Origin of the sequence: Acinetobacter sp. CIP 64.2 (assembly GCF_000369645.1) — a bacterium.
Taxonomy (GTDB): domain Bacteria; phylum Pseudomonadota; class Gammaproteobacteria; order Pseudomonadales; family Moraxellaceae; genus Acinetobacter.
In genome coordinates, this window is record NZ_KB850122.1 from 678,734 (window position 1) to 736,404 (window position 57,671).

Genomic DNA, 57,671 nt, shown 5'->3' on the forward strand with positions numbered 1-57,671 from the left:
GCAGCTTTTGCAGCTGTATTGAATGTTTCAAAAGAAGCGCAAATCGCAGAGCGGGAATTAACAACTTTAAGTAAAAGACTGAAATTAGATGCACAACAACAGTTCCATTTAAATGGGATTAGCCAAGGCAATACGGCGTATGTCAGAGTTGAGCATCAACACCACACTCAACTATTTACTGCTTTAGGTGAAATGCGAAAAAGTGCAGAACAAATTGCCAATCATTTGGCTGAACAGGCGAAGCAATATATGGAATCTAATGCTGCAGTAGATGAATATTTAGCAGATCAATTGTTATTGCCTATGGCATTGGGTCAAGGTGGTGAATTTACCGCACAATGTATTAGTGAACATACTCGTACTCAAGCCATGATGATTGAAAAATTTATTGATTGTGAAATTGAATTTATCGAGCTGGGTAAAACACTGTTTCAGGTCAAAATAAATATTGATAGCAAAATCTAAACTTCCATTATTTTGTATTTTTCTACCACAATCAGTATTGACTATCGTGGCGGCGGTATGGAGCAGCCCTGTTAGACTGTGGCTGCAAGGACGTACCGTCAGTCTAACATAAGGGTTTTCTTACTTTTGCCCAGTCAAAAGTAAAGTAGCGCCTATCCCCCAAGACTATTGATTATTGAATCTTAAACAGAAATTACTCGATAGATTCTAGCGCTGTCACCAACAACGTCCAACATTTCTCGACAGTATCTACTTTAACTCTTTCACCCGGCGCATGCGCCCCTTGAATATCAGGGCCAAACGATACCATCTGTAAATCAGGATAATGTTCCGCAATAATACCGCACTCCAAGCCTGCATGAATTACTTTCAAGTTTGGCTCAATCTTAAATGCAGACTGATAAGCTTGTTGTAAACATTTCAATGCAGCCGAATCTGGATTTGGTGTCCAGCCCGATACTAACGGCGTTAATTCGGATTGAATCTGGAAATTGGCAAAGTGTTGTTGAATATTTTGTGCAAAGGTTACGGCTTCTTGGTTCACCATCGAACGAACCATAATTAAGGTTTTCGCTTCATCTTTTGCGAGTTTGACCACACCAATATTATTTGAGGTTTCAACCACATCAGCTAAAGCACGACTCCACTGTGCAACGCCATAAGGGCAAGTTGCCAAGGCCTGCAACCAAGCTTGTTGCTGCTGCATTGTAATAACTTCATTTATCTGATTGGCATTTTTTTGTATGGTAATGTGCAGTTGATCATCAATACCTTTTAGTTTTTGTTGCCATTCAGCCTGTGTAGCTGCAACTGCTTTTTCTAGAGCAGTCAATTGATCTATCTCAATTGCAATGGTTGCCACAGCTTCACGCGGGATGGCATTTCGTGCCGATCCACCGACAAACTCAACCAGTCGACCATTGAATTGTGCTAAATAGTCATTCAGGAAATTGGCTAAAATCACATTGGCATTACCACGACCTAGATGGATATCAACCCCAGAGTGACCGCCCTTTAAACCTGATACCAGTAAATCTACATAAATTAAATTTGCTGGTGCTGTTTCATATGCAAGTGGCTGCCCCACTTCCAAATCAATACTTCCTGCACAACCAAGATACAATTCGCCCCATTCTTCGGTATCAATATTAAAGAGCCATTGTCCAGTTAAAACACCCGACTCAAGCAAACGGGCACCACTCATTCCCGCTTCTTCATCAATGGTTAGCAGGACTTCAATCGGCCCATGTGCAATATCATTTGACTCTAATACAGCAAGCGCCAGTGCAACCCCAATGCCATTGTCTGCACCTAAGGTCGTATTTTCAGCAATCAGCCAGCCATCTTTTAATACAGGTTGGATTGGATCTTTAAAAAAGTCATGTTGGGTCCCGCGGTTTGCCTGAGTCACCATGTCCAAGTGTCCCTGCAAAATCACACCTGCAACCTGTTCTTTACCCGCTGTAGCGGCTTTTCGAATGATTAAATTCCCTATGTCATCAACATAGGTTTCCAAGTTGCGCTGTTCCGCCCAATCTTTTAAATGTTGCCTTAATTGTTGTTCATGCTTGGATGGTCGAGGAATCGTACATAAGGTCTCAAAGTGTTGCCAAACCGCTTGGGGTGATAATTTAGAAAAATCGACCTGTATCATGCACCTATATCCTCAAATAAAGCGTTTAAACCAATATACACCATACACTCGAAGGGCGATGATGTTAAATCACTTCATTTTAGATTTTATGCGCAAAATTGACTTAGCTTTTCCACACAAACTGAGAAAAACTATGCTCTGCTTTTAAGCTATTTTCAACAGCTTGAGCCAATTGGCGAATAATACTTTGGGTTTCAATACGCTCAAACCAAGCTTGTTCTTGCTGTGGATTGGCAGAGATTTCACAGAGAATATGCCCTTCCGTATCCTGTTGTGAACATAAGATGGAAAGCGGTAATTGGTGATTGTCGATATGCACTTCAATTTTTTCATGCTCATGACGGATATGCTTCGCATCAAAACCGTATTGTTCTAATTGTTTATATAGCAGCGCAGCCACGTACTCTTGCGTGATATAGCATTCATTCGGTTGATGATCAACCATCCCATGTTTTGGGCAATCTGCTATAAATTGCAACGTTTTCATGCTATTCCCTCTATTCTTATGTTTTTAGCTCTGGATCGCAGCGCTAAACCAACTGGTACGCTAAGAATTATTATATATACAATTGTCTTTAATAGATTAGCTGATTGTCTTAGTTCTATAGCTAAATTGATAAATTTAGACCCGATTAGATATGTACATCGACAAACTCAGTCTTTTTATTATTTAAGCGTTTTCGCCTTATGCTTAGCCAATTGTTTTTATCGATATGCTTATATAAAAAAGCAGCATTTAACTTATTTTCAAAGCTAAACACTGCTTTTTAAAATCAGCTTATGGATTCACAACCTGCACATCCAAACCTGCTGTATTTGCGAGTTCAGTAAATGTCGGGAAACTTGTCGCCACAGTTTCTGTACCATGAATGGTAATGTTACCCGAGGTACGCAAACCAGCCATACTAAAACTCATGGCAATACGATGGTCATGGTGTGATTCAATTTCACCACCAGTAAAGATCGCAGACCAATCACCAGACTTGCCTTTCCCTTCGATGATAATGCCATCTTCGGTTGGGGTGCAATCAATCCCCATGATTTTCAAGCCATCTGCCATCACTTGGATACGGTCAGATTCTTTAACACGAAGCTCAGCAGCACCTGTCAGAACCGTTTGGCCTTCTGCACATGCAGCAGCAATGAATAATGCAGGGAATTCATCGATGGCTAACGGCACTTGATCTTCTGGCATATGAATGCCTTTCAGCGTTCTAGAACCTTTGATATGAATATCTGCAATGGGTTCACCGCCTGCAATACGTTCATTTTCTACGCTTAGATCAGCACCCATCTGCTTAAGAATTTCAATCACACCTGTACGCGTTGGATTAATCCCCACCGCTTCAAGAATGACGTCTGCTCCTTCAGTAATTGCAGCACCCACCATAAAGAATGCAGCAGATGAAATATCAGAAGGTACCTGAATATCAGTCCCCACTAATTTACCACCACCCACGAGTGAAATTTTATTGCCTTCGGTTTTTACCTCATAACCAAAGGCACGTAACATACGCTCGGTATGGTCACGGGTTGGTTCAGGTTCAGTCACTGAAGTTTCACCCGCCGCCCATAAGCCTGCTAGTAAAATGCCTGATTTCACTTGAGCAGACGCCATTGGCAAGTCATATTGAATGCCCTTTAATGCTTGGCTACCTGTGATACTGACAGGTGGTGTACCTTTCTCACCTGTGGTTTGGATTTGTGCACCCATTTCACGTAATGGCTTGGCAATACGCTCCATTGGACGTTTAGACAATGAGGCATCACCCGTCATGACTGAATCAAACTTTTGTGCAGACAACATGCCTGACAGCAAACGCATACTGGTACCTGAGTTCCCCATATACAAAGCACTTGCTGGTGCTTTTAAACCTTGCATGCCCACGCCATGAATAGTGACTTCACCATTCTTAGGCCCCTCGATGCTAACCCCCATGTCACGGAATGCCTGCAAAGTTGCGAGTGCATCTTCACCTTCCAAGAAGCCAGTCACATGGGTTGTGCCTTCAGCAATCGCACCAAACATGATGGAGCGATGTGACACAGATTTGTCACCTGGTACGGTGAATTTACCTGTAAATGTTTTCTTTCCCGGTAAAATGGTAAATTGCTGTGTCACCTTGTTTTTCTCCATCAAAGGTTTTTTGGCCAACATATGGTTAAAGTGCTGACGTGCCGCTTGAGCATGCCCAAGTAGTCCCATCAACGCTTGCGAATCTTCCTGTTCAATCAATTTCTTTAAAACTGACAATTGCTGTTCAAAGCCATCAACAGCATTCAAAATTGCCGTCTTATTGGCAAAGAAAATGTCATGCCACATCTGTGGATCACTGGCTGCAATCCGAGAGAAGTCACGGAAACCGCCAGCAGCATAGCGGAAAATGTCTAAATTATCTTCACGATTTGCCAGTTGCTCAACCAAGTTGAATGCCATCAAATGCGGTAAATGACTGGTATGTGCCAATACCTCATCATGTTTTGCCACATCCATGCAAATAACTTCAGCTTTTGCCGCAGACCAGAGTTGAACCAGCTTTTCAACAGCCCAATCCGCACTACTTGGCAAGGGAGTCAAAATTACTTTATGGTTAACAAATAAATCAACTTTACCTGCATGTACCCCAGTATGCTCAGCCCCCGCAATCGGATGCCCCGGTACAAAACCGACTGGCAAGTTTTCGCCAAAGACTGCTTTCGCCGCTTCAACGACATTGCCTTTGGTACTTCCTACATCAGTAATGATGACATTGTCTGCCAAATAAGGTTTGATTTGCTCAAGCACTTTTTGCGTTGCACGAACAGGTAAGGCTAAAACAATTAAATCTGCATCCTGAACTGCTTCTTCAGGCGTAGCATAACCGTGTTGAATAAGACCGAGTGCTTTGGCATCTTCTAATGTTTTTTTTGAACGTGTTGAAGCCACAATTTGAGATGCAAGCTGTTCTGCCACAATCACACGAGCAAGGCTAGACCCAATCAGTCCAAGTCCGATAAATGCAACTTTTTTAAATAATGGTTGAGACATAAAACATATTTGCCTATGTAAAAATCTCCCCTAACCCCTCTTTTAAAAGAGGGGAAACTCCTCCCTTTATAAAGGGAGGTTGGGAGGGATTTTAAAATTTATTACAATAAATAGACTTACAAAACTGCGATTGGATACGATCCAAGTACACGTAGTTCTTTGACCATTGGACGAATTTCTTCCAATGCCGCCGCAACATTTTCCTGACCAATATGCCCTTCCAAATCGATAAAGAACACATACGCCCATTTTTCAGGTAATGCTGGACGCGTTTCAATGCTGGTCAAGCTGATTTGATGCTTGGCAAATGGTGCAAGAATTTCCAGTAAAGCACCAGCACGATCATGCGCAGAGATCAATAACGAAGTCTTGTCATTACCACTTTGAGGGATCTTCTCACGACCAATGACAAGGAAACGTGTGGTATTTTCAGGGTTATCTTCAATATTGCTATGTAAAATCTCGAGGTTATACATGTTTGCTGCAATATCAGATGCAATTGCTGCTGAATGCCATTCGTTACGAATACGGCGCGCCGCTTCCGCATTTGAGTTCAGCGCAACACGCTCTACACCCGGATAGTGGGCATCCAACCATTTGCGGCATTGTGCCAAGGTTTGCTGATGCGCATAAATCTGTTTAATGCTGTCTTTACGGGTATTCTCGGATACAAGGAATTGATGATGAATACGTAGTTCAACTTCCCCAATCACATTGACAGTCGATGATTTAAAGCAATCCAGCGTATGGTTAACAATACCTTCAGATGAGTTCTCCACTGGAACAACGCCATAATGTGCGCTACCCGCTTCGACTTCACGGAAGACTTCATCAATGGTTGGTAATGGACGCACAACCGCATCTTTACCAAAATGCTTTAACACAGCAGAATGCGTATATGTTCCTTCCGGCCCTAAGAACGCAATACTTTGTGGTGCTTCAAGTGCCAGACAAGCAGACATGATTTCACGGAATAAACGTGCCATGGTCGCATCAGACAAAGGCCCCTGATTACGCTCCATCACTTTACGCAGCACTTGAGCTTCACGTTCAGGGCGATAAAACAGTGGATTTTCTTCGGATGCAAATTTCGCTTTAGCTACCGCTTCTGCCAGTGTCGCACGGCGGTTGAGTAACTCTTGGATTTGTTGATCAACACTATCAATATCGTTACGAATTTGTTCTAAATTAAGTGAATTCGATGTGTTTTGTCCATCGTTTACCATTGAATGCAGCCTCAGCAAAATCATCTATAAGAATGGATTAAAATCTATGTATGAATCGATTATCCGAGCTAGAGTATAACAATACTTTTATGCATTAAACACGCTGAGTTTTAACTCTTTTTCCCATTAAACTTTATTGATAATGATTTTCATTATATATTTCCTGTCAAATTTTTGACGAGTGTAAATAAAGTAATGTTTAGACGTCTTGGTATTTTGACTTTTTCTTTCATGATCGCTAGCCAATCAGTGGTTGCGCAGCCTGCTACGGCAAGTTCCAGTTCATCTCAAGAAGTACAAACAAATACCCAGACCAAACAAAGTTTTATCCTGAAATCAAAATATACTTTTCAAGACTACCTGATCCAGATTGCCGTTCCCGATCGTGCAGCACCTGTAAATGGCTTTCCTGTCTTGTATGTGCTGGATGGCAATGCAGCCTTTGAAAGCGCGGCCAATATTGCGAGATCAGTTGGTGTAGGTGCAAATCGTTTGGGGCTTAGCCCTGTGGTAATTGTTGCAGTTGGCTATCCCGACCAGAGCACCTTTGATGTGCAAAAACGCGCTTTAGACTATACCCCTAAAACGTCTGCCGAGTTCCAAGCGCAGGCCAAATATCAGTATGGTGGTGCAGACCAGTTCATCCAGTTCTTAGATAAAGAGCTTAAACCTGCAATCAGTTCACGAATTAAGGTCAATGCCCAGCAACAAAGCTTATTCGGACACTCCTTTGGCGGATTGTTTGCATTACATACCTTCTTTTCGAAGCCACAGACATTTCAGCGATATATTGCCGCAAGCCCTTCACTTTGGTTTGACAACTACGCCTTAGCCAATAGACAGGCTGAATGGCTAAAAAATAAAACCAATACAACTCAAAATGTAATGCTTATGACCACCGTCGGTACACAAGAATTAGGGAAAGGACCCGCGGCAGATCCCAATGCTTTAAAAAAGCAAAATGATTTTTATCAAAATTTTAAAGACCAATACTCGAAACAATTTTCTTTTTGGCATTTTCAGCATCCCGCTGAACAGCACCTGACCAATCTGTACGCCAGTCTCCCCAAAGCCATTCTACTTGCAGGATGTCAAACCGAACATTGTGCTGCTTTATTTAATGAGCCAAAGCCTTAATCTCTTCCTGTATAAAACAAAATAGCCTGCTATAGAGCAGGCTATTTTTTTGAGGGGCTGAATTAAGCTTTACCGATAATGCCACGTGCCACGATTTCTTTCATGATTTCGTTAGTACCACCATAAATACGCTGGATACGTGCATCAACGAAGAAACGTGAAATTGGATATTCAGTCATATAGCCATAACCACCGAAGAGTTGAAGCAAGTTATCCGCGACTTTCATTTGCATATCAGTACTAAAGCTCTTCAATGCAGCGGCTGTTTCAACATCTAACTTGCCTTCATTGTATAAAGCTACATTTTGGTTATAGAAAGCAGCTGTTGCCAACTCATCAATCTTCGCTTGAGCCAAGACAAAACGTGTATTTTGGAATTGTGAAATTGCCTGACCAAAGGCTTGGCGTTCTTTTACATACGCTGTTGCTAAATCAATTGCGCCACGGATTGCACCCAATGCCGTTGAAGCAATCGCGGTACGTTCACGTGGAAGCTCCTGCATCAGGTAAGCAAAACCTTGCCCTGCTTGGCCCAACAATTGATCTTTCGGTACTTTGACATTATCAAAGAACAACTCTGACGTATCTTGTGAGTGCAAACCAATTTTGTCGAGGTTGGTTCCCTTTTTAAAGCCTTCTAAATGTGTATCCACCAACATGAGTGACACACCTTTGGCACGTGCTTGTGGATCAGTCTTCACAGCTAGAACCACAAGATCCGCATGTTGACCATTTGAAATAAAGGTCTTCGAACCATTTAACACATAATGATCATCTTGCAAGATAGCACTGGTACGCATCGCCTGTAAGTCAGAACCTGCACCTGGCTCAGTCATACCAATCGCACCCACGACTTCGCCCGACACCATTTTTGGCAACCAATACTGTTTTTGTTCTTCTGTCGCAATGTGCTGAATATACGGCGCAGCAATTTCAGAATGACATGAAATCGCAGTTGATAATGCGCAATAGCCTGCGCGTGCAGACTCTTCAACCAACATCAATGAATAATGCGTTGGTACACCATAACCGCCGTATTCTTCTGGAACATCGACACACAAGAATCCATTTTCACCCAATGCGCTCCATACCGAACGTGGCATAATGCCTTCACGCTCCCATTGGTCATAATGCGGTGCAATCTGCTCGCTCATAAAGCGTTTAAAGTTATCGCGGAAGAGTTCCAAATCTGAATCGTAAGCTAACATCATTATTTCCTTTCGCTTTCATTGTTCTTAAAAGTTTGTTCGCAGTCATGCTAATAACTTTTAGATGGGATGTCATGTCCCGTTTACATCAAATCACTAGACTGATTCGGTCAATAATTTTGTTTGCATCACCGATCTTCAGTTCACAGTTGTTTATTGATTAAACAGCTTGTTGGTTTTTTTATGCTATACAGCGCAGTTTTATGTCATATTGATTTTATTCTTTGTGACAACCTTCACTACGGCCATGAACACCAAACGTAATATTTATAAAACCGCAGAACATCCATTTGCTCAGTATGTGCGTATTTTAGGTAAGGGCAAAACAGGGTCTCGTTCGCTCAGTTACGAAGAAGCTTATCAAGCTTTTACGATGATTTTAAAAGATGAAGTACTGGATGTGCAGTTAGGTGCATTCTTGATGCTGTTGCGTGTTAAAGAAGAGTCCGTGGATGAGCTGGCAGGTTTTGTTCAAGCCACCCGTGACCAACTCAGTTTTCAGCCACTTGATGTTGACCTTGACTGGTCTTCTTATGCAGGCAAGCGTAAGCACTATCCATGGTTCTTATTGGCAGCACTGACTTTAGCACATCATGGTTACAAAATTGTGATGCATGGTGCATCTGGTCATACCATTAACCGTGTCTATACCGAACAAGTACTACAATACTTAGGCTATTCAATTTGCCAAAATGAACAAGAGGTTCGTGAGCAACTGCAACAACACCATTTTGCCTACTTGCCACTTGAGGTCATCTCACCAATTTTAAGTGAATTGATTTCACTACGAAATGTCATGGGATTACGCTCACCAATTCATACACTGGCACGCCTGATCAACCCCTTTAATGCCAAAGCAACCTTACAGGCAATTTTTCACCCTGCTTATCGTAGTTCACACCAGCAAACTGCGTTTCGTTTGGGTTATCAAAACAGTGCAGTGATTAAAGGTGAAGGTGGCGAGTTTGAGCGTAATCCTGATGCCAAAACCTTAATTTGTGGGATTAAAAATGGTGAGTTATACGAACTCGAACTGCCTAAATTGACCCCTGACCGTAGCCCAATTGAAGAAGAGCTTGATTTAGCTGTGTTTAAAGCCGTTTGGCTGGGTGAGCAAACACATGAATATGGAGAAATGGCAGTGATCGAAACCATGGGAATCGCGTTGTATACCATGGGTGTGGTCAATAGTTATGATGAGGCAATGGAGAAAGCTCAAGCCCTTTGGCAGAGCCGTTTCTAATATCAAATAGACCAAGGCTATCAAACGGCCTTGGTCTTATGGTTCAACATAATAAAAATCTGGCCAAAACGGATATTCCTGAGCGGAAGAATGAATATTTCTTAAGCTCAATTGATCACCGATTTTGGTTGTAATCTTATTCGAATCGTAAGGACCAGACAGATACGCATCTCGTTGTTGACCTATCAGCTTATTACAATAGGCATGATGCGCTTTGATCTTTTGGGAGTTCCGCATGGTTTGAGCGTCCATGACCTCAATCCCAATCAACAACATGGGATAACCATCATTTTTTATTGCTGTATATTCAGTTTGAGGTGAAGTGTATTTCTGGCTGGCAATCACCTTCACCTTGAGTAAACATTCAATCGGCTGTTTAGCCAAGGCAGTGCCACTCAGTAAACTAAGCAATAAGAACGTGCAGACAAGTTTTATAAGTTTCATCCCATTCATTATTATCTTTTGATAATGATAAAAAAAGCCCAGTGTTGACTGAGCTCTTTAAGTTTAAACAAAACGAATCGGCTTAAATTCAGGTTCGTTATGATGATGATCATCATCACATTCCTCACCGTCTTTTTTTGTACCGCGGTCGATATAACCACTGCGCTGTTCTTTAGGCAAATGTTCCATTTCCCATGCATACACAGCTTGCATACAAATTTCACGCTGCTCTTTAGTTAATGCAATACCATTAGGCCATTTACCAATTTCAACAGCAGTTTTCAGGCGCTCAACAATTTCAGGATTTAAAATAGCGAGCATTTGTTCAATATTCATGAGTCATCCTGTTGAAAAGATTCAAAATCTTGATTCCACCCCAATTTGGTACGACACGCCATATAAAAGTCATAACCCGGTGGATGTAATAAGCTTAGTTTAAACGGATGTTTGCGGATATGCACCGTATCACCGACATTTAATGCAACACTATGTTGACCATCAGCACTGACCATCGGCAAAACACGGTTTTCACGGATCGTGATCTTAATTTCACTTTGCCCACCAACCACAATCGGACGTGATGATAAGGTATGTGGATGCATCGGAACCAGTGCAATTGCATCCATACTCGGATGCAAAATCGGCCCGCCACCAGAAAGCGCATAAGCAGTTGAACCTGTTGGCGTTGAAACAATCAAACCATCGCTATGCTGACGATAGACATATTGTCCGTCAATATTCAGTTCAAAATCGATCATATGAACCGATCTGCCCGAATGTAGCACTACATCATTCAGTGCAATGGCATCATAAATTGTTTCACCATTGGTTCGAACTTCCATTTCTAATAAGAAACGGCGATCCAGCTGAAACTGACCTTGTAAAACCTGATCGAGTTTAAAAATCGCTTCAGCAGGTTTGATGTCTGTTAAAAAACCCAGTCGACCACGGTTAATCCCGATCACAGGGGTATTATGCCGAACCAACGCACGTGCAGCATGTAGCAACGAACCATCACCACCGACTACAATCACTAAATCTACAACTTCGCCCAGTAAATTTCGACTTACGGTCTGCCCATGGCTATAGGGAACCAGTTTCGCTGTTTCCTGATCAAAAACGGGGTTTAAACCTAAATTGATCAAATGATCATGAATTAAACATAACGTTTCTACTACAGAATATTTATCTGGTCGTCCAATTAGACCAATATTTCGAAAGGATTTATGTGAAATTTGCACGAATAATTCAGCTCCGTCGCGATTACTGACTATCATATCACTAACAACCAATGTTGCGTTGATGATTGATTAAAAAGTATAAAAATGTCTATCCGTTGTTTTTTTATACGATTAATGTCAACGCATCCTTAAAGTTTTTATTGCATGTAGCTATTTATTCACAGTTTTATGATTGCAAAATGACAATAAGCTATCGCATCATTACCAACATTGTTTTGGTTTTAACGCAAATCTATGAAGTTTGAACGTGGTATTGGTTTTCTAGCACTCATTTTTTCAATGTTAGTGATAGGCGTCTTTGTTGCTTTTAGTATCTATCTGATCAGCTTAGATAATATTATTCGTGACAAGTTTGAAGGTCAGCGTTGGGACATCCCTGCCAAGGTGTTTGCTCGCCCATTAGAAATCTATTCTAATGCCCAGATTACTCAAGAGAATTTTACTCAAGAGTTAAAATTATTGGGTTATAAAAACACAGCGAATTACGATAAGTCAGGCAGCTATGTAGTACAAGGCAATAAAATGTTTGTGCATACTCGTGGCTTTGACTATGGTGACAGTACTGAGCCTGAACAGGTACTTGAACTTGCCTTTACTGATGGTCAGGTGAGTGAGATTCGCTCAACCAAACCCTCAAATACAGGCATTGCACGTTTAGAACCTTTATTGATTGGCGGTATTTATCCTCAACATAATGAAGACCGTGTGCTCATTAAGCTGAATAAAGTACCCAAAACCTTAATTGAAGCGTTAATTTCAACCGAAGACCGTAACTTCTATCACCACCACGGTATTTCAATCCGCGGCACAGCCCGTGCCTTGGTGAGTAATGCGACAGGTGGCCGCCGCCAAGGTGGTTCAACCTTAACGCAACAGTTGGTCAAGAATTTCTATCTCTCTCCAGAGAAAACACTGAAACGTAAAGTCAATGAAGCACTAATGTCTCTATTGATTGAATTACATTACAGTAAAGATGAAATTCTGGAAGCTTACTTGAATGAAGTGAACCTTGGTCAAAATGGTAGTTACTCGATCAATGGTTATGGTTTAGCATCACAGTTTTACTTTGGCCTGCCTTTGCGCGAGCTAAACATCTCGCAACAAGCCTTTTTGGTTGGCCTCGTCCAAGGTCCATCCTTATATAACCCTTGGCGCAACCCTGAGTCTGCCAAGAAACGCCGAGATGTTGTGTTAAATAACATGATGGTGATGGGCTACTTAACCGAAGCTGAATATCAGGATGAAATTGCCCGCCCATTAAATGTGGTGAGTAAACCGACTCTGGGCCCTGCAAAGTTCCCTGATTTCCTTGATATCGTGCGTCGTCAACTCCGTACGGAATATCAAGAAAGCGACATTACCAATCAAGGCCTAAGAATTTTTACGACGCTGGATCCAATTGCGCAGACCCAAGTTCAAAATGCCTTTAAGAATACCGTTGATCGTTTAGCCAAAGCCAATCCCGGCCGTTTGAAAAACTTGCAAGGTGCTGTACTGGTTGCACATCCAGAAAACGGCGAATTAGTTGCAGCAGTGGGTTCAACCCAAGACTTTACAGGTTTTAACCGTGCACTCGATGCCAAGCGTCAAGTCGGCTCATTATTAAAACCGATTATTTATTTAAATGCGATTGAGTCTGGTCGTTATACCTGGGCAAGCCCAATCGAAGACAGTGCAGTGAATATTCCAATTGATGGGGATAAGAGCTGGACACCGAAAAACTATAGTGGCGGTGAGCATGGTGTAGTACCGATGCAACAAGCATTGGCCAACTCTTACAACCTCTCTACTGTGCGTTTGGCCAATGAGTTTGGCTTGTCTGCATTTACCAATAAATTAAGACAATTTGGCGTCAGTTCTGATATTCCGGCCTACCCTTCTATTTACCTCGGTGCAGTGAACATGTCACCAATGGAAGTATTAAGCATTTACGGAAATTTTGCGACAGGTGGCTTTAAATACCCTCCACGCTCGATTCGTACAGTCGTCGACGCAAAAGGACATCTACTCGATCGTTATGGCCTAAATGTGCAACAGACCATTGATCCTGCTGCAGCTTATATTATCAACTACGGTTTACAGCAAGTGATGCGCTCTGGTACAGGCCGCTCTGCTTATAATAGTCTGCCAGAATCGCTTAATCTGGCGGGTAAATCAGGAACGACCAATGATACACGTGACTCTTGGTTTGCGGGTTATTCAGGAAACCATGTAGCGGTTGTCTGGTTAGGTCTGGATGACAATAAAGTAACAGGCTTAACAGGTTCGTCAGGTGCATTACCAGTCTGGATCAATGTGATGCGTCAGTTGCGTCAGGAACCTGTCAATTTGCGTCAAACCGACAATGTGCAATGGCAATGGATTGATAGTGCAACAGGCGACTTATCTGCTCAAGGCTGTGATGGTGCCATGTATATTCCATTACTGCGTCAAACCGTACCGCGTCGTGCAACCCTGTGTGGCCAGTCTCATTATGAGGTAGAACCCACCTATATTCCTCAGAATAATGAAACCCCTGTGGAGGATCATCAGGACGGGATCAGTAATTACATTCGTGAAAGTGAAAACCAAATGGATACAGATTTATCCAATCGCCAGCCAAGCCGTGTGATCTCTAGCGGCAGCTATAGCGGTGACAACTAAGTCAAAAGGATGATGGCATATGATGAAGCATACAACGGTGATGATCGGTGTGTTACTACTTGCAGGCTGTACCGCTGCACCTGAAAAAACACCCACCAAAACAGCACCTACGCAGCCACCAAAGAAAGTAACCCAACCTTCTTCTGGTGTAAAAATTACGCCTTATGATCAAAAAGAGATTAAACGCCAAAGTGTTCCTGTCGTTGTACCGCAACAAAAAGTTCAGCAAACGTTTAATGATGGCAGTCAACTGCCTGCATTTAAAACTTTAATGCAAAAAACACAGGTGGCATATAAGCAGCAGCAACTTGCAGAAGCTGAACGTTATGCTTTACAAGCGCAGCGCATTGCACCACAAGCGACTGAGACTTATCTGTATTTGGCATTAATCGCAGATCAGCGCAAGGAATATGCCAATGCCGAGGCACTGGCACGTCGTGGCTTAAGCTATGCGCAAAGCAATGCCATGAAGAAACAGCTCTGGCTGATCATTCTAAAAGCCAGTGAAGCACGAGGTCATAAGATTCAAGCCCAAGAGGCCAACAAAGCCATTCAAGCACTTTAATTTAAAGTTTGAACTGACGAATCCCTGCAAGCCCATAAGCATGATGTTTTTGGGCTTGTTCTAAATCTGCAGGAGCAACCCCTCCTAAGGCAAATACAGGAATATCACAGCCTTGTGCCAATTCAGCAAAACCCTCCCAGCCTAAGCCCTGTGCTTCAGGATGTGTTGTTGTCGCATTTACAGGACTGAGAAACACCGCATCACAGCCAATCTGATGGGCATGCTGCAAGGCCACAGCATCATGACATGCCGCAATCAAACGTTTCCCTATAACCAGTTCAGCTTTGTTCAACTGCATCAGTTGAGACTGTTTGAGGTGAATAGTTTGAATTTTTGCTTGCAGATCACTGCTCAATTGCTGCCAAAGTGCGTAATTCACAATCAAGCGTGAATATTGTTCATCAGTTAAAATCTGCAATTGTGAATCAATCTGAGCTTGATCCTCTAAAGCAGTCCGCCAATAGAGCAAGGTGTTGTATTGTGACATCTGATTGAGCTGATCACTGATTTGAATCAGATGTGGCCAGCTTAAACGTTTTAAAATTGCGGCATTGGCTTTGGGAAAATTTAAATTTACCAACTCATCACGGCGATACCATGCCCAAGGCTGATGGATAAGATTAAGTAACCCATCAGGTACATAGGCATGGAATAAATGTAAATTGACAATGATGTCATCATATTCGTGACAAATCCGATCAAATACATGCCAGTCTTTTAGTCCAATCCCTACTTCTTCAAAAATTTCACGGCGGCAGGCCTGTTCAGGCGTCTCCCCCAATTCAACTTTTCCGCCTGGAAATTCATGTTTATTGCCTTGATGTTGATTGGCTTGTCTCCAGCCCACCAATACTTTGCTTTTATGTAATAGAATTGCGATCGCAACATCAACCGTAGCTTTGGCCATAACAGACTAAAATCTCTCATCTTTTCGGCTTTATTTTAAGGGCTTTAAGGCACTATTCCCATGTCAAAAAACAAAATTAATAGAGGATTTTGTAAATTGTTAAAATTTCCGTTGACAGGCCTATTCGATAATGATTATCATTTAAATCATTAAAAAACACACCACGGAGCATAACAAATGAACGCACCATTTAGCCTTTTCACTCGTAGTACTGATGCAGCTCAATCTTTACCAATGTTGCATTCAAATAACCTTTTTGCCCTAGGCCGAGAAATTCGCATTATGCATGCTGGTGAGGAGTACCGCTTACGTTTAACCCGCAACAATCGCCTGATTTTAACCAAGTAATATAATAATAATCGGACAAAAATAACAAACGTGGGAATAGCAGTATGTCAGCGCATACTGCTTTTTTAATCGCATAGCCCATTTAAATTTGCCTGATTACGTCAACATGATGGTGGCTTTAAAATCCACGTATTCAGCAAATGCATTCATGAGATCTGTCACTTTAATCTTAAAATAAAACACATGCAAAAAATCAGATGATAACCATGTTGAGTTCTGGAATAACCTAGTGGTTTAAACTTGATCGACAGCAACCTCAAGGTGCTTGACCAGTTTATAGTTAATATCCATTTCACTAGTCAACATCATGACCTTTTATTTTTAAAGACATATCCTCTTTCATGGTCAGCTTTTTTTGAGCCGTGATGATTTGAACAGACCTCATACTGCAGTCATCAATTCGCGATATCCATTAAAGCAAATGAAATGAGCTGAATCTGAAAATTAGAGCCAGTCTGCACAAATTATCAGCTCAACGGCACCACACGCAGAACTTCTTCAAGCGTGGTTACGCCCTCAAGTACTTTACGCGCACCAGCTATACGTAAAGGTTCGATGCCTTCTTTTTTGGCCTGTGCCTTTAAATCATTCAATGTACCATGCGCACTAATCAATGACTTGAGTTCTAAGCTGACTGGCATAAACTCATAAATCCCAACACGGCCTTTATAACCCGTATGGCGACATGCTTCACACCCTACTGCGTTATACATGGTCGTCGGCATATCCATCATATAGTCAAAGGTTAAATGTTCCCACTGTTGTTCATTCATCGGCCCTGCTTGCTTACAGCTTGGGCACAGTCTTCGGACTAAACGCTGTGCCAGAACCCCTAAAATAGTAGCTGCGGTGAGGAACGGCTGGATACCGAGATCATGTAAACGCGTCAAACTAGAAGGAGCATCATTGGTATGTAAAGTGGAAAGTACCAGATGGCCAGTTAATGCCGCTTGAATCGCCATATTTGCGGTATCATGGTCGCGAATCTCACCCACCATGATAATATCAGGGTCTTGACGCATTAATGCGCGCACACCATCAGCAAAACCTAATTCAATATTGGGATTAACCTGCATTTGGTTAAAGCTGGGCTCTAACATTTCAATCGGATCTTCGATGGTACAGACATTGACCTGCTCGGTTGCCAATTGTTTTAAAGACGAATATAGCGTGGTGGTTTTACCCGAGCCCGTTGGTCCGGTTACCAAGATAATGCCATGACTATGCTGAGTCAGTTGCTGCCAACTCTGCAATAAATGCCCTTCAAAACCCAACTGCTGGAAACTACGCACTAATACTTCTGGATCAAAGATACGCATCACCAGTTTTTCGCCAAAGGCCGTTGGCAACGTTGAAAGACGTAATTCAGTCTCTTGTCCTTTTGGTGTTCGCGTTTTTAGGCGTCCATCCTGTGGTTTCCGCTTTTCTGCAACATTCATTCGACCCAAGATTTTAATCCGGGAAATCACTGCAGTAAGCGTATTGGCAGGCATGTTATAGATGGTATGCAACACACCATCAATACGGAAACGCACCTTACCTTTATCTTTACGCGGCTCTAAGTGAATATCACTGGCGCCTTGCTCAAAGGCAAATTGCAGCACCCAATCTACCAGTTTGACAATATGTTGGTCATTAGCATCGGGGTTCTGGGTATCGCCTAACTGCAATAAGGCCTCCACACCTTTATTTTCCCGATCATAAATACTAGCATTTTGCGATGAACTCACCGCCCGACTGACTTGATAATATTCAATAAGATAACGTTGAAGCTGTTCTGGATTAAGCAGAACTTTCTCAATTTTCTTAGGTGCCAGGCTACGTTCTAGATTATTGAGCCACTCTGTCATAAAGGGCTGATCCGTTCCAATTAGAATACGGTCAGGCTGCACTTCTACTGCTAAAATATGGTTTCGTACCGCAAATTCTTGTGACATCACACTGGTTAAAGCTGCCACATCTGCTTTTAACGGATCAATTACAAATAAGGGAATATCAGCTTTTTCAGCCAACCACTGACATAAACGATTCAACCCTAAGCTAGAACCGGCATTGAGTTGATCCTTTAAATTGAAATTGGCGACCCACTGTAAGGGATGCCATTTCAACTGATCTTTTTGACGATGTGTGGTTTGGATGAGTAACTTATCCCGTTCAGTAATCCGACCGTCTTTCAGTAGTTGCTCCAAGCACCACGTCACATCAACCGTAAATGAAAAATTTGCAAATTTTGCCTGAGCTTGCATTACCGTCATTTCCCCAAATTTTTAACACATTTATATTTTTTAAAGTTTTTTAACTTTGCTCTACACTGACTACTGTGACATTACTATCATCAACTGTAAAACGAATATTCAGTTCTGAAAAACACATACCATAGACCCGTTCAACATCATCTTGATAAGCTGGCCGTGGATCTAAAGATAACACTTGTTCTAGTTCATCGAATATCTTTTTATCTAAAATCCTCTGCCCCAGTAACTGCTGTTGTTGCGACTGTGCAGTTTCTGTCCAGAGTACTTTTTTTCGAATGGGTTCTTGTTGCGCATAACCACTTATCGAGTTCTCAATGGCATCAGAATATTGGATATACGGTTTGATGTCGAAAATCGGTGTGCCATGTAGTAAATCACTCCCCATCACATAGACGCGCACAGCTTTCCCCTGCTTTTCAACCCGTAAAAAACGCACCACCGACAAACCGATTGGAGATGGACGATACATACTCCGTGTGGCAAAAACTCCAATTTTCTGATTGCCGCCTAGCCGTGGCGGGCGTACCTGCGGACGAAATTTAGACATTTGATTCAAAGCGTTATCTTGATTTTTATTTTCATGAAACTGCCACAGCAGCCACAAATGGCTAAAATCTTCGATTCCCTCAAAGGCTAAAATATCGTTATAGGGTTCCGCCATCTCTATATAGGACTCGACTTGCACGAGATTTGGTTGTCGTGGAATACCAAATTTCTCACGATAAGGAGAATGCATATGACCGATGATCGGCATGACTACAGAATTACTCATCACTTTTTCTTATAAACACAATTAAATATATTCAGTTTATCGAGAATGATTTTAGATTAGAATAGCCATCTGTTTCTTTTAACTGTGATCGAGACCTTTAATGGCTGCTTTTAACGTTGAACGCATTACTCATGTTCACCACTGGAATGACACACTTTTCAGTTTTAAAACTACACGCGATACCAGCTTACGTTTTAAAAATGGTCAGTTTGTAATGATCGGTCTTGAAGTAAATGGTAAGCCTTTGATGCGTGCTTATTCGATCGCGAGTGCGAATTATGAAGAGGAACTCGAATTCTTCTCAATTAAAGTACAAGACGGTCCATTAACTTCTATCTTACAAAAAGTACAAGTGGGCGACGAAATTCTTATTTCTAAAAAGCCGACAGGCACTTTAGTTCATGATGACCTATTACCAGGCAAAAACTTATACCTTTTATCTTCTGGTACTGGACTTGCTCCATTCCTTGCACTGCTTCGTGATCCAGAAACTTACGAAAAATTTGAAAAAGTAATTATGGTTCACGGTACACGTTATGTATCAGAACTTGCATATCAGGATTTAATCCTAAATGAACTCCCGAACCACGAGTTCTTCGAAGAATTAGGTATCAAAGACAAACTGATTTACTATCCAACAGTGACACGTGAACCATTCCATACTCAAGGTCGTGTAACCACTGCAATTGAGTCTGGTGAACTATTTGAAAAAATTGGTTTACCACGTTTCAACCGTGAAACTGACCGTGCCATGCTTTGTGGTAGCCCTGCCTTCCTTAAAGATGTTGCAGCGTTACTTGATCAACATGGTCTGGTTGAATCACCGCGCATGGGCGTGATGGGTGATTATGTAATCGAACGTGCATTTGTTGAAAAATAATTTTCAGCCATAAAAAAACCGAGGTTTCAGCCTCGGTTTTTTTATTATAACAAGCTTAAAATCAAACTATATCTTATTAATTTGGTTAAAATCGCTATTTAATAAAACTAAACTTAATAAATAATTAAGCAGCTTCCAAATGAATTAAACGCTCAATATAATACCAGCACTCTTCAATTTTAGCGCGATCCTTGTTCACTTTCGCATAAGCAGTCATACCATCAAGTATATTGATATACATCGCGGTTAATACATGTGGTTGAAACACCTTCGCCTTTTCAAATAAATCTTCGATCAGCGCCATTAACCACTCACGATATTCAACAATCGGCCCAATAATTGAAGGATACTGTTGTAGTATTTCTAAAGAGGCTTTCTGAAACATACAACCATGAAAATCATCTGTATTAAACCAAGCCAAATGCCAAAAATAAACGGCTTTGATTTTCCCCAAATAATCACCTTCTGCTATTAAACTGATTTCGTGTTCAATGGCGACTTGAATACTTTTATTCCTACGAGAAAGGCATTCTTCGATCAAATTTTCCTTAGAAGGAAAATATTTGTAGAAAGTCATTTTGGCAACGCCAGACTCACTGATAATTCGATCCACACCTACAGAGCTGTAGTTATGACGGTTAAAAAGATCTAGAGCCGTTACAATGATATCTTCTTTTTTTGACATTTTATTATCCTTTTAGAATTCTATCAAAAAACTTAATGCATTATTTAGACATAGTTTAAGTGCTGGAAATTCTGGCCACTCACTATGTGTGTTTATGTTATTGTAAGAGCATTATAGAAAAGTCATATTTTCTTTATTGTCCCTCTTATAGGGTATGTAAAAATCAGTCTATAAACAAGATCATTTGTAAAAAAACCTTTCTATTTTTAAAATATTTTTTTTAAACGTGAAGCAATTCACTCTTTATTTACAGTTAAGTTAATTAATAAACTTTCTTACTATTTTTTAGCCCACTTAATAAATTGATTTCACAAAAAAATCATTTTATATTTAAATCATCCAATAAAAAGATGTTTGGTTGAACCAATAGTTATATTCATAAGCAACCAAAAAAAATCTAACTAAATAATTGGAAAAGCAATAATATTATTAATTCATCGAGTACAAGACCATGCCAAAAAAATTTGAAAACTTTAACGACCCAAGACAGAAAGCTATTGAAGGTATGAAAAATAGTATTTCTGCAGATGTCTGGAATAAGAACCTGAATTTTCTGAATGAACTTCGCGCAGAAATTTCAAATCATCCTGTTTCACGACATCCTGCCATTCAACTTTTAAATGACGGTGTCATTGACAAAGAAACTTTGAAACACATTCATTTAGAATATCGTCATGCCATCGTACAAGTATTTACCGATGCATTATTGATGGCTCAATTCCAAAGCAAACAACTAGAACCACGTTTATTATCTGGTTCTAAAATGTTCCCTCGTTTTTTACTTAATCTAAATATTCTGGATGAATTCGGTTTCCGCCCTGGCTTAGACGAAGAAGGTTACTATTCAGGCAATCCTGAATATGCTCATTACCCTCTCTTTGAAGACGTGTTAAATGACTTTGAACTAGGTCAAGCAGAACGTAATGACTATCAACCTTCTCTCATTTCACAACGCGTTCGCAATTATCTGGAAAACTCATTCCATAGCTATCAGGCGGTGTCGGCACTATTGGCTGTCGCCGAAGAAGAGGTCATTTTATTTAGCCCCGCATTACGTCAGGCAAGTAAAGCTGTTGGTTTTGATGTTGATAGCGGTTATTACTATGTCCATGGTGTTTCACATGACGCTTCAGCTGAGGCAGCTGATGATGATCATGAAGATGATTTATGGTTTGTGCTGGCACAAGCTTGCGTTGAATCTGAATACGCATCGATTCGTCAACTCTGTCTTGAATACTGTGATTTATGGGAACAGTTCTGGGATGAACAAATTGCCTACTACGGAAGTTTCAAAAAATTGGCTTAATTTCTTTTATATCAAGGGCTATCGTCAACTTTTCAGTTGAATGATGGCTTTTTTACAACCTAAAAAATTCATTAATACAAGCATAGCAACATATCTTCAGATATCACCTGAAAATGAATTGGCTCAAAGCTAGTGCGTAATTTACGATATAATTCACCTTTCTTTCGCACATATATTCAGCACATGTTTTCTCAACTCGATGTCAACTTATTGGTTCTTCTGGTTTTATTAGGCTGTGGTATCTTTAGTCAAAATACAGCCATAACCATCGCGGCAGCATGTCTCATTTTGGTCAAACTCACCCCATTGAATCAGTTTTTTCCTTATATTCAAACCCATGGTCTGAATATTGGCATCATTATCTTGACGATAGGTGTCCTTGCTCCTATCGCAAGTGGTAAAATCAGTGGTGAAAGTATTCTGAAATCATTTATCAGCATTAAGTCTTTAGCTGCAATCGCTGTTGGACTCTTGGTCGCATGGCTTGGTGGACGCGGAGTTAAACTGATGAGCAATCAACCCGATGTTGTTGCAGGACTTTTGATTGGAACCGTGGCAGGCGTTGCTTTACTACGTGGCGTGCCCGTGGGTCCTCTGATTGCTGCTGGAATATTGTCCCTGCTGATTGGTAAATCTTAATACATCCTAAGAGCAATAAGAATATCTCACTGATCAAGATCAAGGTAGTGTATTCTCCACTACCTCCATGCTAAATGATGGTTAATCAGGACTCATAATAAACTGTACGTAATTTCGAAAACTTCTCCAACTGCTTAATAAAACCTTTAAAATAACTCTTCTCTTTATCCTCGACTCGATAGCCTGCATATAAGGTCCTTCTTAAGCCTTGCGGTGAAACACAATCCAGACGACGACTCACCACCCAGCCCTTTTGTTCATATTCATTTACCACCCAATCAGGCAAAGCGGCAATACCTCGTCCACTGGCAACCAGTTGGATCAGCATTTGAGTTAAATCCGTGGTTCGAATCTGCTTAGGGTGAATATTTGCGGGAAGAAACAAATGCGCCATGATATCCAGACGATGCTTATCAACCGGATAAGTAATCAAGGTTTGCTCAGCTAAATCTTCAACAGAAATCTTTTCGGCACGCACCAAAGGATGCGTATTTGAAAGTACTAGTCGTGATTCATATTCAAAAATCGGAAAATATTCAATTCCTTTTAATGCAATCGGATCAGCAGTAATCAATAGATCGAATTCCGCATTTTGCAGTAATTCATGTGGATTCGATTCAAAACCCGCTGCAAAGTCTAGATCGACATCGGGATATTGATGACGGTACTGATTCAATAAAGGCATAAGCCAGTCGAAGCAACTATGACATTCCGATGAGAAGATAATCCGTCCGGTTTGGCCATGCACAATACGGGTAATATCGGTTTGTGCAATTTGAACCTGTGGCAAGACATCATCTGCCAGTTTCAGTAAGCGCTCTCCAACATTGGAAAAACTCACTGGACGACTGCGACGATTCACAACTTCTACGCCATACCAGTGGTCTAATTCTTTTAACTGATGTGAAATAGCTGAGGGGGTCAGACATAGATCGGTTGCTGCTGCAACCAAAGAACCGTGCTCTCTTAAAGCAATTAAAGTTTTCAAATGACGAAGTTCTAACATGGCTATGGCCTAGTGATTTAATCCCCTTGCATCCCCCATTTTTAAGCGAAACCGATTACAAATCATCATCAAATTCTAAATATGGGTTTGCTTCCTCGTTAAAGGCAAGCTGCTAAAAAGATTTTTAGTTGAATTTATTTCATCTTAACACAAAACTCATTAATTTGTCTCAACATAAGCTTTTTCTTTAGCTCTTACTCGTGTGTTGTATCAACAATCAACTGCCCGTCATCTCATCGTCGTAATCTCCGACTTGGTATAGTTTTGAAACATGATAACGCTGGGGACTTAGAAATAGAGTCATTAAAAAATTTCAGCTTAAGCTGAGAACATTTCATTTTATTGAGCCGCCACAGGCTTCTAAAACTTTTACAATAGAAAATTACTTTTGCAGACCATGCCTACGATGACAAGACAAAGTCAAAAGACGCTTGAACGCCAAACGCTCAGCCTACCCGAAGGACACAACAAACTGCTGCTGCATTCTTGCTGTGCGCCTTGCTCTGGTGAAGTGATGGAAACCTTGATTGAGTCAGGCATCGACTTTTCGATCTTTTTTTATAATCCGAACATTCATCCCGTGAAAGAATATTTGATTCGTAAAGAAGAAAACATTCGATTTGCCGAAAAACATAATATCCCATTTATTGATTGCGATTACGATAATGACAACTGGTTTGCTCGTGCCAAAGGCATGGAAAACGAGCCCGAGAAAGGCATTCGCTGTACCATGTGTTTCGATATGCGCTTTGAGCGAACAGCCCTGTATGCCTATGAACATGGCTTTAGCCTGATCAGTAGTTCACTCGGTATTTCGCGCTGGAAGAATATGCAGCAAATTAATGATTGTGGTTTGCGTGCAGCAGCGCATTATCCCAATCTTCAATATTGGGACTATAACTGGCGTAAACACGGCGGCGCAGTTCGCATGCTTGAAATCAGCAAGCGTGAAGAGTTCTATCAACAAGAATACTGCGGCTGTGTTTATTCACTCAGAGATACCAACCGCTGGCGTATGAGTAATGGTCGTGATCGCATTCAATTGGGCGTTAAGTTTTATAGTAATGCGATGGAGGATGAGTCAAATCAATCAGACTAATTCTTCGATGTTAATATTGTAAATATATGATCATCTAAATGATTTATATACCATATAAAAGGCAGCTTATATATTTAAATACGCGGCAACGCCATTCGCAACTGTTTGAGACAGGATTACTTTTGCTTGATAATGTTTTTGCGATATAAAGTGTTAAATATTGGTAGCGAACGAGTTTTGCGAATGGCAATGATTTTGCCTACTTTTCCTAAAAGAAAAGTAGGTCGAAATGAAGTTGAATCCTTATACTAATCTTTTCAATTAAAGACTCTGAAATAGCATAATTTCTCTAGATTAAACTCCATTAAAAGGTCAGTTTACAGCAACACTAATTATGCTGTAGAACTGATTACTTGGCTTTTGCTTGGCATCGACCGCCTCACTGACTTCAATCAGATACTCGCCTGCTTTGGCAAATACCAGATCAGCACTGCCATCTGCCGCTGTTCTTAAGTTAATCCCTTGCTTATCGGTTGTACCTTTAGCGCGAATCACAACATTCGCATTGGCCAATGCTTGATTGGCTTTCGATGCTTAAATTTTCGCGGTTTGATTGGCTTTTAACTCACTTGGATGGGTTAAAAACTCAACTTGAATCGGTGCTGTGCTTGCATGCACAGGCGTATTCTTGTGTTTAGATACATAGGTCAATAATGTCCATTCACGAGTAATCTCAACAGGTGTAATTTTTTTAGCCTTCAAGTCCGCAGGAATGACAAAATCACGCTCAGCTTTTGCAGGTGCTTTGTCTGCTGGCATATCAAAGAACATTTTCCATTGTTTTTGATCTTGTACATATTTCAATGGATAACTGGTGCTAGTTTTAACACTATACGTCCCCACTTCAGGCAACTTTAGATCAAATACAGTTGCCGACCCCAATTTAGACGTGGCTGCAATTGTGGTTTTGCTGTTATTCGGACTGGTAACTTCAAACTTTGCATCTTTTAATGCATATTCACTTTGCAAAGCTTCTTCTGCATAACCCGAGATCATTGCGACTTGAGTTTGTTCCGTGGTATACGCAAGCGGTGCAACATAGGGTTCATGAGCAAAACTATAACCTGAAGCAAGCAGCAATGAACTGATCAATAATTTTTTCACTCTTTTTTCCACCTTTTATAAAAATTCTGCTAAAAACATCTGCTTTGTATTATATATAAATGCAAATAATTATCATTAAAATTATCATATCCTATTTACAACACTTCAGAATTCTACCTCATCAAATCAACAGAGCTTGGTTCTTTTTAGAAGCAATAAAATGCGATGTTTTGGGTTAACAATAGTTTACAAAGGAACGTCGCTATTGTTCAGCAGTATAGATGGGTTCAACATATTCTTTAAAATCAAACTATAAACATGGATCGATAACAATGAAGAAAGTTTTTATTTTAATAACCCTGCTGTTTTCTACCACACTTAGTGGCTGTAATGACGATTCAAAAATGGATAGTGAACCACAAACCACCAATCATCCCCAACAGCAGCAACTGGAGCAAAATAAAGCGCTTGTTAAAACCTTCTATGAAGGTGTATTTGTAGCTAAAAAGGTAAAAGAATTCTCGGATCGTTATATTTCCGAAAATTATATTCAGCACAATCCCTACTTGCCAGACGGACGACAAGCATTTGTCGACTTTTTTGAGAAAGAACTTGCTGATCATCCTGATGCGGCATACAGCATTGAACGCATAATTGCAGAAGATGATCTTGTACTCTTACATGTAAGAAGCAAACTCAATACAGAGGTCGCCACCAATGCAGGAGTTGATCTTTTTCGCATCGCGAATGGCGTTATTGTTGAACATTGGGATACGAATCAGGATGTACCTGAAAATGAACGCACAGCAGCCAATCCAGAGATCATGTTCAATGGGAATAAGAACCATGCGACTTCTCCGGCACACACTAGTGAGAATAAGGCATTAGTCACTACATTTGTTAAAGGTGCATTTGAACAACATAAGGTCAGAGAGTTTTCTGAACGCTATCTCGCAGATCACTACATTCAACATAATCCTTGGATTGAAAATGGTAGAGAGCCTTTTATTTCCTTCTTTGAACAGCTCTTCCAAGCTGACCCCGCTGCCAAGTATGAAATTAAACGCGTGATTGCGGAAGGAGATCTGGTTGCAGTCCAACTGCGCAGCAAATTGAGCAATGAACCTGAAAATGCGGGCTTTGATATTTTCCGAGTAGAGAATGCTAAGATCGTAGAGCATTGGGATGTCAATCAGGCTGTTCCAGAAAACAGTGCAAATAGCAATACCATGTTCTAGACTTATCAAATCTAGTTGAAGACCGATGTGATTAAATAAGGCCCATATTATCTGGGCTTTTTAGGTTTCATCCGCAGGAATTAAATCATAATAATTCATCCTGACCACTTTACTATCAAGCCATTCAGTTCAACGATAGATTTATTTGAAGATTCCTCTTTTTTCTATATCGGTTTATATCGAGGTATGAAAAAATAATCAGCTTTATTGAAATTATTTTTTGAGATATATGAGCTCTCCCGCACATCGCTATTCCCTATTCCTCGTTATTTTTTCCCTTGCTGTAGGTAGTTTCTGTATTGGCACCACTGAGTTTGTAGCGATGGGGCTAATTCAGGAAATCGCCACTGATCTAAATGTTAGTGTGCCGCATGCAGGTTATTTCATCAGCGCCTATGCCCTCGGTGTTATGGTCGGTGCACCAATTATTGCGATCTTAGGGGCCAAAGTACCACGTAAAACGCTCTTGCTCAGCTTGATGCTTTTTTATGGCTTGGCCAATGCAGCGACGGCTTTTGCAACAACACCAGAAGCCATGCTACTGTCTCGCTTTATTGCAGGTTTTCCACACGGGGCTTACTTTGGCGTAGCCGCCTTGGTTGCGGCTGAACTGGCGGGTAAACAACGCCGTGCCACCGCAATTGCACAGGTGATGATGGGACTCACCATTGCCAATGTGATTGGGGTACCAATTGCCACATGGTTGGGGCAACAATTTGGCTGGAAATCAGGCTTTGAATTTTCTGCGGTCATTGCGTTTATTACCCTAATCGGTGTCAGTTTATTTGTTCCCAATATTCCACTGCAAAAAAGCGCCAGTATTAAAGCCGAATTGGCAGGCCTTAAAAATATCAATATGTGGCTCACTCTAGCCGTCGGCGCAATTGGCTTTGGCGGTATGTTCTCGGTATATAGCTATGTTTCACCGATTCTGACGGAATATACCCATGCCGATATTCGTGTGGTTCCCATCGCCCTTGCCATTTGGGGCATGGGTATGGTGATTGGTGGCTTGGTTGCTGGCTGGTTGGCAGATAAAAATCTGTTTAAAACCATTATCGGCATCCTGATCAGTTCTGCACTCGCCTTTGTCGCTGCCAGCTTTATGATGTCTCATCTCTATACGGCAATTGCGGCCTTATTCCTGATTGGCTTTACGGTGATTGGCCTTGGTGGTGCTTTACAAACCCATCTCATGGATATCGCAGGTGATGCGCAAACCTTGGCTGCATCACTAAATCATTCTGCATTTAATTTGGCCAATGCACTCGGCGCCTTCTTGGGTGGTTGGGTACTCAGCCACAATATGGGCTGGTTAGCACCGATCTGGGTGGGTTTCGTATTAAGTTTGGGGGGCTTGGCGATTTTATTGATTGCTTTGGCTTATGCCAAATACTCACAAAAAAATGGATCTGTTGTGTCTTAAAGGCAAATCATAAAAGAACGATACAGAGAAAACCCGAAAATCAAACTTCGGGTTTTTATTCTAAAATCATCCAGCTGAGTCTTTATTTCACCGCATCTGCCACTTCTTTTAACATGGCCTTCATGCCATCCAAGCCATTATTCATCAAGTACCAGTTACTTGAATCCAGATAGACGATATTGCCATTTTGCGCCGCTTTGGTTTGATTGATAATCTTGTTATTCAAGACCTGCTTGGCACCTTGCTGATTTTCAGTAATCGCAGCGCCACGGTCAATCACAAACAAATAGTCAGGATTTTTCTGAGCAATAAATTCATGTGACACTGCCATACCATGCAAGCCGACTTTGATCGAGGGATCGGCTGGGGTAAAACCATATAGATCATGGATATTACCAAAGCGTGAGCCTGGCCCATACGCTGCAATCTTGCTGTTATTCACCAAGATCACCAACGCTGTTTTCCCTTTGGTTTTGGCTTTTAAAGCGGCAATCTCTTTTTCTAGCGTTTGCAATTGCTGCTCAGCATCCTGTTTTTTGCCGACCATTTCTGCAATATTCAGGGTCTGCTGCTTAAATGAGTTGAACTGATCGTTATAGTCCACATCGACAAAATAAGTCGGTGCAATCTGTTTGATCTGATTCACCAGATTTTCCATCCGTCCACTCATCAAAATCAACTCAGGTTGACTGGCTGCAATTTTTTCCAGATTTGGCTCTTTGACTGTGCCGACATCCAGATATTTGCCATCACTATAGTTTTGCAGCACTTTTGGTAATGGTGTGCCTTTCGGCAAAGCCACCACTTTATCATCTGCGCCCAAAGCATGAATGGTATTCAACGCACTGGTATCCAATACCGCAATTCGAGACACGTTTGCAGGAATCGTGATCTGACCCGCCTTACTTTCAAAGCTAAGCGTGTCATGTGTAGCAGTCGTATTCCCTTCCTGTGTTACAGAAGGTGTGTTGGAATTACCACATGCAGCCAGCACCACACTCAGCATCATGACTGGCAATGTTTTTTTGAAAAGCATAACGAACTCCTAACTAATGAAATACAAACCTAATTTATGTTGTTGAACCTGTTGGATCGGGATATGAAAATCAAAAATATCCTTGAGAATACGTTCATCCATCATCTGCTGTGGATGACCTTGATAGACCAATTGCCCTGCTTTCATGGCAATGATGTGATCGGCATAGACCGAGGCAAAATTGATGTCATGAATCACTACAATGATGGACTTGCCATGATTTTCAGCCAGATCCTTTAACACTTTCATAATCTGTGAAGAATGCTTCATATCCAGATTATTCAGAGGCTCATCCAACAAGATATAATCGGTGTCCTGTGCCAGAATCATGGCGATATATGCACGTTGGCGCTGCCCCCCCGACAATTCACTGAGTTGACGATGGCGTAATGCTTCTAAATCCATATAGGCAATGCAGCGATCAATCACCTCACGATCTTCTGCGGTCAAGCGTCCTTGTGAATATGGGAAACGACCAAACGCTACCAAATCTTCAATACTCAGCCGTAACTCGGTATGGTTAGACTGCTTTAAAATCGCCAGCTTTTTCGCAATATCGGCACTTTTCATCTGATGTAGGTCTTGTCCATCCATCAACACTTGCCCTTGATCCGCCTCGATTAAACGGCTCATGATGGAAAGCACCGTACTTTTACCCGCACCATTCGGGCCAATAAAAGCCGTAAACTGGCCTTTTGTGATGCTCAGTGAAACATCCGTTACCACCTGCTGTTGCTGATAGCTTTTACATAAATTCTTTAACTCTATTGCCACTTTTTATTTTCCTTCAGTAATATCCAGAAGAAATAAATTCCACCGACAAAGTTGATAATCACACTGAGCGTGGTTTTAAAATTCAATACATGCAGTACAATGAACTGCCCAATCATCAGACAAAGAATGCTGACCAAAATAATACCCAGCAGTAAAATATGATGCTGATGGGTCTTGAACAGCTCAAGGGTAATGTTGAGTACCAGCAAGCCAAGGAACATCATGGGGCCTGCCAAAGCAGTTGCTGAGGCCAGCGCCAAGACCACCAGAATCAATAACAAACGGCTGGTCTTGTCATAATCCAGTCCTAAATTCAGCGCATGATCACGTCCCAGCGCCATCACATCCAGCTTGTGGTAATGCTTTAAGCTATAAACCAGAATCGGCACAATGGTCAGCAGAGACAATCCAACCGTTTCCATTTTCACCACATTAAAACTGGCAAAACCAGCATAAGCGGCGATCTGAAACTCATCAGGATCGAGCAAGACCTGAAAGAAAGTGGTCATATTGTCGAAAAAGGTTGAAAAAATCAGTCCCACCAACAACAGAAAGTAAATATTTTGCTGTGCCACTTTCTGGAAAATAAAGCGATACAACAATAAAGCAAAAGTGACCATTAACAACAGGCTGATCAGATAATCCAAGACAAAGTTGAGTGACAGCAAAGTACTGGCACCAAAGAAATAAATCATCTTGGTCTTGGACAACTCATACAGCTTATCTAGTCCTAAAGCCTGTGGAGTCACCACCCGATTATTCACAATGGTATGAAAGACCAAAGTTGACACACCGACAGCGACACCTGCGACGATGATGGCCGCAACAGTCTTTAAACGTAAACTTAAGGCATATTGCCATGCCACACCCAAATTCCAGCCCAGATATAAGGCAATGCTCAGCAGCATCAACAAGGCTAAAACGATCAACTTGGTTTTGTTAGGCATAGCGATACCTCCTGAGCAATAACCACAGGAAAATCACGCTGCCGACCACGCCCATAATCAGACTTACAGACACTTCATAGGGATAAATCACCACCCTGCCAAAAACATCACAAAGCAACACCAGCAAAGCACCCAATAATGCAGTATGCGAAAGCGTTCGACGAATATTGTCACCCAAATACAAGCTCACGAGATTCGGTACAATCAATCCAAGAAAAGGAATTGCACCAACCGTCACAATCACCACACCTGTAATCACTGAGACGAGCAGCAAACCCAGAAACAAGGTCTGCTTATAATTCAGTCCAAGATTAGTAGCAAAATCCTGCCCTAAGCCTGCCAAGACAAAACGATTGGCAAAGAGATAGATCAGAATCAAAACAGGAACACTGAGATAGATCAGCTCATATTGGCCATTTAAAATGGTAGAAAAGTCACCCTGTAACCAACCTGCCAAGTTTTGTAATAAATCCATTTGCAAGGCGATAAAGGTGGTAAAAGCCGAGATAATACTGCCGAAAATCATCCCCACCAGTGGAACGAAGACTGTATCTCGATGCTTGAGGGTCGCCAGAATACTCATAAATGCCATTGCCCCCATCAGTGTCACGGCAATAGCAAAGCCAGTTTTGACAAAGATTGAAGCGCTTGGCAGTAAGATAATCGAAACCAGTACCCCCAAACGTGCGCAGTCATATAAACCTGCTGTGGTTGGAGAAACAAAACGGTTGCGGCTGAGTGACTGCATAATCAAGCCACAGACACTTAGACCCGCACCTGCCACAATAATTGCCATGAGACGTGGTAAACGACTGGTCCAGAACAGTTGCCACTCTTGAAGATTACCAGCCCACAAGCCTGCAAGACTCATCTCACCGACACCGACAAATAAGGAAATAAATGCCAAAGGAAGCAATAATAAAACGAGATAACGCCGCTTAATCATGTTGGGAGAACTTCATAGGATGCGCAAACTTAAAATAAGCTTAAAAAATACAAAAAAGATAATAAGAAACTATCACAAATGATAAAGATTATTGTTAACTTTTTTTTAAATGAAATATCATCGATGTGAAGTACGACTTAATTCAGTCAACTTTCCATTCTTTATAAAAAAGCTCCAAACCTCAGCATAACTGCGATTTAGAGCCACATTGAATATCATCTGAGCAGAATGAATAACGTTAAATCCCGAACTTATGCCCGATTGCTCGTCTACATTTTTATAATAAATTTCAAATTATTCCGAAAGTTTTTCGCCACAATGCGGGCAAAAACGGTACGGCTTCTTTTCCTGATCTTGATCTTCAAGTAACTTTTCTCTGACCAGTTGCATAATAATTTCATGAGTTTGCTCTTTAGGCAAACCCACCTTTTTCCGAATCCGTTCAACTTCCACTTGATCATGCAGTAAATCTAAACCTTTGGCCTGTAAAGCTTCGCGGAATTCCTGTTCTAGTCTTTGGTTACGCATATTTAATTCGTTGGCAAGCCCCGAAGCCAGAATACCCGCCGGTAAAGCCGCAATACCGACACCCAGAATGGTAATAAATGCACCCAGTATCCGACCTAAATTAGTGACAGGAGTAACATCGCCATAACCGACGGTGGTTAAAGTGACCACAGCCCACCACATGGATTGTGGTATCGAACTAAATGCTTCGGGCTGAGCTTTATTTTCAACCACATAAATTGCAGATGCGGTCATCACAATCATGATCACCAAGATAAAAATAACCGCTTGGAAAGAACCTTTTTCGCGTTGGATGACGCGCAATAAAATTTGCAAGGAAACAAAATAACGAGTCAGTTTCAGTAACCGCACCAAGCGCAAGACCCGCAAGAAACGTAAATCGATCGGAACAATGAAATTGAGATAGGCTGGTAAGATTGCCAATAAGTCGATAATTGCCCCACCACTTTTCATCCAGCGAATCCGCTGTTTCCAAGCCGCTTGTTGTGGTTCTTCCTCAACAATACTCCACAGCCGCAGCAAATATTCCCCGCTAAAAATGATGATCGATAAATTTTCAAAGATATCGAAATAAGGCTTGTACAGCTTATAAAATTCATTGACAGATTCAAGTAAAACCGCCGCTACGTTGCCAATGATCAAGGCAATCAGCAGATAGTTTACGCAGGTACTGACTTTACTTTTATAGTCATCATTATGCAGATTGTTATAAACAAAACGTCTTAACTGTTGCCATGAAAATTGAGTCATACCGTATTTTTTGTTCGATTCAGCAAGCTCAAAATGTAGCATGTTGCTTTCATATTTGATAAGAAATTTTAACCCTAAGCGCCATTTCCCTCACAAAACGAAGCCATTTGCCAATTCATTGCCCTGTATCACGCTGTTTCAACAAAACTCTCTTTGCAGTTTGACATTCGCTTCAACGATAATAAAAGCTTAGTGGTTATTTTCTTTAACGATTCATTCATAAAGAACTATAAATTTTATTAAACCCGTGACAATAAGGGGAATTTACATGGGATTTAAAGCTCTCCCGACGCTGATCTCTTTATTTATTGCATTCATCATCTGGTTTGTCATTCCGGTACCCGCTGGCGTTGATCCTGATGCTTGGCATTTACTGGCGATGTTTGTTGGTGTGATTGCTGCCATTATTGGTAAAGCCATGCCGATTGGTGCAATTGCAATTATTGCCATTACTTTGGTCGCAGTGACGGGTGTCACCAATGACAGCCCTAGTGGCGCCATTCAAGATGCGCTTAGTAGTTTTGCCAACCCGCTGATCTGGTTGATCGGTATTTCGATCATGATTTCTAAAGGTTTGCAAAAAACCGGATTGGGTGCACGCTTAGGCTATTTATTTATCGCGGTTTGGGGCAAGAAAACCATTGGTATCGGTTATAGCATGGTGCTGTCTGAACTGATTCTTGCCCCTGTTACCCCAAGTAATACCGCACGTGGCGGCGGAATTATCCATCCGATTGTCCGTGCCATTTCGACCAGCTATGACTCTGACCCAGCCAAAGGCACCGAAGGTCGTATGGGGAAATACTTAGCTTTGGTGAACTACCAAGCCAACCCGATTACTTCTGCCATGTTTATTACCGCAACCGCCCCTAACCCCTTGGTGGTTGATCTGGTGGCAAAAGCAACCAAAAGTCAGATTTCCTTGAGCTGGAGTACATGGGCACTGGCGATGTTATTACCGGGTTTGCTTGCCTTGATCATCATGCCATTAATCATGTATTGGATGTATCCACCCGAAGTCAAAGAAACTCCGAATGCAGCTCAGTTTGCCAAAACCAAGTTAAAAGAAATGGGCCCTGTCAGCAAAAATGAAATCATTATGCTCGGCGTATTTGGGATTTTACTGCTGTTATGGGCAGGCATCCCTGCCATGATTTTTGGTTCAGCTTGGGCAGTTGATCCAACTACCACTGCCTTTATTGGTTTGGGCTTGCTGCTTATAACTGGTGTACTGACTTGGGAAGATATTCTGACGCAAAAAAGCGCATGGGATACCATCACTTGGTTTGCTGCCTTGGTGATGATGGCGACTTATTTAAATAAGCTCGGTTTAATCACGTGGTTCTCAGGTGTGTTAGAAACAGGGATTGGTCATTTAGGACTGAGCTGGATGCCGGCCTGTTTACTATTAATGCTCGCCTATCTGTATGCACATTATATGTTTGCCAGTACCACCGCACATATCACGGCTATGTTTGCCGCCTTCTATACGGCTGGACTGGCATTAGGTGCACCACCGATGTTGTTTGCCTTAATGATGGCAGCAGCATCAAGCATCATGATGACCTTAACCCATTATGCAACGGGTACATCGCCTGTGGTATTCGGTTCAGGTTACACCACACTGGGTGAATGGTGGAAAGCGGGCTTTGTTATGAGTTTGGTCAATATCATTATCTTTGTGGTGATTGGCGGACTTTGGTGGAAAGTATTGGGTTATTGGTAGAATGATTTAGTATAAAAAAAGTCCCTTACAAAGGGACTTTTTCATGTAGCTGTTTTAATAAAGCATACTAAAGTTATAAGCTTATTCATGCAATAAACTAATATCAGCTTAATTTAATCAGGCCTGATGTCATAAACCCAATTTCGAGCTTGCTGATCAGTCGTCGTTTCGCAAACATAGTAATCTTGATGCCAGGAGTCTTGATGGAAGATTTCCTTTTTGTGGTAGCTTACTTGTTTGCCATTTTCAACACAGATAAAACTGTCACCTTGATCTTTAACAGCTGAACCGTTAAGAAATCCACCAATACATAAGAAGCGGGATTGTTTCGCCATTTTATAGAATCAACTTTTTAAATCACTCATTTTCGATGATTAAACGATGAACTGGTTAAACTGTAAAGACAAATATTACAAGGTCATATCAATTAAAATTACCAGAAACACATAGCACATGAATCACTATAATTTATTGATTTATATATTAATTTCTAAAATTTAGATGAATGCAAAATTGTATAAAAAAATAAGGGCTGATTACTCAGCCCTTATTTTTAGCTCACAAACGGATTAAGTTAATTGAGCAGCAGAAATTTTCTTGGTATCAACTTGATCAGCTTCTTTTGTATATTCGCTCATCTTGTCGAAGTTCAAGTATTTGTAGATGTCAGCAGAAGCGCTGTCGATTTGTGACGCGTACTGTTGATATTCTTCTGGGCTTGGTAATTTACCAAGCACCGCAGCGACAGATGCAAGCTCAGCAGAAGCCAAGTAAACGTTTGCACCTTGACCTAAACGGTTCGGGAAGTTACGTGTAGACGTCGATACACAGGTAGTGTTCGGTGCTACACGTGCCTGGTTACCCATACACAATGAACAGCCCGGCATCTCTGTACGCGCACCAGCACGGCCATAGATGTTATACAACCCTTCTTCCATCAATTGATGCTCGTCCATACGTGTTGGTGGAGCCAACCATAAACGAGTAGACAATGAACCACCAGGTACTTTGTCAAGTAGTTGACCCGCTGCACGGAAGTGACCGATGTTAGTCATACAAGAACCGATGAATACTTCATCAATCTTGTCGCCTTGAACATCAGAAAGAAGTTTTGCGTCATCTGGATCGTTCGGGCAGCAAAGAATTGGTTCTTTGATGTCAGCAAGATCGATTTCGTAAACTTTTAAGTATTCTGCATCAGCATCAGCTTTTAACAGGCTTGGGTTGTCTAACCACTTCTGCATGTTTTCAGCACGACGCGCTAGCGTACGCGCATCGCCATAACCTTCAGCGATCATCCACTTCAACATGGTGATGTTAGAACGTAAGTATTCAGCAACTTTCTCTTCAGAAAGTGTGATTGAACAGCCAGCAGCAGAACGCTCAGCAGATGCATCAGAAAGTTCGAATGCTTGCTCAACCGTCAAGTCATTTTCCATTTCTGATAAATCGATCTCAAGGATACGACCAGAGAAAATGTTTTTCTTACCTTTCTTCTCTACCGTTAAGTCACCCGCTTGAATTGCGTAGTAAGGAATTGCATGTACAAGGTCACGTAAAGTGATACCAGGCTGCATTTTACCCTTGAACTTAACCAGTACAGATTCAGGCATATCAAGCGGCATAACGCCAGTTGCAGCTGCGAACGCAACCAGACCAGAACCCGCTGGGAAAGAAATACCGATTGGAAAACGAGTATGCGAGTCACCACCAGTACCAACAGTATCTGGAAGTAACATACGGTTTAACCAAGAGTGGATAATACCGTCACCTGGACGTAAAGATACACCACCACGGTTCATAATGAAGTCAGGTAATGTATGATGAGTTGTTACGTCAACTGGTTTTGGATACGCAGCAGTGTGACAGAAAGACTGCATCACTAAGTCAGCTGAGAAGCCCAAGCATGCCAAGTCTTTTAACTCATCACGCGTCATCGGACCTGTTGTATCTTGAGAACCAACAGTCGTCATTTTAGGTTCACAGTAAGTACCCGGACGGATACCTTGGCCTTCTGCTAAACCACATGCACGACCAACCATCTTCTGAGCTTGTGTGAAGCCTTTGCCAGTGTCAGCAGGTTGTACTGGTGTACGGAACAATGTAGACGGTGCAAGACCCAATTCTTCACGGGCTTTCGCAGTCAAACCACGACCAATGATCAAGTTAATACGACCACCAGCACGTACTTCATCTAAAAGTACAGGCGTTTTAAGCTCAGCTTCTGCAATTTGTGCACCGTCTTTAAATGCAGTTACTTTTGCAGCAGCGTGATCAATTTTCAATACAACTTCGTCGCCCATGTTCATGTTGGCAACGTCGATTTCTACAGGTAATGCACCTGCATCTTCCATTGTGTTGAAGAAAATTGGCGCAATCTTAGAACCTAAGCACACACCACCATCTTTTTTGTTTGGAATGTGTGGAAGTTCGTCACCGAAGAACCAAAGAACAGAGTTCGTTGCAGATTTACGAGAAGAACCCGTACCAACAACATCACCTACGTAAGCAACTTGGTTGCCTTTCGCGATCAGTTCTTTGATTTGGTTTAGTGGACCAACTTCACCTGGTTTTTCAGGGTTGATACCGTCACGCTCGTTTTTCAACATTGCGTTTGCGTGTAATGGGATGTCTGGACGACTCCAAGCGTCTTGAGCTGGAGACAAGTCATCCGTATTGGTCTCACCTGTTACTTTGAACACAGTGATTTTGATTTCTTCTGGAACATCAGCACGGCTTGTGAACCATTCTGCATCAGCCCAAGATTGTAATACCGCTTTAGCAGCAGCATTGCCTGCTTTTGCTTTGTCAGCTACGTCATGGAATGCATCAAATACAAGAAGAGTTTTCTTTAACGCTTCAGCAGCTAATTCAGCCAGCTCAGCATTGTCTAGAAGTTCAACAAGCGGTGCTACGTTATAACCACCAAGCATGGTACCTAGTAAATAAACTGCACGTTCTTTAGATACGAGTGGAGAGGTTGCTTCGCCTTTTGCAACAGCAGCTAAGAAAGCAGCTTTTACATATGCAGCTTGGTCAACACCTGCTGGAACACGATTTTCTAGTAAATCGACTAAATAAGCTTCTTCACCTGCTGGTGGATTTTTTAATAAGGCTACGAGTTCAGCAGTTTGAGCATCATCAAGCGGCTTCGGCGGGACTCCGAGTGCGGCACGTTCTTGAACGTGTTGGCGGTAAGCTTCTAGCACAGTGTTATTCCTCTTTTTTAAAAAATTACTTGTAAGTTCCAGCTTTGTACAAGCTTTACAAGTAATGTGGACAGCAAAATTTTACTAGACTTCGCGTTAAATGTTAATGCAACTACCGTATTTCTACGTGATGCCCATTATTTTATAGCGAAATGTTCATCTATTTAAAATACCGCTTTGGTCTTAGGTTAAAGTCTAATAAAACAATAAATTACATCCATAAAAAAAGACAAACGGTGTTGTCTTTTTTATATACGCATTAAAAAAGTTTATAGTTTGGCAGCTTGTCATGTGGGGTAACCAAGCATTCTTCCATAAACTGTTTCTTTAAGTTTTCACGTAATGCTTCTGGATCTTTTTTCAGTTGATCGGCAGGAAGTGCATAAACCGTGTCCAAAATTTTAAAGATAAATTTGCGTGTGGTCTCATCTTCAATTTTTGCCGCATGTTCCGTTGCTTGTTTTTGCTCAATTCCATTTTGACGATCTAGCGTGATCGAACGTGCTGCGTTGCCCACACTGACACAATAGCCATGCCATCGTTCTTCAGGGGTTAACGGCTTTTTCTCAGCACAACCAGCCAAAACTAAACCTATTGCAATAAACAAAACTTTTTTCATCATCATACTGCGGCTAATTTGATGCACACATCATACTGAAACTTGTTTATTTTGCAAAAGGAAGCCTTTAAAACAATGCTTTCCGTAATAAAAACATACAAATCATTTACTACAGTGCATGTTATTGCCTAACTTTTGACATTTTCCACCATTAGCAGAGAGATACGTTGTTCCAGCGACTAGATTATAGGACTTGCCTTTCATATCCCAACATCTAACCCCGTTGCAGTTTTTGACAGGGATAAGCACTTCACTTGTCGTGACAACATTGCTTGTAGCTGCCGTGTTCGCATTGACAGGCTTAGTCGATGTTGTTGCGACAGTTGCAGTCACCGTTGTGATTTTTGGCTCTTTAGAAGTAGTCAGCGATTGTGCACTCGCCTGTTGGGTGGCCGAAGTACTGGCATTCTTTTTAACAGGATCAAGCTGAGGTTCTTGTCGTTGTACTGGTTGTGGTGTTGCTGAATAGGTAGTAACACCTTTGGCATCCACCCACTTATAGTATTCTTGGGCATTGACGTGGAGTGTTGAACTGATGAACACTAAGCCAAGCACTGCCCAAAGCTGACCAAAAGTGACAGATTTCATTTATTTTCTCCAAAAAATGTCATAAAATCGTTTATTATCAATAATTTACAATAATTCTATCACATTTTTTTATTTTCAAGAAACTTACATCATAAAAAAACCTGCTTTAAATAAAGCAGGTTTTTTATATCTACAATCAGAATCTCCAGTTATAGAATACGTCAATCGCACGCTCTAAGGACTGACTCGCTTCCAGATATAAACGACGGTTCATCTGATAACGCAAGGTCAATTTATTCACAGGGGTAAATACACCAATACCATAGCGAATGAATAGGTCTGGTGTGATATATCCGGTCAGACTGACCTGCGTATCATCGCCCGTACCCTGCGCATCCAACGCCAAGCCACTCAAACCAAAGGTTCGACCAATCTGGTTGGTCAAGGCTCGTGTACCGCCCAAGCCCATACTAATCCCTGCAGCAGCAATGGTGTTATTCACGTCAGACTTAAAGCCTTCGGTATTACTTAAACCACTGTTACCTTCATTAATACGACCAGTAAGTAAAGCATTTAGGGCTTCCTGTTCAGACAAGCCTGCATCGTTATAAATTTGAATATTCGGTACAGTGGCTGTTCCTGTGACACGTACCCCAACCATGCTACCTTGAACGGGTTTATTGGCATCAATATCCAAGGTCGGGTTGGCCAATGGTCCATTGAAACGCGCAATAGCACGGTTCAAATCAAGACTTTGACCGTAGGCTTCAATCTTCACTTTTTGACTGACACCAATCGCACCATTGGCACGCATTGCTGTTTCTAGACCACGTTGAGAAAGGTGTAAACGGCCAGCTAAAGGAATGGTACTTTCGAAGCCTTGGAAGATCACCTGATTGCCAAGAGTTACCGTCATATCGGCACGGATATCCCATGGTTTAGCGGCTTTTAAAGTTGCAAGCAAATCTTGACCTTGTTGTACTACACGCACATCTGGCGACAAGTTCACCACAGTCGCCGAGCTTTCCGGCATCGAAATGCGCGCACGCGGCACATCAATCGTCCCTTTTAGACTTAAGCGCTGATTAAACGGATAAACGTCCAGCGTCAGATCAGGTTCTACAATTGCAGTAATCATCGGTGCCTGACGCACCAGTAAATTATCACCTTTTAAGGTCAGGTTGAGATGTGGGTCATTTTTCCAGTCAAAGCTACCTTTTAAGCGTCCTACACCTTGTCCACTATTAAATGCACCATCAATACTTGCAGAGTCCTGTCGTATAGAAGAATAAAGCTGGATATTGCTTAAATTGACTGGCAGGGAGATCATACTGATTGCGCCATTTTTTAAACGCATCTCACCTGTAACCTGTGGCTGAGTCAAGGTTCCATTGACCTTACCAGCCAATGATAAAGTTCCAGCCATTGAGCGTACATCTTTAATAAATGGTTTAAAGACTTTTAGCTGTACGTCATCAAATGCCACTTCGCCACGCATCGGCATATTATTTTGAAATGGGTCAATAATCACATTGGCATAACCCGTACCAATATCAGGTGTTTTCATATCCACACGGAATAACAAACCTTCACTGATACTCTTGGCAATCAAACTTAACTCATCATAAGTTACAGTCGTTGCAGGATCCTGAGGATCATCCGCTGCCAATCCAATCTCACCTTTACGAGTCACTAAACGTGCATCAAGTTTAGGATGACTACCATTTGCCCAAGCTGCTTTGGCATAGCCATTCAATTGACCCGTCACAGCCAGACCTTCAGGCATAAATGCCGTGAAGTCTTTTAAATCCAGATTTTTGGTAATAAATGAAAAACTGCCTTTTTCCTTACTCATACGTGCGGGTTGATCTAAACATAACTGGCTGCTCGAACTTTGCCAGCAGTGCTGACCTATATAAAGCTCTTGTTGCGCGGTGGTATAGATAATCGGCGCACTCTGATTTTGTACCAAACGAATATTACGTGAAGTAAAATTACCTTTTTGCAGCTGTCCAAGCCAGTCATTCTTCGGATTAAAACCACCCGCAAGCTGAAGATAAAAATTCGATTGACGGTTTTTACTTTCTACTTTTAATACGTGTGCTTTACGTGTTCCCGCCAAGTTTACTGTTGCTTGTTCAATTTCACGATTGCCATTACGCAATCGATCCAAAGTCGCTGTCAATTGTGTAGGTGTGGTTTCAGAAGTCGGCAATTCACCCTGTACACGCAAAGAACGAATCGTCACCAGATCGTTAAAAGCAAAATTATCGACCATGATGTTCGCAGTTGCTCTTAGACGTGGTTTCGACTGTACATTCAAACTGCCATAAGCTCGACCACGCAAGCCCGGATACAGCTCATACAATGCAGGCGCATTCAGTTTAATACGTAAATTTTGTGCATTACCTGTGGCTTGAAGCTGGTTCTGAGCATAAGCAAAGAATAGATCATTGGCTTCAAATTGCTGCGGCAAGAAGCCTTCTTGATTTGAGTCCAATAACAGGCTGAGATTACCACGACCACGAATCGGTTTATTATTGATGAAACCCGCCGTATTCAATTCACGAATATCAATACGCTTGAGCTTGTCTGACCATACGCCCTGTGTTTTTACCCGCCCAGAAATTTCACCTTTCACACTTGAGACAAAATACTGTGGCTTGAAGCGTACCAATGAAGCATTAATATCCCAACCCAGTTTATCTTTGAGATTGACTGCGCCTGTGGCATAAACCTTGCCTGCAACACCGTCATGATTGAGTTCATTAATCTTGATGTAATCTGGTGTGCCTGCAATTTTAATTTTTAATATGCCATTACCTTGATTTAATGCATTTAAGGAACCATCATAATTCACTGCAAAACTCTTGAAGCAACCACCCGCTTTTTCATCATTAAAAATCAGGGCGGCGGTACTTTTACCTTTCAAAGCAAGAGTTTCTGTCTTATTTTCTTGTGGCAAGTGCCCTTTTAAATCAATCTGTTCAAGCTGAATAATTTGTTGGTTTGGTTTGGCAAAACCACTGGCTTTGATTTCACCATTCAATAAGTTAATCGGTGCTGCTGCCGCAATCGTTTGCGGGTTAAAATCCTGTGCCTTGAGCTGTGCTTGCCATGATAGCTGTTGTTTTTCAGTTGGTAATTTAACTTTTGCCTGTCCAGTCAAACTGCCTTTTTCAGTTTCATAACGGAAATTTTCAACATTTAACAGGTCACCCTTAACGTCTAAACGGGCATCATATTTACCTGTTGGCAATAATGCCTGCTCATGCGGACGGATTGTCGTTGATACATAGATATCTTGCTGACCTTCTTTTAAGGTCAGATTGGTATGACCTTCTTCACTACTCAGCCAGCCAATATATGGCATAGCACGATCAATCCCTTTCCAAGAAATATCCAATAACATCGGCTGAGGCTTGTTGTCTTTTTCTTCGTCCTGATTGAGCTTAACTGCCCAAGTTTCATATTTATCAAATGCGAGCTGTGCATTGACAACCAAACCTTTTTGCAAAGAACCCGTTGAGCTTAAGTTCGCATCCAGATTGGGTGGCAAAAAGTCTTGCGCAATTTGCGGTACAGTTTTGTCTTTTGGATCTAAACGTTCCAAACGTCCTTTTAGATCCCAAGAGACATGATCGTGCCAATTAACGGAACCCAGCAAATTTGCTGTGCCGCCCATCAGTTGACCATTAAACTCGCGAATATTCAATTGATGGGTTAAATCCGTATCCATCAGCGCAGTATATTGCCCCTCAGGAACTTGCTCGCCTTTTAAATCCGTATCTAAAGTCAAGACTAACTTTTGAATATCACCTTTAAATCTAGCGATGCCATCTTTTGCAAATAACTTCTGATCTTTAATTAATGGTAAGTGATAATTTTTAAAGAATAGCTCACCATTCATTGGCACATGATCACGTACTGGATGAACAACTGCCCAACCCGTCAGCAAATCTGGTGTAAGCGTTGCAACACCGACCTTCAGGGTATCCAGACTACCTCTAGCGGCAACTTTGATGATCTCAATATCTAGACTTTTTAATGATGGGATAATCAGGTCTGCTTTGGCATTTAATGGGTATTTACCACTAAAATCCATCTCTCCAGAAGCATTTTGCACGGCTAAATGCTCCATCTTCATGCGAGAGTCTTTAAACTTTAATTTGGTTTCCGACCACAATGCGTCTTTTAGAAAGATGTCACTAAAGTTAACCTTCGAGGTTGTGGTTTGAAACTCTAAATGATCTAAAGTTGCATCATCAATACGCAGTACAAAGGGTAATTTAATTGGATAAAATCCAAAGGGCTTGCCCGAAGGTGGTTTTTTATCAATAATTTTGAGATTACGTACATCGGCATGGCTAAGGTGTACTTCTTTTTTTAAAATCGCTCGCCAACCTAAAGACACGTCGGCACGATCTAAAGAGATTTCAATTGCATCCAGTTCAACCAGTACATTTTTAAGAATGATGCCAGATAACAGGTTACCGCTCTCATATTGATATTTGATAATTTTTTGGCTTTGAAGTACACGGTCTAATAAAAAGCGACTCCCTTTATCCGTAGACATCATAACAAGCAAAGAACTGACCAATAACAAAAGAATGATCAATAAAATCAGCGCAATATTTCGAAAAATACGCCGTTGCTGTCTTGGTTCTGCTGGAGGTGTAAGTTGCTGTTCTACTTCCGTCATAATCAACCCGAGATTGTTTTACCCTTATTAAATTAAAGGGCTAAAAAGTTTTAAAGCTGTGGACCAATAAAGAAATGCAAACGAATTGGATTGTTATCATTCGAAATACCCGATGCGATATCTAATCGAATTGGTCCAATTGGCGATCTCCAGCGGATACCAACACCCACACTATATTCTGTTGGGTTGCTAAATTGTTTGTCATAGGCGTTACCAAAGTCCGAGAACACGGCAGCTCGCCAGCCATCTTTAAATTGATAATTATATTCCAAAGAGCCAACAGCCAAGGCTTGCCCCCCTATTTTATAGCCGTTTTCTTCGGGCGATAAGCTCTTGTAATCAAAACCTCGGAGAGATTGATCTCCACCTGTAAAGAAGCGTAAATTATACGGCACTTTATTGAAATTATCGGTGAAGATATAGCTTGTATCGCCACGACCAACAAATTGATGATTGTCGTTTTCACCTAATGAGTAAATAAAACGCCAGCCAGCACTTACAATTGCCATATTGGCATCTGAAAGCAAAGATTCCGTCCCCAATTCAACTTTATAGGTTTGCTTAAAACCACGCGTTGGATTTAAACGCGTATTGGTATTGGTTTTAGAAGCCTCATAACCAAGCAATAATGATTCTTGTTCAGAATCGATCCCGGATACTTTAAAGGCATCTGGTAGCTCATTAATATTCACATCACCTTTTTTGGTTAAGCGATCTAAACGATAACGTAAGCCAAAGGTATGTTGCCAGTCGCCTAATGGGTTTTTAATGACGCGCTCACCACCTAGAACTGCCGACTCAACCAACAAATTCACATCAGGACCAATATCGTTGCGGGTTTCACGCTCATAACCACCCACCAGGTTGAAGTAGTCATTTAATGGATGCTTATAAGGAATACTATAGCGCCCATCTATTGATTGACGAATCTCAGATAACTCGAAGTTGGCATCAAATGAGTGACCATATTTATTCACAATCGCACGACGATACTGGGTACGAATACGTGCCCCCGTATCAGTACCATAACCAATACCTGTTTCAAGACTATTTAAGCGATCTGCATTCAGCGTCACCACAACAGGAATTTTTCGTTCTACCCGCGCCTGTTCTTCTAGCTTCTGACGTTGTTCGTCATCATCATTATGTACAGGCGGCATTGGCATAGATCGTGCTAATGCATAAGGTTGAGCAGGTTCACCACCAGAGAATTGTGATTCATCAACAACATCCTGCGTGACTTCTTGCGCAGAAGTGATTTTGGCCCGCGCAATATCCGCCTTTTGTTGACTACTCATCAATTGGGATTGCTGGATACGTTGCTGGTCGACCAACGCCTGTAAATCTGGCGGTAAATCTAAAGGTGGCTGAATTGCATCCGGCTTGATAGTATCAACTAGGGTATAATTAAAATAACGGGTGTTGGTTAAGTTATTTGCCAAAACATTGACACGCCAGAAGGCATAGTCATCACCTTCCTTCCAAGGTGCCAAACTATCTAAAACTTTTTGGGTCAATGGTAATGGCTTGCTCGGATCACTCATCCGATACTCAACTTGCTTTAACTTATAACGTTCACCTGTTTCGTACTTTAAGTTAATGTCAGCCGTTTTATCAGGCTGAGTAATCTTGACATCATGCAAGCGCCAAAACGCATCAAAATAACCATTATCTGCAGCAACGTTGGTAATTTTAGTTTTCATCGCTTCGTACGAGCCATGATTGAAAATATCACCAACATCCTGTTCTGGAATTAAACGAATGACTTGGAACTGTGGTGTATTTGCGCCTGCACCGGTAAATTCAATATTTTGTTCTTTAATTTTGACGGGTTCATTGGGAACCACTATCACTTTTACCTTACTGTCACTTTCTTTGACAAAAGTATAAGTCGCATTGTAATAACCCACCGCCTGTGCAGCTTGATTGGTCAATGCACGCAACTGAGGCAACGCAACATTAAAATCTTCAAAAGACTCTTTAGTAAAGCTTGACAACTTGGCCTTGATATTAAGCGCCAGAATAGGTGGTGCACCACTCACATCAGCAGAAATACGCGGAATTTTATCAGCATTGATTAAATTATCCGGACGCAAACGGTTAATGATGCGCTTAAAGAAGCCAACTTTTTCAGCAGGTTGATCTGACTTGGTTTGGAACTCGGCTAAGGTTTTACCCGTTTCATTGGCTTCAACCACAATTTTACTGTCTGACTGGATATCACTCATTAACTGGTCAATATTCAACGGAGCCTGTTTAATCTCAGTTAATTCAGTTTGCGAAACATCGCCAATGACAGGAGCAGGATTTTTAGCGGTTTGGTCTCGATATGCTTGTGCTTCATTTTTGGCATCTTCTGCAACACGAAAAATTTCATTTGCCATACTCTGATCGACGGGAATCACAGGCAAATTTTCCAGATTATCATCCAATTGAATTGGTTTTAATTCATTAATCTGATTACTTGACTGTTCTTGTTCTTTTAATGCAGCCAAACTGTCTTGTCCGGGTAATATCCCCGAATCAGAAGTATTCATCGCTGGCGGGATTGGTGCAGCGGCAGCAACTGCCACTGTAGCGACATGCTCGTTCTGTTCGGCTGCCTGATTTTCAGGCGCACCCAAAATTTGCTCTTGAGCATAAACAACTGATATACAAGAACTAATTAAAAAACTACTACAAATAAGTTTAGGAACCCCCTGCATTTTAAAAATTAAATGCATAGAATGAACCAGTGTCGACTGTTTAAACTTCGTTTTAGATGGCATGTAAAACTCTAAACTTGTTTTTTAATTTATCGTTTTTGATGGGTGAAATAACTTCAAATCTTTGATTTTTCATCCAATCAGACATAGGTATCATACATGCATTTCATCACATTTTTACAGTTCGTCACATTTTTTTATAAATCACAATGAAGTGAACACATGATGAAACAAGATGAGCGCTTAATGACATCGCGTCGCTTCGCCCCGATGTTTTTCACTCAGTTTTTTGGCGCACTGAATGATAATGTTTATAAGCAAGCGCTACTGTTGGTGATTACTTATGGGTGGATTCAACAACAAAGTGCTGAGATCAGTACCTTAAATAATTTAGCTGCCTTATTGTTTATTTTGCCCTACTTCTTTTTCTCAGCAACTGCTGGACAAATCGCAGATAAATATGAGCGCTCTCAACTGATTCGCTTCATTAAAATATTAGAAATCGTGATCATGTTGATTGGTACTGCTGGTTTCCTGCTTGGAAATCTATGGTTATTGCTGTTTGCCTTATTTTTAATGGGTACCCATTCCACTTGTTTTGGCCCGATTAAGTATGCGATTTTGCCTGAAATTTTAAAACCACAAGAGCTGATGTCAGGTAATGCCCTGTTTCAGTCAGGTACTTCAATTGCAATTTTACTGGGAATGATTTTAGGCGGTGCGGTTATTGCTTCGTCTGCCGGCAACCTGCTGTGGATCAGTGTGACTGTCGTAGCGATTGCCTGCATAGGCTATTTATGTAGCCGATTTATTCTGCCGCAAAAAGTTGCAGCACCAGATCTCGAAATTGACTGGAACTTTATTCGTACCAGTTTTCAAACGATTGCCTACGCCAAAAGTATTCCGATTGTGTTTGTGATTTTATTGGGTAATTCTTGGTACTGGTTTTATGGTGCAACTTACCTGACTCAAATTCCACAACTAACTCAACAAAACCTGCATGCCTCAGAAAATGTGGTCAGCCTGTTACTTACCTTTTTCTCGGTTGGTATCGGTGTCGGTTCTTTACTTTGTAGACGCATCGGTGGTACTGATATCAATATCAAAATGGTGCCCTATGGGGCAATTGGTTTGACTGTGTTTGCCCTCTATCTGGCAGCCAGCCTGGCTTTTGTTCCTGAGCGTACAGGTGAGTTACTCAGTTTAAAAGATATGTTTACACTGGGTGCGGTCTATTACCATGTGATGCTGGCAGTGACTTTACTGGGAATTAGTGGTGGGTTCTATATCGTGCCTCTCTATGCCATGATGCAAGCCTATTCACCACGCTCACATCGTGCTCGTGTTGTTGCCGCAAATAATATTTTAAATGCTGTATTTATGGTCTCTTCCGCAGTTTTTTCTATTTTGATCTTAAGCATTTTAAAAATTGATATTAAAATCTTATTTACCATTACCGCTGTTTTAAGTGCAATTTTTTCATTTTGGTTATTAAAACGTCTAAAACCGTTATTGGAAAATGCGCCCAACACATTAGAGGATTAATATATGCGTCATTACACAGGTCTCGATAAACTTATTAATTCCTTTGATCAAGCTTTACGTAGTTTGGTACCTGGTGCGACCAGTGCACAACGCAGTAATCCTGCCAATGAAGAACCGTCACAACTGTGTGTCAGTGATGCCCGCCATGTTGCAGGTTTAATGCGCGTCAATCATAGTGGTGAAGTCTGCGCTCAAGCCCTTTATCACGGTCAGGCACTGACTGCAAAACTGCCACATGTACGTGAAGAAATGCAGCAAGCCGCAATTGAAGAACAAGACCATTTGGCATGGTGTGAAGATCGCTTAAAAGAACTAGATAGCCACACTAGTGTATTAAATCCAATTTGGTACGGGTTGTCTTATGGAATGGGTGCAATTGCAGGGATTGCAGGCGACAAATACAGCTTAGGCTTTGTCGCTGAAACCGAACGCCAAGTGAGTCAACATTTACAAGAACACATCCAGCAGCTCCCCGCTCATGATAACCGTTCACGTAAAATCCTGGAGCAGATGAATGAAGATGAGTTGCATCATCGTGACACGGCACTCAATGCAGGTGGCGTAGATTTGCCTGTACCTGTACGCATTACCATGACTGCCATTTCAAAACTGATGACCAAAACCAGTTATTATCTTTAAACTGTCCGAGGGAATTATTGTAAAATAATTCCCTTTGATTTTACACAACACAATCAAAATTAACGAAATACAATTTTGCCTTTATCAATTGAATAACGGTCATCCCAAAAACTTTGCGACTGCTTATTTAAATCAGTAAAAATGGTGTAATTAATTTTACCCTGCCTAAAAGTCAACCGATCCTTTTTATTGACCGCAATCACACGCGTGTCATTAACCCAGACTCGTTGTTGCTGGTCAATTCTAATGAATGCCAGTGCTGTTCCATCCGACCTTTCGGCAATCCACTGTGGTTGCTGAGTCGATAGGGTTGGCGGTGGTGTTTCTAGCGTTTGTTCAACAAATCCAGCGTTGCTATTTTCTTCTTTGCTTTTGCTAATATCACAACCCTGTGCTTCACTGACTTGTGTACAACCTGATTGTTCTAATTGTTGTCTATATTTGGCATCAATTGCATAGGCTGAGTTCATGCTGCCATAGAGCATAATCCCCAAGGCAATAAGTAACTTGGCTTGCATACAGAATTCCTCCCTTCATTATTTATTTGTTTCTTCACCATTTAAACATCCCTATACCATCAGGTATGTAACTCAAATGTGTGCACTAAAAACAAAAAATCCACGGCTGCAAGCATGGATTTTCTAAAATAAGCGTTATTACTTAAAGTTTTAATTCAAACCATGTTCTGCCTTAAAACGTTCCAGATTTCGGACAGCCTGTTGATAACGAGACTGTACCCAACTGCTATTGATACGTAGATCATATAAGCGTTTTTGATAATCATCCCGAACTTTATTCGAAAGATCTTTACGTTCCAACTCTTTTAAATAACGATTCATATCGCTTTGGGAGCGATTAAACTCTGAATCTGCCTGATAATATTCATTGGCAACTTGATAGTAACTACGTAAAGATTCACGCTTTTCGATTGGACACACATGAATATCGCCACGACCTTCCAAGGCTTCACTAAAAATATTTTCCGGTCGGCAGTAATAGCTCAAGCCTTTTTGATAACCTTGATCATACAGCTTTTGATTCGGCACAATATTGGCTTTTTGACAGGAAGAATAATATTTATCCAAGCGTGAATCATGCCCATTCGAGCCATCTTTTTCGCCCACATTGAACCAATTGGCTGTTTTACATTGCTCGACGCTCATGGCTGCACAACCCGAAAGTAAAATCGTCAACGTCGACAAAAGCAAAATCTTTTTCATGAAAATTCTTCCTAATTATTATGATATTACCCAGCGAAAACATTACATTGTAATGACAGGATAATCTGTACCTTGGAAATGAGCTAAATCTGCATGCTGCCACAAATCATATAAAGGAATTTTGACATCCAAAGCTAATGGTAACTTTTTTGGATTAAATTGCATATGCTCTAAAGTTTCACCCCATGCAATCACATCAACATCCAAACTGATCTGATGTGATGGACGAACTCGACCAGATTGTGCTTCTAGTTTTTTCAGAATTTCAGTCATTTCAGCAAGACTGCATCGACTTTTTAATAAGCAGGCTGAATTCCAATAATCGGCACCAATTCCATCCCGACATGGGATTTCATAAATTGGCGAAAACTCCACTACACCCAAACTTGCGATTTGTTGATAAGCAAAAGTGAAATTTTGTTGTTGCTGGAGATTACTCGCCAGTGCGAGCGCAAAAATTGTTTCTGTTGCGTTCAAGGCGAATTCCTACTGCATTGGCTTGTGCAATGATGGCGGGTTTGCGAATGGTGATACTGATCGATTCAATCGAAGGAAAGGTAGTAAATAGACATTCAAGCACCAATTGTGCAGCGTGCTCAATCAGCTTAGGTTGGGCTTGTTGAATCACTTGAGCTGCAAGCTCGCAGATTTGCGCATAGTTGAGCGTATCGTTTAGCTCATCTGATTGTGCAGCTTGCATTAGATCATTATGAATAGTGAGATCTAGCATTAAAGGTTGAATAATTTGGCGTTCCCAGCTGAAACAACCAACCACGGTATCAACCTTCAACCCTTCAATTATAATGGCATCCATAATGACCTAATGAACCGATAAATAAATTAATGCTTTAAAAACGAAGCAGGTTCAATATTGTGAACCATTTTTAAACGTTGGTCAGCATAAATATCGGTATATGGTGCGAGAACACGCATGAAACGATCAAAATATAGCATTTGCTTGAATAACAAAGCGAAGTCACGCGGGAATTTAATACCGTGACGCTCACCTACTGCCACCATATCCATCATGATGTCATTTAAATCTGCTGGATTAGAACTAAGAATTTCTTGTGGATCTGCCAGTAAGACCCCACTAAACAAGCGCTCTAAATCATCAGCCAAGATTTGAGTATCAATTTTCTGATGGGTCATGCCCATTTTCAGCATGTTCTCAGCCATGGCAATGTAATTGGTTTGCTGTAATGCATCCATAAATGCCATACACGCAGTCCAAACCTCAGGTTTTAATTGACCGACAATACCAAAATCAATAAAACCGATACGACCATCTTCTAGCAGCATCAAATTGCCTGCGTGTAAATCGGCATGGAAACTCTTGCACAGCATTAAACTGCCAAACCAAGTGTTCATGGCCGTAATCAAGACCTGAGTTGGGTCTTTGGCATATTGTTTGACCACATCAAAGTCAGTCAATGATACCCCATACAAACGCTGCATGGTGAGTACACGGCGCGTTGAAAACTGGTGATAAACTTTCGGTGCCGTTGCCGCTTGATTACCTGAAACATTCAAATATTGAATAAAGTCATCCAGATTCTGAGCTTCTTCAATAAAATCAACTTCACGCACCATACGTGTTTTGATCTCATCTACAATTTCAGAAAGTGATGCAAACTTGATTTTTGGAACAGCTCTTTCAAGTAGCTTTGTTGCCCAATGCACCACATTCAAGTCGGTATAAAGAATAGTTTCAACACCTGGCTTTTGCACCTTTAAAACCACATCTTCGCCCGTGACCAATCGAGCGGCATGCACTTGTGCAATTGAAGCCGAAGCCAAAGGCTTTTCATCAATAAAACTAAAAATTTCATTGAGGTTGCGCCCTTCAAACTCTTCTGCCAAAACTTTTTGGATATAGCTAAATGGTAAGGTTGGCGTTTGATCTAAACAGCCTTGGAATTCCTGAACGTATTCACGTGGGAATAAAGACGGCGTACTGGCAATAAATTGACCCAGTTTAATATAAGTCGAACCAAGCGACTCAAAGGTCTCACGCATAAGTTTGGCGTTGCTTGGTTTTTCAGTTGCATACTTCACACCTGCTTGTGCTGCAACCACCACTGTTTCACCAATACGTGCAACAGAGCGTAATCCATCGAATAAAATATTTCTTTTCATAATCTTTCTTGCCTCACAGATGGCATTAGTTTAGCAAATTTTGCTCAATTTACCGATCAAGTTGCCTGACAAACTGGACAATTTATATCTTTTTCAAATTTAAGAATACGTTGCGTTAAATTTAAGCCATTCCAAAGCAATAGTTTTTGCTTGAGTGGAGTCAAACCTAAGCCTAAAAATAGCAATGTGTGATGTGCTTGTAATGACGCTATCATTACAGGAGTGGTGGCTAATACGCCTGACTCCGCACAGCGCAGCCCTTCATTGGCATGATCTTCTTTCGGAAACAGGCATTCATAACAGGCTGAATCAGCATCTACCATAAACATCTGCCCTTCAAAACCTATTGCTGACGCACTAATCAGAGGCACTTGATGTTTTCTACATACTGCATTAACCAGATAACGAGTTGTAAAATTATCACAACCATCTAAGACTAGATCTTGATGCTGTACGAGTTCATCAGCATTCGTTTCATTAAATCGTATATTTTGATAACTGACCTGTATATGCGGATTAATGTCTTGTAGATGCTTTGCCAATATTTCTGCTTTGTATCGACCTAAATCATTTGTCGTAAAGGCAATTTGTCTTTGTAGATTACTTATTTCAATCATGTCGGCATCGACAATGGTAATTTTACCTACACCTGCACGTGCCAACAGCTCGGCACTGGTACAGCCGATTCCACCTGCGCCGATAATCAACACATTGGTGAGTTTTAGTTTTTCTTGTGCTTCGATATCCCAACCATCTAATAAAATCTGACGACTATAGAGATGCATTTCCTCATTGCTTAGCTCAAATTCGTTTTCTAAATGGTCTGACACGTGACTTGCTTCTTTATCATCAAGGGTATTGCTGATTTTAAGTCGATGTCTGCTTGGAGGAAAGTAATAAATTGGAACCAGCTCTGTTTTCTTTTGACAAAAAGCTATTTTTACCCCAATATTTTTCTTACTCTTTAACAGCTTAATAAAATCAATAAGTTACTATATCAGTTAGAAACTTTGGGTAATGATGCTTTTTTAAGTATAACTTGATGTTTTGGCTGATATTATTTTTATTATTTTATAGTTCATGACGGCATACGTCATTTAGAAAAGCATATAGTTCATCTCGATCACAAGGATCCAGTTCATGACGGCATACGTCATTTAGAAAAGCATATAGTTCATCTCGATCACAAGGATCCAGTTCATGACGGCATACGTCATTTAGAAAAACTGACGGGCCATTTCAAAGATTACCTCTCAGTTCATGACGGCATACGTCATTTAGAAATTCTCATGAAGACAATGAGGTTGATATTGATGGTTCATGACGGCATACGTCATTTAGAAATCACTTGCAACGTGCAACGGTAATCAAGGAGGGTTCATGACGGTATACGTCATTTAAATTAATTTACTAATCGGAGATAAGATTTAAATTGAAAACCACGATGTATCAAAGCGTTTAAAGAAATAGGAAATCGAATTCTGGCAGTTTGTAATACTTGAAGAACCCATGTTTTTTCAGCTAAAAATTCAAATAAAATTTTATCATTACATATCCTCGGGCCAGTAAAGATATCTGTCTGATAAGCCTGTCCTATGCATAATGACTCCAACAATATATTTTTATCCAGGTCGACTAATGCCAAAGTTAAATTTTCCTCGAAGATACAATCCTGGCTAAGGAAAAGAAGATAGCAGTGAGAATATACACAGACCACACCTTCTAACACTTTACCCTCAACCATAACCCCTGTCTTTTTCCCCTTAACCAAGACTTCAGACAGAGGCAAACTCTTATCTGTCATATCTTGGATCAATGCTAAACCAATATAATCAGCTACATACATATTCAACCTTACCTAAATAAAATTATGACTGATTATATTTCCATCTATTACTTTTGCTCTACTTCCGATCATGCATCATTTCATAAGACTGCGCTCTCAACAAATCCTCTTTGCTGCCAAAGGATTGATTACGCAACTGATTAATCGACTGCTGCTTACTGGCATCCGTGGCGTCACTCTTTAAAATCTGATCACGTGCGGCCAAGTAGCCATTGACCTGTGTTTGCCACCCTGCTTCTTCTTGATCGACCTTTTCCAAACGATCTGCCGCTTCTGGCCCTAATAAACTTTCACGCATATTCCGAAGCTCTTGTGCAGAACCACCCTTTTCCCGTACTTCTTGAGTTAATTGCTGCAATTCAGAAAATTGCATCGAAACCCGAACGCCATCGGCCAGTGTACTCGGAAGCTGATCAATCAATTTCGCCAATTCAGCTGCCTTTTGCTGAGCGGTCAGGGTTTTATTGGCATGGATACGCATTTGATCAATATTGAACTGATTCAGGTTACGTTCATTACCAAATAAGGCATTAATCTCAGCCGCATTAAAAAACTGCTGCTGTACTTTATACATCTGATCAATCACTTTCTGATACCCATCAATATCGCCCGTCTTAAAGTTGCCCGTTGGTTTTATATTTTTTAAGGCATGACTATAGGCTACATATTGATCTAACAGATAACTGGCATAACTCGAAGCTGTGTCAGGTAAAGTCGCAGTAATGTACTGTCGGATATCAGCAACCAATTCTGGTTCGGTTTTCTCACCTAAACTGGAAAAGAAATAATCGAAACAACTGCGAATACCAACCGTTAAAATTAATTTACCATTGGCATCGACCTGAATTGGACAATCAATTTCTGTACCGCGCAATGAAGCAGCCAATTCTGGCATTTTGCCTTTTTGATTATTTTGCGCGTTGGCTTCTAAGCCATTACCTATAAGCTGTGATTGAGCCTGTTGGTTTGGCTCATGCGGTGTATTTTGAGCATCTGGTCTAAATATCCAATAGATTAAAGCCAACAAGAGCAATAAACATACAATCAAAACTAAACTGATGGTTTTATTATTCAAAAATTTACCGTTCATAATCCCTTGCTCTATTTATCATTCTTTCTTTGTTTGAACCGTTAAAAATGAAAGGAGCAACGGATTGCTCCTTTCATTAATGAATTACAAACCTAGATTTTTCAGACGATTTGCCTGAGTCCGATAAGGGGTGACCGGATTTTGTAAGAATCCAACCAAACCGAGGATTTGATTGACTTCATCCAAATGGTTAAATGCATAATTGTCACGGATTACCGTACCCAAATGGCTCGAACAACGCGGTACCAAGCCATCATTTTCTCCAGAAATCAGTAACGATGTTGCAGTTAATGCATAGTCCATTGGGTCTAATGCATTGGTAAATGGACTGGTTCCACTCCACGAATAATAACGCACACCATTCACCAGTTCAGTACCTGAACCACATGCTGTAGTTGGTACAGCTGCGGGGAAACGTTGGTTAAAATTGGCTGAACCACTGGTGGTTAATGAGTTTAAACCTGCAATCGCATCTTGATCATAATAATGCCCTGAACCAATCCCCACTAATGAGAAGAAGGCATTAACCCCTGCTGAGATCACAGGTGCTAAGACTGGACCCGCAGGTGATTTAACCACTGAGTCGACGACATCTGCCACATCTGAACCTTTAGTTGGACCACCAACTGCTGTGACTGATGCAATTTTATTCGGCAACAAGCTGGCAACATAACGAACCGATTGAGAGCCATGACTATGGCCAATTAAATTAATTTTCTCTGCACCAGTAATCGCCAACACCTGCTTTGCCTGTAGCAATAGTTGCTCACCGCGTACTTCCGAAGAATTAAACGAAGCTTGCTGTGCAACGAAGACATTCGCACCATTACCAACCAAGTCTTCAGTAATCCCATTCCAGTATTGCAAAGGACCTACCGCAGAGAAACCGGCCATCCCATGCGCCAATAAAATTGGATACTTGGTTTTCGCATAACTTGATGTAACACTGGTGCTACCGCCGATTGAACAAGAGTTCACATTACAGTTTTGCCATGATGCCTTGGGTGCAAAAAAATCAAACAAACCTGCGTGTACCACAGATCCGCTGCTCACCACCATGCCTGCCATCAACGCCATGACATTTAAATATTTTTTCTTCACGTTTTTGCTCCTAGCATTTTTCATTTTTATTACAGAGATTTAGTCTTTTTCTTCGTATCTGGAATCATTCCGAGCATACAAACGACTGGCAAAAATCATACTCCTTCAAACTTTTATGTGATTTTTAGACTAAAACAATTTGTGCCAAAATCATAACAATTCGCGCCAAAATTATGATTGATCGAAAAGATTCCGATGAATGCACATTTTCAAATTATCTTGACTGTTTAAGTTCAAACGATCAGCTGGATTAAAAATCGGGTACTGTCACATTTGCAGTTTTAATCGTGCCTGTAAACGTTGGGAAATTGGTTAAAATTTTGCGGAAGTTTGTGTAACAATGACAGAGTACTCCCACCTTTTGGATGTTGTATGCGCCACTCGGAAATAAAGGCTGTTGAACTTTCCAAAGCCTATCGCTTATTAAATCACGGCCCAACGGTTTTGGTTTCTGCTCAACACGGACAAGAATGCAATGTCATGGCAGCAGCTTGGGCCTGTGCTTTGGAATTAACACCTGCAAAAGTCACTGTAGTCTTAGATAAAAGCACCAAAACCCGTCAACTGGTTGAGCAAAGTGGTTATTTTGCCTTGCAAGTTCCCTGCTATGCACAGATTGATCTAGTGCATCAACTCGGAACGATCAGTCAGTTTGAGCATCCAAACAAATTAGAAGAATGCAAAACCGAATTGTTTTATCAAGATGATTTCCCCGTGCCACTAGTGGCAGGCAGTCTGGCTTGGCTAGTCTGTAAAGTGATTCCAGAACCACACAATCAACAAGCGCACGACTTATTTATCGGTTCCGTAGTCGGTGCTTGGGCGGATTCACGCGTATTTCGCGATGGACATTGGCACTTTCAAGATGCCAGTAAAGCGTTGCGCAGCCTACATTACATTGCAGGTGGGACATTCTATTTGATTGGTGATGAAGTTAAGGCCAAATAGTCTTTGATATAAGGCAAAGCCAAACAAGCTTTGTCTCTTTTATTGATCATTGACTTTCATCAACTCACTATACATAAGATCTAAAAACTGCTGCTGTTCTTGAATATTTTTAAAGTAACGTTGATAAAGACCACTACAGCTTTGCACATCAGCAATGTTGGCTTTGTTAAATGACCAATCCTTTCGATCTTTGATGCTGATTCCTAGATCATCA

Annotated in this window: 50 protein-coding genes and 1 pseudogene (2 of these 51 running past the window's edge); 16 read left to right on the forward strand and 35 right to left on the reverse strand. The window is 41.1% G+C overall.

The features are described 5' to 3' along the window. On the forward strand, positions 1-465 hold the 3' end of the coding sequence (rtcA, locus tag F895_RS07865; protein WP_005241920.1) for an RNA 3'-terminal phosphate cyclase. The gene continues 594 nt to the left of window position 1, outside the view; the window shows 465 of its 1,059 coding nt (coding positions 595-1,059); the start codon falls outside the window, past its left edge; its stop codon occupies positions 463-465. 193 nt (positions 466-658) lie between these two features. Here the strand turns inward: rtcA and F895_RS07860 are convergent, their stop codons facing one another. From F895_RS07860 to pheA, 4 genes are all read right to left on the reverse strand, one after another. Then, positions 659-2,119, reverse strand: a complete 1,461-nt coding sequence (locus F895_RS07860) for an aminoacyl-histidine dipeptidase (RefSeq protein ID WP_005241921.1) — start codon at positions 2,117-2,119, stop codon at positions 659-661. A 103-nt stretch (positions 2,120-2,222) separates the two neighbouring features. Then, positions 2,223-2,606: a hypothetical protein gene (locus F895_RS07855; protein ID WP_005241922.1), complete on the reverse strand. Its 384-nt coding sequence runs from the start codon at positions 2,604-2,606 to the stop codon at positions 2,223-2,225. A 291-nt stretch (positions 2,607-2,897) separates the two neighbouring features. Beyond that, complete coding sequence (locus F895_RS07850; protein WP_005241923.1) at positions 2,898-5,147, reverse strand: bifunctional prephenate dehydrogenase/3-phosphoshikimate 1-carboxyvinyltransferase; 2,250 nt, start codon at positions 5,145-5,147, stop codon at positions 2,898-2,900. 116 nt (positions 5,148-5,263) lie between these two features. After that, positions 5,264-6,373, reverse strand: a complete 1,110-nt coding sequence (pheA, locus tag F895_RS07845; protein WP_005241924.1) for a prephenate dehydratase — start codon at positions 6,371-6,373, stop codon at positions 5,264-5,266. Between the two features lie 195 nt (positions 6,374-6,568). Here pheA and F895_RS07840 point away from each other — a divergent pair, with 195 nt between their 5' ends. Further along, positions 6,569-7,510, forward strand: coding sequence for an alpha/beta hydrolase (locus F895_RS07840; protein WP_005241925.1), 942 nt, complete (start codon positions 6,569-6,571; stop codon positions 7,508-7,510). Between the two features lie 62 nt (positions 7,511-7,572). Here the strand turns inward: F895_RS07840 and F895_RS07835 are convergent, their stop codons facing one another. Further along, a complete protein-coding gene (locus tag F895_RS07835; RefSeq protein ID WP_005241926.1) occupies positions 7,573-8,718 on the reverse strand; it encodes an acyl-CoA dehydrogenase family protein in 1,146 nt (381 codons plus the stop codon). Positions 8,719-8,965: 247 nt separating this feature from the next. On the opposite strand from F895_RS07835, the gene F895_RS07830 reads away from it, so the two are divergent. After that, complete coding sequence (locus F895_RS07830; RefSeq protein ID WP_005241927.1) at positions 8,966-9,961, forward strand: glycosyl transferase family protein; 996 nt, start codon at positions 8,966-8,968, stop codon at positions 9,959-9,961. Positions 9,962-9,997: 36 nt separating this feature from the next. Here the strand turns inward: F895_RS07830 and F895_RS07825 are convergent, their stop codons facing one another. From F895_RS07825 to F895_RS07815, 3 genes are all read right to left on the reverse strand, one after another. Next, entirely contained in the window at positions 9,998-10,405 is a 408-nt protein-coding gene (locus tag F895_RS07825) for a hypothetical protein (RefSeq protein ID WP_026040151.1), read from the reverse strand. Positions 10,406-10,468: 63 nt separating this feature from the next. Further along, a complete protein-coding gene (locus F895_RS07820) occupies positions 10,469-10,741 on the reverse strand; it encodes a YeaC family protein (protein WP_005241929.1) in 273 nt (90 codons plus the stop codon). After that, positions 10,738-11,646, reverse strand: a complete 909-nt coding sequence (locus F895_RS07815; protein ID WP_010589837.1) for an NAD(+) kinase — start codon at positions 11,644-11,646, stop codon at positions 10,738-10,740. Before F895_RS07815 ends, F895_RS07820 begins: the two co-directional genes overlap by 4 nt. A 234-nt stretch (positions 11,647-11,880) precedes the next feature. Here F895_RS07815 and mrcB point away from each other — a divergent pair, with 234 nt between their 5' ends. Together mrcB and F895_RS07805 are read left to right on the forward strand one after the other, a co-directional pair. Beyond that, complete coding sequence (gene mrcB, locus F895_RS07810) at positions 11,881-14,289, forward strand: penicillin-binding protein 1B (RefSeq protein WP_005241931.1); 2,409 nt, start codon at positions 11,881-11,883, stop codon at positions 14,287-14,289. Positions 14,290-14,308: 19 nt separating this feature from the next. Beyond that, positions 14,309-14,854, forward strand: coding sequence for a hypothetical protein (locus F895_RS07805; protein WP_005241932.1), 546 nt, complete (start codon positions 14,309-14,311; stop codon positions 14,852-14,854). A gap of 1 nt (position 14,855) precedes the next feature. Here the strand turns inward: F895_RS07805 and F895_RS07800 are convergent, their stop codons facing one another. Continuing rightward, positions 14,856-15,761 (reverse strand): thiamine phosphate synthase, encoded by a 906-nt coding sequence (locus tag F895_RS07800; protein WP_005241933.1) that lies wholly within the window; start codon positions 15,759-15,761, stop codon positions 14,856-14,858. A gap of 177 nt (positions 15,762-15,938) precedes the next feature. Here F895_RS07800 and hemP point away from each other — a divergent pair, with 177 nt between their 5' ends. Next, a complete protein-coding gene (gene hemP / locus F895_RS07795) occupies positions 15,939-16,109 on the forward strand; it encodes a hemin uptake protein HemP (protein WP_004653932.1) in 171 nt (56 codons plus the stop codon). Positions 16,110-16,576: 467 nt separating this feature from the next. On the opposite strand, the gene F895_RS07790 is transcribed toward hemP, so the two are convergent. Beyond that, entirely contained in the window at positions 16,577-18,355 is a 1,779-nt protein-coding gene (locus F895_RS07790) for a type IV pilus assembly ATPase TfpB (protein ID WP_005241934.1), read from the reverse strand. Between the two features lie 49 nt (positions 18,356-18,404). Beyond that, positions 18,405-19,118, reverse strand: a complete 714-nt coding sequence (gene tsaA, locus F895_RS07785; RefSeq protein WP_171067248.1) for a tRNA (N6-threonylcarbamoyladenosine(37)-N6)-methyltransferase TrmO — start codon at positions 19,116-19,118, stop codon at positions 18,405-18,407. Between the two features lie 118 nt (positions 19,119-19,236). On the opposite strand from tsaA, the gene F895_RS07780 reads away from it, so the two are divergent. Continuing rightward, positions 19,237-20,016: a ferredoxin--NADP reductase gene (locus F895_RS07780; protein ID WP_005241937.1), complete on the forward strand. Its 780-nt coding sequence runs from the start codon at positions 19,237-19,239 to the stop codon at positions 20,014-20,016. Between the two features lie 124 nt (positions 20,017-20,140). On the opposite strand, the gene F895_RS07775 is transcribed toward F895_RS07780, so the two are convergent. After that, positions 20,141-20,701, reverse strand: coding sequence for a TetR/AcrR family transcriptional regulator (locus tag F895_RS07775; protein ID WP_005241938.1), 561 nt, complete (start codon positions 20,699-20,701; stop codon positions 20,141-20,143). 451 nt (positions 20,702-21,152) lie between these two features. On the opposite strand from F895_RS07775, the gene F895_RS07770 reads away from it, so the two are divergent. Both F895_RS07770 and F895_RS07765 read left to right on the forward strand, forming a co-directional pair. Then, positions 21,153-22,007 (forward strand): hypothetical protein, encoded by an 855-nt coding sequence (locus tag F895_RS07770; RefSeq protein WP_005241939.1) that lies wholly within the window; start codon positions 21,153-21,155, stop codon positions 22,005-22,007. 183 nt (positions 22,008-22,190) lie between these two features. Further along, positions 22,191-22,646, forward strand: a complete 456-nt coding sequence (locus tag F895_RS07765) for a DUF441 domain-containing protein (RefSeq protein WP_005241940.1) — start codon at positions 22,191-22,193, stop codon at positions 22,644-22,646. An 85-nt stretch (positions 22,647-22,731) separates the two neighbouring features. Here the strand turns inward: F895_RS07765 and F895_RS07760 are convergent, their stop codons facing one another. Next, the gene (locus F895_RS07760; RefSeq protein WP_005241941.1) at positions 22,732-23,652 is read right to left on the reverse strand and encodes a LysR family transcriptional regulator; all 921 of its coding nucleotides are present in this window, start codon (positions 23,650-23,652) and stop codon (positions 22,732-22,734) included. A gap of 397 nt (positions 23,653-24,049) precedes the next feature. On the opposite strand from F895_RS07760, the gene F895_RS07755 reads away from it, so the two are divergent. Next, positions 24,050-24,751: an epoxyqueuosine reductase QueH gene (locus tag F895_RS07755; protein WP_005241942.1), complete on the forward strand. Its 702-nt coding sequence runs from the start codon at positions 24,050-24,052 to the stop codon at positions 24,749-24,751. Positions 24,752-25,063: 312 nt separating this feature from the next. Here the strand turns inward: F895_RS07755 and F895_RS0118970 are convergent. Then, positions 25,064-25,855 (reverse strand): annotated as a pseudogene (locus F895_RS0118970) (DUF4198 domain-containing protein). 272 nt (positions 25,856-26,127) lie between these two features. Between F895_RS0118970 and F895_RS07750 the strand changes: the two are divergent. Both F895_RS07750 and F895_RS07745 read left to right on the forward strand, forming a co-directional pair. After that, complete coding sequence (locus tag F895_RS07750) at positions 26,128-27,033, forward strand: nuclear transport factor 2 family protein (RefSeq protein ID WP_005241945.1); 906 nt, start codon at positions 26,128-26,130, stop codon at positions 27,031-27,033. A 229-nt stretch (positions 27,034-27,262) separates the two neighbouring features. Beyond that, complete coding sequence (locus F895_RS07745; RefSeq protein ID WP_005241946.1) at positions 27,263-28,459, forward strand: MFS transporter; 1,197 nt, start codon at positions 27,263-27,265, stop codon at positions 28,457-28,459. Between the two features lie 82 nt (positions 28,460-28,541). On the opposite strand, the gene F895_RS07740 is transcribed toward F895_RS07745, so the two are convergent. The 5 genes from F895_RS07740 to F895_RS07720 form a co-directional block, all read right to left on the reverse strand. Further along, entirely contained in the window at positions 28,542-29,495 is a 954-nt protein-coding gene (locus F895_RS07740; protein WP_005241948.1) for a siderophore ABC transporter substrate-binding protein, read from the reverse strand. Positions 29,496-29,504: 9 nt separating this feature from the next. Next, positions 29,505-30,269 carry an iron ABC transporter ATP-binding protein gene (locus tag F895_RS07735; protein WP_005241951.1) on the reverse strand — a complete coding sequence of 255 codons (765 nt, stop codon included), beginning with the start codon at positions 30,267-30,269 and terminating at the stop codon, positions 29,505-29,507. After that, positions 30,260-31,216 (reverse strand): iron chelate uptake ABC transporter family permease subunit, encoded by a 957-nt coding sequence (locus tag F895_RS07730; RefSeq protein WP_005241952.1) that lies wholly within the window; start codon positions 31,214-31,216, stop codon positions 30,260-30,262. The genes F895_RS07735 and F895_RS07730 overlap by 10 nt, the downstream gene beginning before the upstream one ends. Next, on the reverse strand, positions 31,209-32,162 hold the full coding sequence (locus F895_RS07725) for an ABC transporter permease (protein ID WP_005241953.1): 954 nt from the start codon (positions 32,160-32,162) through the stop codon (positions 31,209-31,211). The genes F895_RS07730 and F895_RS07725 overlap by 8 nt, the downstream gene beginning before the upstream one ends. A gap of 294 nt (positions 32,163-32,456) precedes the next feature. Next, a complete protein-coding gene (locus F895_RS07720) occupies positions 32,457-33,440 on the reverse strand; it encodes an ion transporter (RefSeq protein ID WP_026040153.1) in 984 nt (327 codons plus the stop codon). Between the two features lie 268 nt (positions 33,441-33,708). On the opposite strand from F895_RS07720, the gene F895_RS07715 reads away from it, so the two are divergent. Continuing rightward, positions 33,709-35,166 carry a DASS family sodium-coupled anion symporter gene (locus F895_RS07715; protein WP_005241956.1) on the forward strand — a complete coding sequence of 486 codons (1,458 nt, stop codon included), beginning with the start codon at positions 33,709-33,711 and terminating at the stop codon, positions 35,164-35,166. Between the two features lie 113 nt (positions 35,167-35,279). On the opposite strand, the gene F895_RS07710 is transcribed toward F895_RS07715, so the two are convergent. The 6 genes from F895_RS07710 to F895_RS07685 all read right to left on the reverse strand — a co-directional run bounded on the left by F895_RS07710 (position 35,280) and on the right by F895_RS07685 (position 46,992). Further along, complete coding sequence (locus F895_RS07710; RefSeq protein WP_005241957.1) at positions 35,280-35,501, reverse strand: hypothetical protein; 222 nt, start codon at positions 35,499-35,501, stop codon at positions 35,280-35,282. Between the two features lie 234 nt (positions 35,502-35,735). After that, entirely contained in the window at positions 35,736-38,375 is a 2,640-nt protein-coding gene (locus F895_RS07705; protein WP_005241958.1) for a bifunctional aconitate hydratase 2/2-methylisocitrate dehydratase, read from the reverse strand. A gap of 259 nt (positions 38,376-38,634) precedes the next feature. Further along, the gene (locus F895_RS07700; protein WP_005241959.1) at positions 38,635-38,994 is read right to left on the reverse strand and encodes a hypothetical protein; all 360 of its coding nucleotides are present in this window, start codon (positions 38,992-38,994) and stop codon (positions 38,635-38,637) included. A 102-nt stretch (positions 38,995-39,096) separates the two neighbouring features. Further along, on the reverse strand, positions 39,097-39,582 hold the full coding sequence (locus F895_RS07695) for a DUF4124 domain-containing protein (protein WP_005241960.1): 486 nt from the start codon (positions 39,580-39,582) through the stop codon (positions 39,097-39,099). A gap of 136 nt (positions 39,583-39,718) precedes the next feature. After that, a complete protein-coding gene (locus F895_RS07690; protein ID WP_005241962.1) occupies positions 39,719-44,224 on the reverse strand; it encodes a translocation/assembly module TamB domain-containing protein in 4,506 nt (1,501 codons plus the stop codon). A 50-nt stretch (positions 44,225-44,274) separates the two neighbouring features. Next, positions 44,275-46,992 carry an autotransporter assembly complex protein TamA gene (locus F895_RS07685; protein ID WP_005241963.1) on the reverse strand — a complete coding sequence of 906 codons (2,718 nt, stop codon included), beginning with the start codon at positions 46,990-46,992 and terminating at the stop codon, positions 44,275-44,277. Positions 46,993-47,151: 159 nt separating this feature from the next. Between F895_RS07685 and F895_RS07680 the strand changes: the two genes are divergently transcribed. Next, a complete protein-coding gene (locus F895_RS07680; protein ID WP_026040154.1) occupies positions 47,152-48,474 on the forward strand; it encodes an MFS transporter in 1,323 nt (440 codons plus the stop codon). A gap of 3 nt (positions 48,475-48,477) precedes the next feature. Further along, positions 48,478-49,113 (forward strand): 2-polyprenyl-3-methyl-6-methoxy-1,4-benzoquinone monooxygenase, encoded by a 636-nt coding sequence (gene coq7, locus F895_RS07675; protein ID WP_005241965.1) that lies wholly within the window; start codon positions 48,478-48,480, stop codon positions 49,111-49,113. A gap of 59 nt (positions 49,114-49,172) precedes the next feature. Here coq7 and F895_RS07670 read toward each other — a convergent pair whose 3' ends face one another. From F895_RS07670 to F895_RS07630, 9 genes are all read right to left on the reverse strand, one after another. After that, complete coding sequence (locus F895_RS07670) at positions 49,173-49,631, reverse strand: hypothetical protein (RefSeq protein ID WP_005241966.1); 459 nt, start codon at positions 49,629-49,631, stop codon at positions 49,173-49,175. A 150-nt stretch (positions 49,632-49,781) separates the two neighbouring features. Continuing rightward, positions 49,782-50,333 (reverse strand): DUF2799 domain-containing protein, encoded by a 552-nt coding sequence (locus tag F895_RS07665; RefSeq protein WP_005241967.1) that lies wholly within the window; start codon positions 50,331-50,333, stop codon positions 49,782-49,784. A gap of 42 nt (positions 50,334-50,375) precedes the next feature. After that, entirely contained in the window at positions 50,376-50,810 is a 435-nt protein-coding gene (locus F895_RS07660) for a 2-amino-4-hydroxy-6-hydroxymethyldihydropteridine diphosphokinase (RefSeq protein WP_005241968.1), read from the reverse strand. After that, a complete protein-coding gene (gene folB / locus F895_RS07655; RefSeq protein WP_005241969.1) occupies positions 50,767-51,147 on the reverse strand; it encodes a dihydroneopterin aldolase in 381 nt (126 codons plus the stop codon). The genes F895_RS07660 and folB overlap by 44 nt, the downstream gene beginning before the upstream one ends. Before the next feature lie 26 nt (positions 51,148-51,173). Further along, positions 51,174-52,472, reverse strand: a complete 1,299-nt coding sequence (locus F895_RS07650) for an ABC1 kinase family protein (protein ID WP_005241970.1) — start codon at positions 52,470-52,472, stop codon at positions 51,174-51,176. A 56-nt stretch (positions 52,473-52,528) separates the two neighbouring features. Continuing rightward, on the reverse strand, positions 52,529-53,257 hold the full coding sequence (locus F895_RS07645) for a HesA/MoeB/ThiF family protein (protein ID WP_010589845.1): 729 nt from the start codon (positions 53,255-53,257) through the stop codon (positions 52,529-52,531). 617 nt (positions 53,258-53,874) lie between these two features. Next, the gene (locus F895_RS20475; protein WP_005241972.1) at positions 53,875-54,318 is read right to left on the reverse strand and encodes a hypothetical protein; all 444 of its coding nucleotides are present in this window, start codon (positions 54,316-54,318) and stop codon (positions 53,875-53,877) included. Positions 54,319-54,376: 58 nt separating this feature from the next. After that, the gene (locus tag F895_RS07635) at positions 54,377-55,408 is read right to left on the reverse strand and encodes a lipase secretion chaperone (RefSeq protein ID WP_005241973.1); all 1,032 of its coding nucleotides are present in this window, start codon (positions 55,406-55,408) and stop codon (positions 54,377-54,379) included. Positions 55,409-55,492: 84 nt separating this feature from the next. Continuing rightward, on the reverse strand, positions 55,493-56,509 hold the full coding sequence (locus tag F895_RS07630; RefSeq protein ID WP_005241974.1) for a lipase family alpha/beta hydrolase: 1,017 nt from the start codon (positions 56,507-56,509) through the stop codon (positions 55,493-55,495). Between the two features lie 372 nt (positions 56,510-56,881). Between F895_RS07630 and F895_RS07625 the strand changes: the two genes are divergently transcribed. Continuing rightward, positions 56,882-57,457 carry a flavin reductase family protein gene (locus tag F895_RS07625; protein WP_005241975.1) on the forward strand — a complete coding sequence of 192 codons (576 nt, stop codon included), beginning with the start codon at positions 56,882-56,884 and terminating at the stop codon, positions 57,455-57,457. 39 nt (positions 57,458-57,496) lie between these two features. On the opposite strand, the gene F895_RS07620 is transcribed toward F895_RS07625, so the two are convergent. After that, positions 57,497-57,671: the final stretch of a hypothetical protein gene (locus F895_RS07620; protein ID WP_005241976.1), read on the reverse strand. 398 nt of this gene lie beyond the right edge of the window; only the last 175 of its 573 coding nucleotides appear in the window; the start codon falls outside the window, past its right edge; the stop codon is at positions 57,497-57,499.

What these genes read in the sequence shown, in the direction of transcription:
- F895_RS07860 (WP_005241921.1), bottom strand. Translation starts at nt 2,119, where the DNA reads ATGATACAGGTCGATTTTTCTAAATTATCACCCCAAGCGGTTTGGCAA.
- F895_RS07855 (WP_005241922.1), bottom strand. Translation starts at nt 2,606, where the DNA reads ATGAAAACGTTGCAATTTATAGCAGATTGCCCAAAACATGGGATGGTT.
- F895_RS07850 (WP_005241923.1), bottom strand. Translation starts at nt 5,147, where the DNA reads ATGTCTCAACCATTATTTAAAAAAGTTGCATTTATCGGACTTGGACTG.
- pheA (WP_005241924.1), bottom strand. Translation starts at nt 6,373, where the DNA reads ATGGTAAACGATGGACAAAACACATCGAATTCACTTAATTTAGAACAA.
- F895_RS07840 (WP_005241925.1), top strand. Translation starts at nt 6,569, where the DNA reads ATGTTTAGACGTCTTGGTATTTTGACTTTTTCTTTCATGATCGCTAGC.
- F895_RS07835 (WP_005241926.1), bottom strand. Translation starts at nt 8,718, where the DNA reads ATGTTAGCTTACGATTCAGATTTGGAACTCTTCCGCGATAACTTTAAA.
- F895_RS07830 (WP_005241927.1), top strand. Translation starts at nt 8,966, where the DNA reads ATGAACACCAAACGTAATATTTATAAAACCGCAGAACATCCATTTGCT.
- F895_RS07825 (WP_026040151.1), bottom strand. Translation starts at nt 10,405, where the DNA reads ATGAAACTTATAAAACTTGTCTGCACGTTCTTATTGCTTAGTTTACTG.
- F895_RS07820 (WP_005241929.1), bottom strand. Translation starts at nt 10,741, where the DNA reads ATGAATATTGAACAAATGCTCGCTATTTTAAATCCTGAAATTGTTGAG.
- mrcB (WP_005241931.1), top strand. Translation starts at nt 11,881, where the DNA reads ATGAAGTTTGAACGTGGTATTGGTTTTCTAGCACTCATTTTTTCAATG.
- F895_RS07805 (WP_005241932.1), top strand. Translation starts at nt 14,309, where the DNA reads ATGATGAAGCATACAACGGTGATGATCGGTGTGTTACTACTTGCAGGC.
- F895_RS07800 (WP_005241933.1), bottom strand. Translation starts at nt 15,761, where the DNA reads ATGGCCAAAGCTACGGTTGATGTTGCGATCGCAATTCTATTACATAAA.
- hemP (WP_004653932.1), top strand. Translation starts at nt 15,939, where the DNA reads ATGAACGCACCATTTAGCCTTTTCACTCGTAGTACTGATGCAGCTCAA.
- F895_RS07790 (WP_005241934.1), bottom strand. Translation starts at nt 18,355, where the DNA reads ATGCAAGCTCAGGCAAAATTTGCAAATTTTTCATTTACGGTTGATGTG.
- tsaA (WP_171067248.1), bottom strand. Translation starts at nt 19,118, where the DNA reads ATGCCGATCATCGGTCATATGCATTCTCCTTATCGTGAGAAATTTGGT.
- F895_RS07780 (WP_005241937.1), top strand. Translation starts at nt 19,237, where the DNA reads ATGGCTGCTTTTAACGTTGAACGCATTACTCATGTTCACCACTGGAAT.
- F895_RS07775 (WP_005241938.1), bottom strand. Translation starts at nt 20,701, where the DNA reads ATGTCAAAAAAAGAAGATATCATTGTAACGGCTCTAGATCTTTTTAAC.
- F895_RS07770 (WP_005241939.1), top strand. Translation starts at nt 21,153, where the DNA reads ATGCCAAAAAAATTTGAAAACTTTAACGACCCAAGACAGAAAGCTATT.
- F895_RS07765 (WP_005241940.1), top strand. Translation starts at nt 22,191, where the DNA reads ATGTTTTCTCAACTCGATGTCAACTTATTGGTTCTTCTGGTTTTATTA.
- F895_RS07760 (WP_005241941.1), bottom strand. Translation starts at nt 23,652, where the DNA reads ATGTTAGAACTTCGTCATTTGAAAACTTTAATTGCTTTAAGAGAGCAC.
- F895_RS07755 (WP_005241942.1), top strand. Translation starts at nt 24,050, where the DNA reads ATGCCTACGATGACAAGACAAAGTCAAAAGACGCTTGAACGCCAAACG.
- F895_RS07750 (WP_005241945.1), top strand. Translation starts at nt 26,128, where the DNA reads ATGAAGAAAGTTTTTATTTTAATAACCCTGCTGTTTTCTACCACACTT.
- F895_RS07745 (WP_005241946.1), top strand. Translation starts at nt 27,263, where the DNA reads ATGAGCTCTCCCGCACATCGCTATTCCCTATTCCTCGTTATTTTTTCC.
- F895_RS07740 (WP_005241948.1), bottom strand. Translation starts at nt 29,495, where the DNA reads ATGCTTTTCAAAAAAACATTGCCAGTCATGATGCTGAGTGTGGTGCTG.
- F895_RS07730 (WP_005241952.1), bottom strand. Translation starts at nt 31,216, where the DNA reads ATGCCTAACAAAACCAAGTTGATCGTTTTAGCCTTGTTGATGCTGCTG.
- F895_RS07725 (WP_005241953.1), bottom strand. Translation starts at nt 32,162, where the DNA reads ATGATTAAGCGGCGTTATCTCGTTTTATTATTGCTTCCTTTGGCATTT.
- F895_RS07720 (WP_026040153.1), bottom strand. Translation starts at nt 33,440, where the DNA reads ATGACTCAATTTTCATGGCAACAGTTAAGACGTTTTGTTTATAACAAT.
- F895_RS07715 (WP_005241956.1), top strand. Translation starts at nt 33,709, where the DNA reads ATGGGATTTAAAGCTCTCCCGACGCTGATCTCTTTATTTATTGCATTC.
- F895_RS07710 (WP_005241957.1), bottom strand. Translation starts at nt 35,501, where the DNA reads ATGGCGAAACAATCCCGCTTCTTATGTATTGGTGGATTTCTTAACGGT.
- F895_RS07700 (WP_005241959.1), bottom strand. Translation starts at nt 38,994, where the DNA reads ATGAAAAAAGTTTTGTTTATTGCAATAGGTTTAGTTTTGGCTGGTTGT.
- F895_RS07695 (WP_005241960.1), bottom strand. Translation starts at nt 39,582, where the DNA reads ATGAAATCTGTCACTTTTGGTCAGCTTTGGGCAGTGCTTGGCTTAGTG.
- F895_RS07690 (WP_005241962.1), bottom strand. Translation starts at nt 44,224, where the DNA reads ATGACGGAAGTAGAACAGCAACTTACACCTCCAGCAGAACCAAGACAG.
- F895_RS07685 (WP_005241963.1), bottom strand. Translation starts at nt 46,992, where the DNA reads ATGCCATCTAAAACGAAGTTTAAACAGTCGACACTGGTTCATTCTATG.
- F895_RS07680 (WP_026040154.1), top strand. Translation starts at nt 47,152, where the DNA reads ATGATGAAACAAGATGAGCGCTTAATGACATCGCGTCGCTTCGCCCCG.
- coq7 (WP_005241965.1), top strand. Translation starts at nt 48,478, where the DNA reads ATGCGTCATTACACAGGTCTCGATAAACTTATTAATTCCTTTGATCAA.
- F895_RS07670 (WP_005241966.1), bottom strand. Translation starts at nt 49,631, where the DNA reads ATGCAAGCCAAGTTACTTATTGCCTTGGGGATTATGCTCTATGGCAGC.
- F895_RS07665 (WP_005241967.1), bottom strand. Translation starts at nt 50,333, where the DNA reads ATGAAAAAGATTTTGCTTTTGTCGACGTTGACGATTTTACTTTCGGGT.
- folB (WP_005241969.1), bottom strand. Translation starts at nt 51,147, where the DNA reads ATGGATGCCATTATAATTGAAGGGTTGAAGGTTGATACCGTGGTTGGT.
- F895_RS07650 (WP_005241970.1), bottom strand. Translation starts at nt 52,472, where the DNA reads ATGAAAAGAAATATTTTATTCGATGGATTACGCTCTGTTGCACGTATT.
- F895_RS07645 (WP_010589845.1), bottom strand. Translation starts at nt 53,257, where the DNA reads ATGCATCTCTATAGTCGTCAGATTTTATTAGATGGTTGGGATATCGAA.
- F895_RS20475 (WP_005241972.1), bottom strand. Translation starts at nt 54,318, where the DNA reads ATGTATGTAGCTGATTATATTGGTTTAGCATTGATCCAAGATATGACA.
- F895_RS07635 (WP_005241973.1), bottom strand. Translation starts at nt 55,408, where the DNA reads ATGAACGGTAAATTTTTGAATAATAAAACCATCAGTTTAGTTTTGATT.
- F895_RS07625 (WP_005241975.1), top strand. Translation starts at nt 56,882, where the DNA reads ATGCGCCACTCGGAAATAAAGGCTGTTGAACTTTCCAAAGCCTATCGC.